This is a genomic window from Streptosporangium fragile, from assembly GCF_039534445.1.
Lineage (GTDB): Bacteria > Actinomycetota > Actinomycetes > Streptosporangiales > Streptosporangiaceae > Streptosporangium > Streptosporangium fragile.
This window is the reverse complement of the sequence record NZ_BAAAVI010000034.1, coordinates 1-57,671: the sequence shown is the minus strand read 5'-3', so window position 1 is coordinate 57,671 and position 57,671 is coordinate 1. Positions and strand designations below refer to the sequence as shown.

The window sequence follows — 57,671 nt, the reverse complement described above, 5'->3', positions numbered from 1 at the left end:
CTGGCATGGTTACGGGCCAACGCGCCGGTCTACTGGCACAAGGGTGACGAGGAACGGGGATGGCCCGGTTTCTGGGCGGTCACCAAGCACGCCGACGTGGTGCACATCTCGCGCCGCTCGGACCTGTTCTCCTCCAGCAGGAAGCTCGCCCTGTTCAACGAGATGCCCGAGGACCAGCGCGCGCTCCAGCGGATGATGATGCTCAACCAGGACCCGCCGGAGCACACCCGGCGGCGTTCCCTGGTCAACCGGGGCTTCACGCCGCGCATGATCGGCGCCTTGGAGCAGCACATCCGCGACATCTGTCACCAGCTGGTGGACGAGGCCAAGGGACGCGAGTCGGTCGACTTCGTCAGGGACTTCGCGGCGCCGCTGCCGCTGTACGTGATCTGCGAGCTGCTCGGCGCCCCCGTCGAGGACCGCGACAAGCTCTTCAACTGGTCGAACCAGATGATCGGGGCCGAGGACCCGGATTACGCCGCCGACCCGACCGAGGGGCAGAACGCGGCCATGGAGGTCTACGCCTACGCCAACATGCTGGCCGCCGAGCGCCGCCGGCAGCCCCGTGAGGACATCGCCACCAAGTTGATCCTGCCCGACAGCGCGGGCGAGACCCTCACCGAGGAGGAGTTCGACCTGTTCGTGCTCCTGCTGGTGGTGGCGGGCAACGAGACCACCCGCAACGCCGCCTCCGGCGGCATGCTCGCGTTCTTCGAGAACCCCGGGCAGTGGCGGCGCCTGGTCGCCGACCGCTCCCTCGCCCCCACCGCGGCCGACGAGATCGTCCGCTGGGTCTCCCCGGTCAACCTCTTCCGCCGCACGGCCACCACCGACACGACCATCCGGGGGCAGGAGGTCAAGGAGGACGACAAGATCGTGGTCTTCTACAGCTCCGCCAACCGGGACGAGGACGTGTTCGCCGACCCGTACACCTTCGACATCGGCCGCGACCCCAACCCGCAGATCGGCTTCGGCGGCGGCGGGGCCCACTTCTGTCTCGGCAACCACCTGGCCAAGCTCGAACTGCGGGTGCTCTTCGAGGTCCTGGCCGAGCGGCTGCCGAACCTGGCCCAGGCCGGCCCCGCCCGTCGGCTCCGCTCCAACTTCATCAACGGCATCAAGGAACTGCCGGTCACCATCTCCTGATTAAACAGGTTGTTTAAATCTGGTTGTTGACAACGGGTCGATTGCCAGATCATCATGGCCGCATGTCCGCGAACCATGATCGATCACTCGACCCGTTCTCGCCCCCCGACCCGCGCCGGGCGCGCGCGCATCGCGAGTACGCCGCCCTTTCGCGCATCACCGAACGCCATGCGTCCAGCGACGCCCAGCGCCTGCGCCAGGTCCATCCCACGGCCCTCGGAGCACACGAGGCCGTCAGGCTGGTGTCGTTCCTCCTGAGCGGCGCCGCACACCGCGAGGACGGCGAGCCCGAGGTGGACCACGCCGACATCACCGCCGCCCTGACCCTCCTGCCCCGCGCCCGCGCGGAGATGGACGAGCTGGAGGCCGCGCTCCTCCTCATGGCCCGGGGCCGCGACCTCACCTGGCAGGAGATCGCGTTCGGCCTCGGCCTGGGCACCCCCCAAGCCGCCAAACAGCGCTACGAACGGCTGGCCGGCCGCACGGCCGCCGATCCCGGGCAGGACGACACCCGGCAGCGAACCCCGTAGGGGGACCGGCACGCCTCCGGCCGGCCGCTCCCCGGCGGGGACCACCTGCCGGCCGGGGTCGCGGCGCGGCACCGCGCGGCACGGCACCGGATCCGCGCCGAAGAGCAGGAACATGCCGGCTCCTAGAAAGCTGCAAGTGCCGCTTAAGCACGACGAGCCATGTTCACATCATGAACATCGCAAGGATCTCCGTCGTGCTGCTCGCGGTGAGCGCCCTCGCGGGATGCACCCCCTCCGGCACGACACAGTCCGCAGAGGCCAGGACAGAAGCGACAGGGACCGCGGCAGAACCGTCGAAGGCCGCGGTGACCCCGAGCCCGGCGAAGTCCTCGCAGGCCTCGGTCTTCGGGCCCCCGTTTCCCAAGAAGATCGAGATCCTGGACCTCGTCAGCTCCGGCACTCCCGAGTACACGATCCCGAACGGCCCGCACCACACATTCCTCGGAGAGCAGTCGGGGGCGAGCTACCGGAACCAGAAGGCCCTGCACACCCTCAACGCCCTGGGAGGGCAGGCCCGGGTGAGCGACGCCAAGGCCGCCGTGACCTGGCTGACCAAGCAGCCCGGCAGCGAGGACTGGAAATGGACCGACATCGACCCCGGCCCGCTGGGAGGCGCGGCCGCCTGCATAACCAGGGACGGCGGAACCTGGTGCTACTGGGCCGACGCCGACACGGTCGGCCTTCTGACCAGTGCAAGCATCTCCACCGAGGGAATGAAGGAGAGCTTCGTCACGATCAGGAACGCCCTGGAGAAGAAGCAATAGAGCCGGGGCGGGGGTCGAGGAAGGCGACAGGATCCTGGTCTTTCACAGCTCCGCCAAGCGGTCGTTCAGGAGCCGGGCGTCGGAAGCGGCGGGGCCAGGCTCCACACTCGCACCCTCCCCTCGTGGAAGCCGGCGGAGAGAAGGACCGGCCGCCCCGCCGACTGTGTCACCAGCATCGACGTGATCCCACCGTGGTCGTCGGGGGGAACGGCGAACACTTTGCCGACCTGCTCACGGGTGGCCAGATCCCACACCCGTATCCCGTCGTAACCACCGGAGAGCACGACCCGCCGCCCCGCCGGCTCCGTCACCACAACCGATGTGACTCCACCGGTGTGGCCGGTGAACGGCCTGCCGACCTGCTTGTGAGTGGCCAGATCCCACACCCGCACCGTGTCGTCGTCGCCACCGGAGACACCTGCGACGACGACCTGCCGTCCCTCGAGCTCCGTCACCGCCAACGCCCACAGCGTGAACCCCCCGGAGGGGACGGCGAACACCTCGCCGACCTGCTCACGGGTGGCCAGATCCCACACCCGTATCCCGTCGTAACCACCGGAGACCACGACCCGCCGCCCCGCCAGCTCCGTCACCAGAGCCTCCCCTAGTCCTGCGGTGTGGCCGGTGAACGGCCTGCCGACCTGCTCACGGGTGGCCAGATCCCACACCCGCACCGTGTTGTCGCCACCGGCGGAGACCACCACCGGCCGCCCGTCCAGCTCCGTCACCACGACCGACGTGATCCCCCCTTTGGGAGGGACACTGCTGTGGTGGCGGGTGAACGGCCTGCCGACCTCCTCACGGGTGGCCAGATCCCACACCCGCACCGCGCTGTCGCCACCGCCGGAGACCACGACCCGCCGCCCGTCCAGCTCCGTCACCGCGATATGGGCACCGCTGTCGTGGGCGGTGAACGGCCTGCCGACCTGCTTGCGGGTCGCCAGATCCCACACCCGCACCGCGCGCTCGCCATTGGAGATGACGACCTGCCGCCCTTCCGACTCCGTCACCGCTCCCAGCCTCAAGTACGCGTCGCTCTGAGAAGTGAACGGCCTGCCGACCGGTCTGCCGAAGGGAACGGGGCTCGGGGTCGGGTCGGGCGACGGAACGGAGGGTCGGGAGAGGCCCGTAGGCGACGGCGACGTGGAGACCCCGGAAGGGCCCGAAGACGACGGAACGGAAGATCCGGGAAGGGGCGTGGACGACGGGGCGGAGGTTCCGGGGATCTCCGGCTGCCACAGCCGGAAGACCGCGGCGGCCAGGATGAGCGCGGTGACGACCGCCCCGGCGACTACGGGGCGGAGCCGGGCGGGACTACGCAGGGCAGGACCACGCGGAGCGGGACTGTCCGGGGGGTGGGATACCGGAGGCGCGGCGGGAGGACCCGGCCGATGGTCGACGGTGGCGGTTTCCTCGCGGGTGAGGGTGGCGAGCAGGCCGGTGACGGTGGGCCGGGCGCCGGGGTCCTTGGCCAGGCACGCGGCCAGCAGCGGGCGCAGGTCTTCGGGTACTCCGGCGAGGTCTGGCTCGTGGTTGACGACGGCGTTCATCACCGCCGCCGCGACGGCGCCGTGGAATGCCCGATGCCCGGTGGCGGCGAACACCATGGTGGCGGCCCAGCTGAACACATCCGACGCCGCGCCGGCCTGGTGCCCGTCGAGCTGTTCGGGCGACAGGTAGGCGGGGGTGCCCACCAGTCCCGATCGCGTGGTGGTGCCGTCCAGCACGCGGGCGATGCCGAAGTCGATGACCACGGGCCCCTCCGGCCCCATGATCACGTTGTCGGGTTTGAAGTCGCGGTGGACGATACCGGCCCGGTGGATCGCGGACAGGGCCGTCAGGGTGGCGACCGCGAGCCGGTCCAGGCCGCTGCCGGTCCGCGGCCCGTCGCCGGTGACCAGCTCCTTCAGGGAGGGCCCCGGGATGTACTCGCTGACCAGGTAGGGGCGGTCGCCGACGATCCCCATGTCCAGGACCTGGGCGGTGCAGAAGGCCGCGACCCGGCGGGTGATCTCCGCCTCGCGCCTGAACCGCTCGCGCACCTCGGGGTCGGCCGCCATCCGGACGTGGAGCACCTTGACCGCGACCCGGCGGCCCGAGGGGTCGCGGCCGAGGTAGACCACGCCCTGACCGCCGTCGCCCAGCACCCCGACCAGCCGATAACCGCCGATCCGCTCGGGATCGCCGACGGCCAGCGGACCGGGACCGGACACCGCCCACCTCATCTCCACGACCCCGTCGGCGGACGGCCGGGGCCGCCCTTGATCCAAGAAATGACGATAGGCGTCCTTCCGCCGCGGCAGAAGTCCCGCGGCCCGGCCGGTGCGGGACCGGCTTGCGGGGGTCACCCGGCACCGACGCCTACCCGGGTACGGCGGGTCTCGGCGTTGTGCGCGCTTCGGATCGTGCCGGTGCCGCCGGTTCACCGGTTCCGGACGCAAGGACGAGACGCAGAGAACGACAAGTCACGCGCAAGTGCGATGGACGATGTTCGTGTCATGAAGAACATCGCAAGGATCTCCATCGCGGTGATCGTGGCGGGTGCTCTCACGGGCTGCGCGACCTCCGGCACGGCGACCCCCCGGAAGAGCGCCGCGAAAAGCGCCGCGAAAGCCGACCCCGCGGAAGACCTCGCCGACCCCGCGGAAAGCGCCGCCGACCCGGCAGGAAGCACCGCCGACCCCGCGGGGAGCACGACGACCCCGGAACCGACGCGGTCTCCGCGGGCCTCGGTGTTCGCGCCGCCGTTTCCCAAGAGCATCGGGGTCCTGAACTTCGACTACACGAAACCCCCCGAGAAACAGTTCGTGCTTCCGAGCGGCCCGCACCACACGTTCCTCGGCGAGCAGGTCACGGTGGCCTATCGCAACGACGAGGCCCTGCTCGCCGTCACCGCCATCGGGGGGCAGGCCCGGGTGAGCGACGCCGAAGCCGCCGTGGACTGGCTGACCGAGAACGGCAGGACCGACGGCAGGGACAGGGAGTGGACCGAGATCGACCCCGGCCCCCTCGGAGGCGCCGCCGCCTGCGTGACCACGGACGGCGCTACCTGGTGCTACTGGGCCGACGCCGACACGGTCGCCCAGCTCGTCACTCCGAGCCTCAACACCGAGGGAGTGCGGAAGAACTTCGTCACGATCAGGAACGCCCTGGAGAAGGAGAAGTAGCGACGCGGGTGCCCGCCGCGCTCAGAGCATCTCCTCGACCAGGTCGGCCGCCCGAGCGGTGCCGCCCTCGGCGCGGACCTCGTCCCGGATCTTCGCCAGCCTCGCCGCGACCTCGGGGTCGGAGGTGAGGTCGAGCAGGGCCGCGCGCAGCGCCTCCGGGGTGGCCGCCTCGGTGTCGACCCGGCGGCCGACGCCGAGTTCCACGATCCGGTCGGCGTTGCCGAACTGGTCGACGGCCTGCGGGACGGCGATCATCGGGACGCCGCAGTACAGGCCCTCCTGGGTGCCGCCCATGCCCGCGTGGGTGACGAAGGCGTCGGCCTGCTCCAGGATCGACAGCTGGGAGACCCAGCGGTGCACCTCCACGTTGTCCGGGATCTCGCCGAGCGCGGCGAGGTCGACGTACTTGCCGATCTGGAGCACGACGTGCCAGCCGGGCAGGTCGCCGAAGGCGGCCAGGCAGGAGCGGTAGAAATCGGGCAGGTTGGTGAAGGCCGAGCCCAGGGAGACCAGCAGCACCTTCCCGCCGCCCTCGGGGCGCGTCCAGGGCTCCTGGTGGGGGCGGGTCGCCAGGCAGGGTCCGGTGAAGGTGATACGCGCGGGGTCGACCCGGTCGGCGTTGGGCTGCATGAGGCGCGGGATGAGCGCCAGCGCCCGGGGCGGGCGGCCGGCGAAGGCATGGGAGTCGGTGCCGGTGATGCCGTTGTCCACCAGCCATTGGTCGAACCGCCGGTAGTGCTCGGCCCCGCCCGGCGCCTTCTTCAGCTCCTCGATCACGGGCGCCATGTTCTCCTCGTAGCCCTCCCAGGCCACGTAGGTCGGTGAGAGCTGCATCGCGGGGATGCCCCAGTTCTCCGCGAGCACCCGGGCGGTGTAGCCGCCGATGTCGTAGAGGAACAGGTCGGGGCGGTCGTCCTCGTAGGCCGCGCGGAGCTGCGGCAGCATCGAGATCGCGTCGTCGAGGAAGACGTCCAGCTGGGCGATCGTGTCCTCCGGCCAGGTCGCGGAGTCGCCCATGGGCAGCGTCGAGGCGTACGGCACGAGCTCGGCCCCCGCGCCGGTGACCACCCCGGCGAAGGACGGGTCGTTGGCGTAGGTCACCCGGTGCCCCCGGGCCACCAGCTCCCTGATCACCTCGATGCTCGGGTTCACGTGACCCGGGGCAGGGATGCTGACCATGGCGATATGAGCGCGGCGGGTCATGTGGTTCCTCCGGTACATCCGTTTTTGACGAGACGTCTCGTCTCGTTGTGTGTTCAGCATGCCCGCAGCCGCAGCTCCACGTCAAGACGAGACGTTCCGACTCGCCTGCTGACCGGAACCCGGTAGACGCCCGGCCGACCGCCGGAATCCCCGGCCGGGGTTCCGGGCACCGGGACGAGAATCGGACCGAGCCTTCAACGAGCCTTGGCCGACCCCGCCACCCGCGACGGGAATGGGATCTTCGACAGAGGTTCGTGGGGCATGAGGGGATACGTCCACGTGGCAGAGCAGCACACCGGGCCGGCGGGAACCGGGTGGGCGAGGGCCGGATGGGCGGAGTCGGCCGTCGCGGTCGTAGGGGCCGCCGGGGCCGTCGCCGTCCTGCTCTCCTCCGGGACGGCGGAGAACCCCGCGCCCGTCACACCGCCCACGGCAGTCCCCACCCCCTCCGCGGCCGCCCCGCCGCGGCGGATCGCCCCCGTCCCGGTGTCGGCGGAGCGGATGGCGAAGCTGCCGGTCGCCACGACGTACGCGACGCTGCCCCGGGCCCCGCGTGACCCCGGCCCGTTCCGCTCCATGAGCGGGCTCGCCGTTCACCCCACGGCCGACCGGGTGATCTACACCCGTCCGGGCGGTCCGCCGCTGGCGGTGCTCCCGCCCGCCCAGTTGGCGGGGCCGACCTGGGTTCCGGTGGTCGAGCGGCTGCCGGGGTGGGTCCGGGTCCTGCTGCCGAACCGGCCGAACCGGTCCACGGGCTGGATCCACACCGGGGGCGGAGGGCTGCGCAACGCCCGGCTCACCCGCCGGGTGGAGATCGGGCTGGCCGCGCGCAGGCTCACGGTGTTCGACGGCCACCGCAGGCTGGGCTCCTGGCGGGTGGCCGTGGGCGCACCGGGAACGCCCACACCGCCGGGGCGGACGTTCCTGCTCGCCTCCGTCTCTCCGGCGCGCCCGACCTACACCCCGCTGTTCCTCGCCCTCGGCGCGCACTCGGGCACCCTGAAGACCTTCGCGGGCGGCCCCGCGACGGTCGCCCTCCACGGCTGGCCCGACGAGTCCGCGTTCGGCCGTGCGGTCAGCTACGGATGCGTGCGGGTCCCCGCGGCCGCGTTGCGGCTGCTCTCCCGCCTCCCCCCGGGCAGCCCCGTGATGATCACCAGGTAGCCGCGGGCCCGCAGGACGACGGCCCGGCGGCGGAAGTCTCCGGGCGACCGCTCAGGGCCAGGAGGAGTCCTGATCCGGGTCTCCACCGTCGGACAGCAGCTTGATGTCCGCCTCGACCATCATCGCGACCAGCTCCTCGAAGGAGACCGAGGGCTCCCAGCCGAGCTGGGTGCGGGCCTTCTTCGGGTCGGCGCAGAGCAGGTCCACCTCGGCGGGACGGTGCAGGGTCTGGTCGGTGACCACGTACCGTTCCCAGTCGAGACCCGCGGCGGCGAAGGCGGTCTCGACGAGGTCGCGGACGGTGTGCGTGCGGCCGGTGCCGATCACGTAGTCCTCCGGCGTCTCCGCCTGGAGCATCATGTGCATCGCGCGGACGTAGTCGCCGGCGTACCCCCAGTCGCGGCGGGCCTCCATGTTGCCCAGGCGCAGCTCGGCGGCGAGGCCGAGCTTGATCCTGGCCACGCCTAGGGACACCTTCCGGGTGACGAACTCGGCACCGCGGCGCGGGGACTCGTGGTTGAACAGGATTCCCGACACCGCGTACATGCCGTACGACTCGCGGTAGTTCTGGGTCAGGAAGTGACCGTACGCCTTGGCGACGCCGTACGGAGAGCGGGGGTGGAAGGGGGTGATCTCGGTCTGCGGCGTCTCGCGGACCTGGCCGAACATCTCCGAGGAGGATGCCTGGTAGAAGCGGATCTGGCCGGACTTGTCGGCGGTACGGGAGGAGGAGATGCCGGAGTAGACCCGGATGGCCTCCAGCATGCGCAGCACGCCCATGCCGGTCACCTCGGCGGTGAGCTCGGCCTGCTCCCACGACATCGGGACGAAGGAGATGGCACCCAGGTTGTAGACCTCGTCGGGCTGGACCTTCTCTACGGCGGAGATCAGCGAGCCCTGATCCAGGAGATCCCCGCGGACGAGCCTGACGTCCTGCAGGAGCTTCCGGAGGCGCGAGACGCGGGGGTTGGCCTGCCCCCGGGCCAGGCCGGCGACCTCGTATCCCTGGTTCAGCAGGCACTCGGCCAGGTAGGAACCGTCCTGCCCGGTGATACCAGTGATCAGTGCGCGCCTGGCCAACGCGTCCTCCTCGCTCACGGGGCGGGACCTTCGCCCGGTCTTTGCCGTTTGATTGGCGAATGTACCCCTACACCCCCGGATGGGCACCATGCCGATCAAGGCGTGCATAGAACGCGTTTCACCGAATCATGCTCGGTAAGAGTAACTTCCCAGTTCGCGCCGCGTGAAGCGTGCCCAAGGGAACAATTCCACATCAGGTACAACAGAGCTACCGAATGGTAGTGTCCGAGGACTAAGGTCATCTTTCGCGGTACCTGTCCCCTTTCGGACAGGGTCAGAAAGGGGTTGCCGTGCCGGGTGCTGACTCACTGCGGGTGGCGCTGCTGTCGTACCGGAGCAAGCCGACCTGCGGTGGACAGGGCGTCTACCTGCGTCATCTCAGCCGCGAACTGGTCGCCCTCGGGCACCGGGTGGAGGTCTTCTCCGGCCAGCCCTACCCGGAACTGGACGAGGGCGTCATCCTCACCAAGGTCCCCAGCCTGGACCTGTACCGGGACGAGGACCCCTTCCGCACCCCCAAGCTGCACGAGTACCGCGACTGGATCGACTGGCTCGAAGTGTCCACCATGTGGACCGCCGGCTTCCCCGAGCCGCTGACCTTCACCCTGCGGGCCTACCGGGAGCTGAAGAAGCGCGTCGGCGACTTCGACGTGGTGCACGACAACCAGACGCTCGGCTACGGCCTGCTGGGCATCCAGAAGCTGTTCCCGGTGGTCGGCTCCATCCATCACCCGATCAGCGTCGACCGGCGCATCGAGCTGGAGGCGGCGCCGCTGCGCAAGAAACTCTCGATGCGGCGCTGGTACGGCTTCGTGCGCATGCAGGCCAAGGTCGCGCCACGGCTCAACCCGATCCTGACCGTCAGCGAGTCGTCCCTGGCCGACATCCACCGCGACTTCAACGTGCCCCAGACGAACATGCGGCTCATCCCGTTGGGCGTGGACACCCGTTACTTCCACCCGCGCCCGGAGCTGCCCAAGCGGCCCGGCTCGATCGTCGCGGTGGCCAGCGCCGACTCCCCGATGAAGGGCGTGGCGACACTGCTGCGGGCGGTGGCGAAGCTCGCCACCGAGCGCGACGTCAACCTCACCGTGGTCAGCAAACCCACCCCGGGCGGCCCGACCGAGAAACTGGTCACCGAGCTGGCGCTCCAGGACCGGGTCACGTTCGTCCACGGCATCTCCGACACCGAGCTGGGCGAACTGATCGCCACCGCGGAGATCTCGGTCGTGCCCTCCCTGTACGAGGGCTTCTCGCTGCCGGCCGTCGAGCACATGGCCTGCGGCACCCCGCTGGTCGCCAGCCGGACCGGGGCCCTGCCCGAGGTCGTGGGCGACGCGGCCATCCAGGTGACCCCGGGCGACCCCGAGGAGCTGGCCGCCGTGCTGCGCCGCCTGCACGACTCCCCGGAGGAGCGGGCGGCGGTGGGCCGCAAGGGCTACGACCGGGTCATGGAGCGCTTCACCTGGAACGCCGTCGCCAAACAGACCGTGGAGGCCTACCGCGAGGCCATCCAGGCCCGGCGCGCGAGGTAGCGGCCCACGGTGGCCCGGCGTCGCGGAGACACGGACCCGGTGATCCGACGACCCGCCCGGCCCCCGGCCCCACCTGACTCCTGATGGCCCCTGACGATCTCTGACGGCCGTCTCAAGAGACCCATCTCACGACCCCCAACAGGAAAACCCCCAAGAGGAGCGGCGAGTGCTGACAGTCGACTTCGACCGGTTGCCCGTGGGGCCCGGAACCCGAGTCCTGGATCTGGGCTGCGGCGGTGGACGGCACGCGTTCGAGGTGCTGCGGCGCGGCGCCGACGTGGTGGCCTTCGACATGGATGCCAAGGAGCTGGAGGGCGTGGCGAGCATGTTCGCCGCGATGGACAAGGCCGGCGAGGTCCCCGCGAACGCGACGGCGGAGACCGTGACGGGCGACGCGCTGGACATGCCGTTCGAGGACGCGAGCTTCGACCGGGTGATCGCCGCCGAGGTGCTGGAGCACATCCCCGACGACATGGCCGCCATGCGGGAGATCTTCCGGGTGCTCAAGCCCGGCGGTCGGGCGGCCGTCACGGTGCCGAGCTTCCTGCCCGAGCGCATCTGCTGGGCTCTGGACGAGGCGTACCACACGGCCCCCGGCGGGCACGTCCGCATCTACACGCTCGCCGAACTCAGCGCCAAGCTGAAGGCGACCGGCTTCGCCATCGGCCCGCACCACCACGCCCACGGCCTGCACGCGCCGTACTGGTGGATCAAGTGCGCGGTCGGGGTCGGCAACGACGACCACCCGCTGGCCAAGGCCTACCACGAGCTCCTGGTCTGGGACATCATGAAGCGGCCCGCCGTCACCAGGGTCGCCGAAGCCGTGCTGAACCCGCTCATCGGCAAGAGCGTGGTGCTCTACGTCCGGAAGCCCGGATGAGCGACCTGATCGACCCGATGAACTGGGAACAGGTCGTCCGGACCGCCCGCAGCATCGCGGCGGTCCAGGAGCCGGACGGGGGCGTCCCGTGGCCCGAGGGGCACGTGGACGCCTGGAACCACGTCGAGTGCCTGATGGCGATGCGGGTGGCGGGGCTCACCGGCCCCGTCCGCCGGGGGTACGACTGGCTGGTCCGCACCCAGCGGCCCGACGGCTCCTGGCCGATGAAACTGGTCGGCGGCCAGGCCGTCGAGCACGGCGGCGAATCCAACCACGCCGCCTACGTCGCGGTCGGCGTCTGGCACGAACTGCTGGTCACCGGCGATGAGGACTTCGCCCGCCGGATGTGGCCGGTCGTGCGGTCGGCGCTGGATTTCGTGGTCGAGCTGCAGACCACCCGGGGCGAGATCGTCTGGGAGCGCGCGGCCGACGGCAGGCCGGCCGAGTACGCGCTGCTGACCGGCTGCGCCTCCATCCACCAGGGCCTGCGCAGCGGTGTGCTGCTCGGCGAGCACCTGGGCGACCCGCAACCCGACTGGGAACTGGCCGCCGACCAGCTCGGGCACGTGCTGGTCGCGCACCCCGAGGCGTTCGCCGACAAGAGCCGCTTCTCGATGGACTGGTACTACCCGATCCTCGGCGGCGCGGTGCGCGGCCCCGCCGCCCTGGCACGCCTGGCCGAGGAGTGGGACACGTTCGTGGAGCCGGGCCTCGGCATCCGCTGCGTCTCCGACCAGCCCTGGGTGACCGGCGCCGAGACCTGCGAGCTGGTGCTCACACTGGACGCCGTGGGTGATCGTGAGCGGGCGCTGAAGCTGTTCGCGGACATGCAGCACCTGCGGCACGAGGACGGCTCCTACTGGACCGGCTGGCAGTTCGCGAACCGGAAGTGGTTCCCGCACGAGCGTTCGGCCTACACCGCGGCCGCGGTCGTGCTCGCCGCCGACGCGCTGACCGGCCGCACCCCCGGCGCGGGTATCTTCCGGGACGCGGGCCGGTACGTGACCGATCGCCCCACCGCCGCCTGCGGATGCAGCCACGCCGGTTCCCGGAACTGACATCCCGGCCGCGGCCGGGATGTCTTCGCCCGCGGCCGGGAGGCTAGCGCTTTCTTTGCCAGGCACCGGAAACACGGTGCTTGAAGGGCAGAATGCGGCTCACTACGTTCGGGGCCTGTGAGCGATGCGGAGGGCACCCGGACGATTGCCCAGAGCGACGGCACCGAGACGGGCCTCGCGGAGACCGGCGCCGAGGGCGCCCCGCAGGATCCCCCTGAGCCGGTCCGCCCGGCCCCCGACCTTCCGGCGACGTCCGAGGAGTCGCAACCCGGCGGCCGGACGGAGGCCGCGGAACCGGAACCGGAACCGGAGGCGCTGGAACCGGAGGCGCTGGTGCCGTCCAGGCCGCAGAGGGTGGTCGGGCTGCTGTGGCAGGACCTCGACCGGGCCGGGTTCGGGCCTCGGCGGTTCGGGCTGGGGCCGGCGCGCGAGCGGCTGGAGGCCGCGAGACGGTCGTTCCTGGCCGGGTTCAACGCGGTGATCGCCGGGGAGGCCGGGCGGATCGACGACCTCCGCGAGGAGTCGCGCGGGTTCGCGTACGAGGGTGCGGGCGCGGCGTGCGCGACCCTCGACGTGCTCACACTCACCGGTGGGCGCCGGCTCCGGGAACTGCTCAGCGGGCAGGGCATGCGCTACCCGCACCTCATCCACATGGGCACCGGCTCGGCGTACGCCCGCATGCGCATGCGGCCGATGTGGGGCGTCCGCGCGGTCCACCCGCTGCTGCGCTGGCTGGCCTTCGACGGGTTCGGCTTCCACCAGGGCTTCTTCGCGGCCGACCGCACGGTGGGGCGCCAGCGCACCGCGAGCCTCATGGACCGGACCCAACGGGCGATCTTCGACCAGGGCCTGGGCCGGCTGCTCTGGTTCCACGAGTGCGCCGGGGTGGACGACGTCATCCTGCGCGTCGCCGAGTTCCCGCCGGGACGTCGCGCGGACCTGTGGAGCGGGGTGGGCCTGGCCGCCGCGTACACCGGGGGCGCGACCGTCGCGGACCTGGAGCGGCTGGCCGCCACCGCGGCCGAGGACGGCTTCCGCGCGCACCTCGCCCAGGGCTGCGCCCTCGCCTGCGCCTCCCGGCTGATCTCCGGGGTCGTCCCCGAGCACACCGTGTCCGCCGCACCCGCGCTGTGCGGGGCGGAGGTGGACGAGGCCGGGGGCTGGACCGACGCCGCGCTCGTCGCGCTGGGTCACAACGCCCACAGCGGCGACCACTACCAGGCCTGGCGGGCCGGCATCCGGAAGGCCTGGGCACGGCGCAACCGTGATTCTTGACCACGGCCCCGGGGGAGCGGTGACAGGGACGTCAGGGGTTCGCAGGTGCGCGGCCGGTGCTCTCGCGACGGCGCTCGCCGTCACGGGGTGGGTGCTGACCGACGCGCCGGACATCCCGCCGGCGGAGGCGTCGGCAGAGTTCTCCTTCCACGCCGAACCGCTCGGCCCGCCCGGCAGGCCCGGTGACCGCACCCTGCGGCGGGTCGCGCCGGGTTACGAGCGCGTGCGGGCCTGGGTGTCGGCGACGGGTGCCGCGGTCGCCCTGTTCGACGTGGACAACGCGGTCGTCTCCGACGACGTGTGCCTGGTGGACCCGCGCCACGACACGGTCACCGTCAGGCCCGCGCCCGGGACGTCCGGCCGCTACCGGCCGTTCACGCTGGTCCCCCCGGACCGCCGGCCGTACGAGGCGCCGACCGGTTGCCTGCCCGCCGACCTCGACCAGGACGGCTGGCAGGACCTGGTCGTCTACTACTGGGGCCGCTCCCCCTCGCTGTTCCTGCGCGTGCCCGGAGCGCCCCCGTCCGGGGCGGCCTTCCGCCACCGCGGGCTGACCGCCGAGCCGGAGATCTGGAACACCAGCGCCGCCACGGTCGGCGACTTCGACGGCGACGGCCGCCTGGACCTGGTCTTCGGCAACTACTTCCCGGACGGCGCCAGGGTGCTGGACGGCACCGGCGACCACGGCGACATCGTGACGCCCGACTCGCTGTCCGCCGCCGGCAACGGCGGCACCGACCGGCTCTACCGCGCGACCGGGCCGGCGGCGTTCGCCGAGGTGAAGGGGGTGTTCGACGACGTCGGCGGGGGCAGGGGCTGGACGCTCGCACTCGGCGCGCAGGACCTGGACCGCGACGGGCGGCCCGAGCTGTACGTGGCCAACGACTTCGGCCCGGACCGGCTGCTGGTCAACGAGTCGGCGCCCGGCCGCGTCCGGTTCACCGAGGCCCGGGGTGTCCGGCACCCGGCCACCCCCCGGTCCCGGATCATCGGCCGGGACTCGGCCAAGGGCGCGGGTGTCGGCTTCACCGACCTCGACGCCGACGGCGGGCCGGACATCCTGGTGAGCAACGCCGCCGAAGACCGGGTGCTGCCCGGAGGCACCTTCGCCTTCCTCTCCCGGCCGGGCGGGCTCCACGAGGGCCACGCGCCCTACGACGACCGCGCCGGGGCGCTGGGGCTCCGTCGCGCCGGCTGGGCCTGGGACGTCAAGGCCGCGGACTTCGACAACGACGGCGACGACGAGGTCCTGCACGCGGCCGGGTTCGTCAGGGGCGAGGTCGACCGGTGGGCGCAGTTCCAGGAGGCGATGGCCGCCAACGACCTGGCCGCGTCCCACCCTTCGCTGTGGCCGGGCATCGGGGCCGGGGACGACCTGTCGGGCCGTACCCCGAACACCTTCTTCACCCGCGGCCCGGACGGCCGCTACACGGACGTGGCCCGGCGGGCGGGGGTCGCGGGCGGCGCGGTCAGCCGGGCGCTGGCCGTCGGCGACGTGGACGACGACGGGCGGCTGGACTTCGCGGTCGCCAACCAGTGGGCCGCGTCGGCGCTCTACCGCAACCACGGTCCCACCGCGTCGTTCGTGGGCCTGCGCCTGCGCCTGCCCGCCGGCCACTGCCCTGCCACCGGAGACCCCGCCGCCGGAGGTTCCAGCCCGGACGCCCCCGCCACCGGAGGCCCCGCCCCGGGTGCCCCCGCCGCGGACGGTTCCGTTCCCGGTGGTCCCGCCGCCGGACCGCGGTCGCGGGCGACACGGCCGGCCATCGGGGCCGTGGCCACGGTGCGCCTGCCTGACGGGAGCACCCGCAGCAGGCAGCTCTACCCGGCGGGCGGGCACAACGGGGTGTCCGCTCCCGAGTTGCTGTTCGGGTTGGGCGACGAGATGCCGGACGCGCCGCTCCCGGTCGAGATCTCCTGGCGGGACGCCTGCGGCGGCGCCCGTTCCGCCTCGGTGTCCCTGGAACCCGGCTGGCACCGCATCCTGCTGGCCGACGGCCGAGCATCGGAGGTCCGGCACCCGTGAACGCCCCCCGGAGACCCACCCGACGCACGATCCCGAACCCCGCCCCACGGCGCACCCGGGGGCCGCGGGAACGGCGGAGTGCGGCGCTGCGCCGGGCGGCGGGCTCTCTCACGCTCCTCACCCTGCTCGGGCACACCCTGCTCGGCTTCGAGCAGGCCTGTCTCGCGCCGGTCGTCGGCGCGCTCACCGGCGTGGCAGCCGAGTTCGGGCTGGAGACCGTGGACGCGTGGGCCCGGCGGCGCCCGGCCCGCTACCTCGGGACGCGCGACGAGGCGGTCGACTTCTTCCTGCCGTCCTATACATGCGGCCTGCTCTGCGCGATGCTGCTGCACGGCGACTCGGGCCTGGCCCCGGTCGCGCTGGCCGTCCTGATCGGGGTCGGCGGCACGTACGCCCTGCGGGTGCGGGTGCCGGGGGCCGCCGCGGGCCCCGGCGGGGACGTGCCCGGGACGCCCTTCATGAACCCGTCGAACACCGGTGTCACCGCCGTGCTGCTGCTGTTCCCCTGGGTCGGCGCCGCGCCGCAGCACCAGTTCACCGCCGGGGTGTCCGGGCCGCTTGACGCGATCGTGCCGCTGGTCGTGCTCGCCGCGGGCCTGGCGTCGACCGCCGGGCCGGCGGGGAGGCTGCCGCTGGTCCTGGGCTGGACTGCCGGGTTCGCCCTGCAGGCGCTCGCCCGAGGCGGCCTGGGCGACGTCTCGGTGGCCGCCGCGCTGCTCCCGATGACCGGGACGGCCTTCGCCGTCCACACCGCCTACATGCTCGCCGACCCGGCCACCGCGCCGCGCAGGCCCCGCGACCAGGTGGCGTTCGGCCTGGCCACGGCGGCGCTCTACGGCCTGCTGGTCCAGTTCCACGTCGTCTCCGGGCTGTTCCTCTCCCTCGCGCTCGCCTGCGCGGGCCGGGGCCTGGTGCTCGCCTGCGCGGCCCGAGGTCCGGCGTCGGCCGTGCCGGTCCGCCTCGGGCCGCCCGGGGGCGCCGCCGACGCGCCCCCGTACGGGCGTCAGCCGATGCCGGGGGCGATCCGCTCCAGCACCCGGAGCGATCCCTCGCGCCGGACCTCCTCGAACGCGCCGGAGGCGAGCGCCCGCAGGTAGACCCGGTAGGGCGCCTGCCCGCCGTCGGCCGGGTCCGGGTAGATGTCGTGGAAGACCAGCGCGCCGCCCCGCATGACGTGCGGGGCCCAGCCCTCGTAGTCCTCGGTCACCGGCTCCTCGGAGTGGCCGCCGTCGACGAAGAGCATCGCCAGCGGGGTGTTCCACAGCCTGGCGACGGTCGCCGACCTGCCGACGATCGCGATGACCTCGTCCTCCAGCCCGGCCGCCGCGATGGTGGCGCGGAAGGTGGGCAGCGAGTCCATCTTGCCGAAGCGGTGGTCCACCAGCGTGGGGTCGTGGTGGGCCCACCCGGGCTGGATCTCCTCCGAGCCCCGGTGGTGGTCCACGGTGAAGACGACGGACCCGGCCTGCCGGGCACCCGCGCCGAGGTAGACGGCCGACTTGCCGCAGTAGCTGCCGATCTCGCAGATCGGGCCGCGCCCGCCGTACGCGGCGGCGGTCTCGAACAGCGCGAGGCCCTCCGCGTGCGGCATGAAACCCTTGGCGCGCTGGGCCGCGTGCAACAGGTCCGCGGGCATGGTGGCGTTGCTCATCGCAGCAGACTACCCAGACCGAATAACGTTCCGTACGGCTCTTGCCCCACCTTATGGAACGTGTTCTACTTTGCACCGTGAACCAGCGCGCCCGCATCGTGATGTCCGACGACGAGGTGACGGCGTTCGTCGGCCAGTCGCGGAAGCTCCAGCTCGGCACCATCAACCCCGATGGGACACCGCACATGGTGACCATGTTCTACGGGCTGACCGAGGGCAGGATTTCGTTCTGGACCTACGGCAAGGCCCAGAAGACCCGCAACATCGAGCGCGACGCCCGGGTGAGCTGCCTGATCGAGGCCGGAGAGGACTACTCCGAACTGCGCGGTGTACTGATCTACGGGGTGGCCCGGCGGATCGACGACACCGAGGGCATCCTCGATGTCGGCATGAACGTGGCCCGACGGATGGCCGGGATGCCCGAGGCGGAGGAGCAGCTGGCGGAGTACGTGGCCTACACCGGCCGCAAGCGGGTCGCCTTCGTGGTAGAGCCCAGTCGAGTGATCTCCTGGGATCACCGTAAGCTCTCCATCCCCACTTAGGAGGCCCACATGAAAGTCAAAGTCGACTACCTGGTGTGCGAGGCCAACGCGATCTGCACGGGACTCGCCCCGGAAGTCTTCGAGCTCGACGACGACGACCAGCTGCACCTGCTGCTGCCTGAGCCGCCGCCGGAGATGATGGACCGCGTCCGGCACGCCGTGCGGTCCTGTCCCAAAGCCGCCCTCTCCCTTGAGGAGAACTAGGAGGACCCCCCAATGCGTGGTGCGCTTCTGCATGCCGTCGGCGACGACAAGCTCGACATCCGCGACGACTTCACCCTCGCCCCGATGGGCCCGACCGACGTCCGCGTCAAGGTCAGGGCCACCGGTGTCTGTCACTCGGACCTGTCGGTGATCAGCGGCGTGCTGCCCATGCCGCTGCCGGTCATCCCGGGCCACGAGGGCTCGGGCGAGGTCGTCGAGGTCGGCGACCACGTGACCACGGTGCAGCCCGGCGACCATGTCATCATCAACTGGACGCCGGCCTGCGGCTCCTGCCCCAACTGCCTGGTGCAGCAGCCGTACCTGTGCATGACCTACGTGATGGACAGCTTCGTCAACGCCCGCTTCCGCTACGGCGGCGACACCCCGGCGTTCGGCATGGCCGGGTGCGGCACCTGGTCGGAGGAGATCGTGGTGCCCTGGCAGGGCGCGATCAAGATCGACCCCGAGGTGCCCTTCGAGGCGGCGGCGCTGATCGGCTGCGGGGTCACCACCGGCGTGGGCGCGGCACTCAACACCGCCCGCGTCAGGCCCGGCTCCACCGTGGCGGTGGTCGGCGCCGGCGGCATCGGCCTGTCCATCATCCAGGGCGCCCGCATCTCCGGGGCCACCACGATCCTGGCGATCGACCCCCTGGAGTCCAAGCACGCCCTGGCGAAGAAGGTCGGCGCCACCCACGCCGTCACGCCCGACCAGCTGCCGGACGCGATCGGCACGCTCACCGGCGGCCTCGGGTTCGACTACGGATTCGAGGCGGTCGGCAAGTCCGCGGCGATCATGACAGCCTGGCAGGCGACCCGGCGCGGCGGTGACGTGATCGTGGTGGGCGCGGGCGCGATGGACGACACCGTCCCGCTGAGCGCCTTCAGCCTGATGTTCGAGGGCAAGAACCTCCTGAGCTCGCTGTACGGCGGCTCGGACGTCCGGCGCGACTTCCCCTTCTTCGCCGGCCTCTACAAGGCGGGCAAGCTGGACCTGGAGAGCATGATCAGCGCGCGCATCAAGCTGGCCGACCTGAACGACGCCGTGGCGGCCCTGCGCGGCGGCGAGGTGCTGCGCCAGGTCGTCGTCCTCGACTGATCCCGCGCCGCCCGCCGCGGATCCGCGTCTCGGCCGGTCTCACGGCTCGGCCGAGCCCGCGGCCTGCCGGGCCTCCGCGCTCTCCCCGCGGCCCGTCCGCCGGTACGGCCGGCGCGGCGGGCCGCGTTCCGCGCGGCGGACCGGACCCCGGCGGAGCGAACCCCTCGGTACAGCGAACCCCTCGGCGGAACGGGTCCGCTCCGTGAAGCGGGGCCCACTCCATGGAGCGAGCCCCTCGGCGGAGCCGGGTCCTACTCGGTGGAGAAGGCGGCGTCGAAGGGCGCCGACGGCGGGGTGATCGCGTTGAGCCGGCGGATGACCGCCAGCGCGTCCGGCGCCCCGTCCAGGCGGTCCATGCCCGCGTCCTCCCACTCGATCGAGATCGGCCCGTCGTAGCCGATCGCGTTCAGCGCCCGGAAGCAGTCCTCCCACGGCACGTCCCCGCGGCCGGTGGACACGAAGTCCCAGCCGCGGCGCAGGTCGGCCCAGGGCAGGTGCGACGACAGGCGGCCGCGCCGGCCGTCGCCGGTGCGCACCTTGGCGTCCTTGCAGTCGACGTGGTAGATCCGGTCGGCGAAGTCCAGGATGAAGTTCACCGGGTCGATCTCCTGCCACACCATGTGGGAGGGGTCCCAGTTCAGCCCGAACGCCGGCCGGTGCCCGATCGCCTCCAGGGTGCGCACCGTGGTGTGGTAGTCGTAGGCGATCTCGCTGGGGTGCACCTCGTGCGCGAAGCGCACCCCGACCTCGTCGAAGACGTCCAGGATCGGGTTCCACCGGTCGGCGAAGTCGGCGTACCCGGCGTCGATCATCGAGGCGGGCACCGGCGGGAACATCGCCACGGTGTGCCAGATGGACGAGCCGGTGAACCCGACCACCGTGTTCACGCCGAGCTTGGCCGCGGCCCGCGCGGTGTCCTTCATCTCCTCGGCCGCGCGCCGGCGCACCCCCTCGGGCTCGCCGTCGCCCCAGATCCGCGCGGGCAGGATGCCCCTGTGCCGCTCGTCGATGGGGTTGTCGCAGACGGCCTGGCCCAGCAGGTGGTTGGAGATCGTCCACACCTTCAGGTTGTGCTTGGCCAGCACCTGGAGCTTGCGCTCGACGTAGGAGTCGTCGGCCAGCGCCTTGTCCACCTCGAAGTGGTCGCCCCAGCAGGCGATCTCCAGGCCGTCGTACCCCCACTGCGAGGCCAGCCGGCACACCTCCTCGAACGGCAGATCGGCCCACTGGCCGGTGAACAGCGTGATCGGTCTGCTCATACGTCCTCCACGGGTGTCAGCCGGCTGCCCTGAGCCGCGCTCGCCTCGACCGCGCCCAGCACCCGCTGCACCCGCAGGCCGTCGTCGAAGGACGGCTCGGGGGCGGTGCCGGCGGCGATCGCCTCCAGGAAGTCCTTCACCTCGTGGGTGAAGGTGTGCTCGTACCCCAGGCCGTGACCGGGCGGCCACCACGCGCCGGCGTAGGGGTGGTCGGCCTCGGTGACCAGGACCCGCCGGAAGCCCGCCTCGGCGTCGTCGAGGGTGTGGTCGTGGAACCACAGCTCGTTCATCGCCTCGAAGTCGAAGGCCAGGCTGCCCAGCGAGCCGTTGATCTCCAGGCGCAGCGCGTTCTTGCGCCCGGTGGCGAACCGGGTGGCCTCGAAGGAGGCCAGGGCGCCGCCCGACATCCGCCCGATGAACAGCGCGGCGTCGTCCACGGTGACCGTGCCGGTCCCGGTGCCGCCGCCGGCCGAGAGCCCGGACGAGCTGCCGGCCAGCGGGCGCTCCTTGACGAACGTCTCGGTCAGCCCAGACACCTCGGTGATGCGCTCGCCGGTGACGAACTGGGCGGTGTCGATGATGTGCGCGCCGATGTCGCCCAGCGCCCCCGACCCGGCCTTGTCCTTCTGCAGCCGCCACACCAGCGGGAACTCCGGATCGACGATCCAGTCCTGCAGGTACTGGGCCCGCACGTGCCGGATCCGGCCGATCCTGCCCTCGGCGATCCACCGGCGGGCCAGCGCGATCGCGGGCACCCGGCGGTAGTTGAACGCCACCATCGCGTACACCCCGCGCTCGGCTGCGGCGCGGGCGGCGGCGGCCATGGCCTCGGCCTCGGCGACGGTGTTGGCCAGCGGCTTCTCGCAGATGACGTGCTTACCCGCCTCCAGCGCCGCGATGGCGATCTCGGCGTGGCTGTCACCCGGCGTGCAGATGTCGACGACGTCGACGTCCTCGCGGTGGACGAGCTTGCGCCAGTCGGTCTCCACCGCGGCCCAGCCCAGCCGGTCCGCGGCCTCGGCGGTCGCCGTGGCGGAACGCCCGCACAGCGCGTTCATCGACGGCCGGACGGGCAGGTCGAAGAAGGCCGAGACGCTGCGCCAGGCCTGCGAGTGCACCCGGCCCATGAACGCGTACCCGACCATGCCGATCCCCAGCGTCGGCCTGTCTGCTGCGCCCATCAGGACTCGAATCCGAGAGGCAGGTACTTGTCCACGTTCTCCTTGGTGATCGTCTCCGACGCCAACGTGATGGACTGCGGCACCTGCTGCTCCACCAGGTCGCTCATTCCCTTGCCCTGCGCGATCAGGCGGGCCAGCTTGATCGCCGAGGAGGCCATCGTCGGGCTGTAGGTGACGGTGGCCTTCAGCACCCCGCTGTCGGCCTGGATCTCGCGCATCGCGTTGGCCGACCCGGCGCCGCCGACCATGAAGAACTCGCTGCGCCCGGCCTCCTTGATCGCGGCCAGCACACCGATGCCCTGGTCGTCGTCGTGGTTCCAGATCGCGTCGATCTTCTTGTGCGCCTGCAGCAGGTTGGCCGCCACCTTGGTGCCCGACTCCACGGTGAACTGCGCGTCCTGCTTGGCCGTCACCTTGAACCCGTAGGTCTTCAGCGCGTCCTCGAAGCCCTTGCTGCGGTCCTGGGTCAGCGGCAGCGTGGCGATGCCCTGGATCTCCAGGATCACCGGGTCGGCGACGCCCTTGTCCTTGAGCGTCTTGCCGACGTAGTGCCCGGCCGCGACCCCCATGCCGTAGTTGTCGCCGCCGATCCAGGTCCGGTACGACAGCTTGTCGGGGAAGACCCGGTCCAGGTTGATCACCGGGATGCCCGCGTCCGAGGCCTGCCGCGCGATCTGGTTGAGCTGCTGGCCGTCGTTGGGCAGGATCACCAGCGCGGCCACCTTGGCCGCGATCAGCGACTCCACCGCGGAGATCTGCGCGTTGATGTCGTTGGTCGGCTCGACCGGCTTGAACTCCACATCCGAGTACTGCTTGGCGGTGGCTTCGGCGTTCTTGGCGATGGCGGCGATCCAGCCGTGGTCGGCCGCCGGGGCCGAGAAGCCGATGACGACCTTCTCGCCGGGGGCGTCGTTGCCGCCGGTGGCAGCGGGCGCCGGCGCCGCGGCGGCCGTGCTCGGCGCCGCCGCGGGCTCGTTGCTCGTGCACGCGCTCACCAGGGCACCGGCCCCGATGACGGCTCCGCCGAGCAGGAATCCGCGGCGGGCGACGTTCTCTGTCATGACCTTGCTCCTTTGTGGGGGGTGCGGATGGCACGCGCCCCGCGGACCCCTGACCGGTCCGCGGGACGCGGGTCTAGGTTCGTGATTCGAGGCTGCGCCGCTGGAGCAGCACGGCCACCACGATGATCAGGCCCTTGGCGATCAGCTGGTCGCTGGTGTTGAGCCCGTTGAGGATGAACAGGTTGGTGATCACCGTGAAGATCAGCAGGCCGAGGATCGACCCGATGATCGTGCCGCGGCCGCCGGTCAGCAGCGTGCCACCGATGATCACCGCGGCGATCGCGTCCAGCTCGTACAGGTCGCCGTGGGTGGACGAGCCCGTCGTGGTCCGCGCCATGATCAGCACCGCCGCGATGCCGCAGCACAGCCCGGACAGCGCGTACAGCAGCATGGTGTGCCGGCGCACGTCGATGCCGGCCAGCCGGGCCGCCTCGGGGTTGCCGCCGACGGCGTAGGTGCGCCGGCCGAACGTGGTGCGGTTCAGCAGCACCCAGCCCAGCACCACCACCACCGCGAAGATGTAGACCAGCACCGGGATGCCCAGCACCCGGGTGGTCGACAGCTCCACGATCGTCTGGTTGCCCTGCTGCACCAACTGGGTCTTGCGGTCCGACATCCGCTGGGCCAGGCCCCGGGCGGCCACCAGCATGGCCAGCGTCGCGATGAACGGCACCAGCCGCCCGTAGGCGATCAGCAGCCCGTTGACCAGCCCGGCGCCGGTGCCCACCAGCACCGCGCACAGGATCATCACGAACGGGCCGTAGGACTGGGTGGCCAGCGTGGTCGCCCAGACCGAGGCCAGCGCCATCACCGCGCCGACCGACAGGTCGATCCCGCCACCGATGATCACGAAGGTCATGCCGACGGTGATCACCCCGATGGTCGCGGCCAGCGACAGGATGCTCACCATGTTGGAGGTCGTGGCGAAGGTCTCGGGCACCGTCACCAGGCCCACCACCGCCAACAGCACCAGAGCGATCACCAACCCGAGGTGACGGGCCTCCCCCAGGCGGGTGAGCCCCAGCCGGGAGAGCGAGCCGCCCTCGGCGGCGGGTGCGGGAGCGGGCACCTTGATCTGGGCGCGCTCGTCGGCGGGCGGCCTCACCGGGACCTCACCGGGATACCCCGGTCCCGCGACCCGAGGGGAATGGCGTTCATCACAGCGCACTGCCTTCCATGATCATGTCGAGCACTCGATGTTCGTCCAGCTCACCGGCGCCGGCCTCGTGGATGATGTGGCCCTCGCGGATGACCAGGACGCGGTCGGCCAGGCCGAGCACCTCCGGTACCTCGCTGGAGACCAGCAGCACCCCGATCCCCTCGTCGGCCAGCTTCCGCACCACCGCGTACAGCTCCGCCCGGGCGCCGACGTCCACCCCGCGGGTGGGCTCGTCCAGCAGCAGCAGCTTGCGGCCGTTGATCAGCCAGCGCGCCAGCACCGCCTTCTGCTGGTTGCCACCCGAGAGCGTCCTGACCGGCCGCTCCGGGTCCGGGGGGCGGATGTCCAGGGCCGCCACCATGCCGCGGGCGTCCTCGGCCTCGCGGCGCCGGTCCATCCAGCCCAGCCGCGAGTAGCGGCCCAGGCTGGCAAGCGTGATGTTGCGCGCCACGCTCTCGCCCAGCAGCAGCGCCTGCGCCTTGCGCTCCTCGGGGGCCAGGCCCATGCCCAGCCGGACCGCGCCCGTGGTGCCGCCGCGGCGGACGGGTCTGCCCTCCAGGATCACCCGCCCGGAGAACCGGCGCGCCCCGTAGATCGCCTCGATGATCTCCGAGCGGCCCGAGCCGACCAGCCCGGCCAGCCCGACGATCTCCCCCGCCCGCACCGAGAACGACACGTCGGTGAAGACACCCGGAACGGTGAGCCCCTCGACCCGGAGCACCTCGGCCCCCGTGGCGGGTTCCGCGCGGCGCGGCGGGAAGACGTACTCGACGTTGCGGCCGGTCATCAACGCCACGACCTGCGAGGTCGGCGTCTCCTTGGCCGGCAGCCCGACCGCGACCGTGCGGCCGTCCTTGAGCACCGTCACCCGGTCCCCGATCTCGCGGATCTCCTCCAGCCGGTGCGAGATGTAGATCACCGCAACGCCCTGCGCGGTCAGCTCCCGGATGATGCGGAAGAGGTTGGCGACCTCGTCGTGGGCCAGCGCCGCGGACGGCTCGTCCATCACGATCAGCCGGGTGTCGTGCGACAGCGCCCGCGCCATGCTCACCACCTGCTTGGCCGCCGGGGAGAGCCGGCCCACCTCGGTGGTGGGGCGGATCTCGCCGTGCCCGAGCCGGGCCAGCAGCTCGCGGGTGGCCCGGTTGGCCTCGCCCTGGCTGACGAACCCCAGCCGGGCCGGCTCGTGGCCGAGGAAGACGTTCTCGGCCACGCTGAGCCCGTCGACCAGGTCCAGCTCCTGGTACATCGTGGAGATGCCCAGCCGGATCGCGGCCGTCGGGCTGGACAGGCGCACCTCCTGGCCGCCGAAGGCGATGGTGCCCTCGTCGGGCTGGTGCGCCCCGGCGAGGACCTTGATGAGCGTGGACTTGCCCGCGCCGTTCTGGCCGAGCAGGCAGTGCACCTCCCCCGGCAGTACCTCCAGGTCGACGCCGTCCAGGGCGCGCACGCCGGGGAACTGCTTGACGATGCCCCGCATGAGCAGCATGGGGGCGGTTTCGGACGCGGCTTCGGGCATGGGGCCTCGCTCGGTGGTCATGGGGCCGAGAAAACGTGGTCGCTGCCGAGCCGGGCCGCGCCGATCACGCCGGCGTCGGGTCCGAGCTCGGAGAGCACGATGGGCAGGTTGCCGGTCGCCAGCGGGAGCGACCTGCGGTAGACGACACTCCTGATCTCGGCCAGCAGCATGTGGCCGAGCTGGGCCACGCCACCCGCGATGATCACGAGGCCCGGGTTGAAGAAGCTGACGAGCCCGGCCAGCACCGTGCCGACCCGGCGCCCGCCGTCGCGGATCAGCCGCGCCGCCTCGGCGTCGCCCATCTCGGCCGCCGTGGCGACGTCCTCGCCGGTGAGCGTGCCGGTCTGCCGGAGCCGTTCGCCCAGGTACGGCGAGCGCCCGGCGATGGCCGTGGCCTCCCGGGCGAGGGCGGCCCCGCCGAAGTACGCCTCCAGGCAGCCGACGTTGCCACAGGCGCAGACGGGGCCGTCATCGTCGACGCGGATGTGGCCGATGTCGCCGGCGCTGCCGGAGACGCCCCGGTAGATCTTGCCGTTCACCACGATGCCGCAGCCGATCCCGGTGCCGATCTTGACGAACAGGAAGTCGTCGACCTGCTTGGCCAGTCCCGAATGCAGCTCGCCCAGGGTCATGATGTTGACGTCGTTGTCGACCACGGCGGGACAGCCGAGCTCCTGGCCGACCGTCTCCCGGACGGGGTAGCGGTCCCAGCCGGGCATGATCGGCGGCGCCACCGGCACCCCCTCGCGAAAGCTGACCGGCCCGGGGACGCCGATTCCGACGCCCTGCAGCTGGGTGAACAGTCCCTGGTCGCGGAGCTTGGCGATCATCTCCATGGCCTTGTCGAGCACGGCCACCGGCCCGTCGCGCACGTCGCACGGCTCGCTCACGTGGCCGAGGATCTCCAGTTCGCCGTCGGTGACGGCCACGTCGAGCGAGGTGGCGCCGATGTCGATGCCGGCGAAGCGGAGGCCGGAGGCCAGGCGGACCATGCCGGACCTGCGCCCGCCACGCGAGGCCGCCAGCCCCGCCTGCTCTGCCAGGCGCAGCTCGATCAGCCGGTCCAGTTCCAGGTTGAGCTTCGACCGGGACAGGCGGATCACGTCGCCGAGCTCGGCACGTGATCTCGCTCTTTCACGCAGCAGCCGGAGCAGCGCAGCCTGGTGGGCATTCTCCGGCCGGACGATGGTCCGCTTCACAACGCCTCCGCGTTCGGAGTGGGATGTGCAGAAGCTAACCCCGTTCCGTCCGGTTTGTGAAGAGGTTTTTCCTATACGTTCGCTAACTTTCGCTGGATTGAGCAAAAGTCGGACAGCAAGAAGCCCCTGCCGGAGTCCCGGCAGGGGCTTGGTCGACGCGCACGAGAGCCGGTCACCGGCGCCCGGGAGAGCCGGGTGACCGGGTCCCCGGGAGCCGGACCGCCGGCGCCCATCGGGGCCGGATCACCGCGACCCACGGGAGGCGAGCCACCGGCTCCGGCGAGCACCGGACCGCCGGCGTTCACCGGAGCCGGATCAGAGCATCGCCTTCATCGAGGCGGAGGCCTGCTGACCGAGGGTGGTCGGGGTCAGATACGGCTGCTCGGCCATGATGGCCTCCCAGTTGTCGCGGATGTCCTCCACCGTGTGGTCGTCCTTCTTCCAGCCGGGCCCTTCCGCCACGAACACCCGGGCGACCCGGCCGCCGCCGACGCTGAAGACCTCGCCGCTGGTCTCGCACGCCTCGTGCGCCAGGAACGTCACCAGCGCGCTGACCCGCTCCGCGGTGAACTTCGCCTCGAACTCGGCGGGCAGCAGCGACTCGGTCATGCGCGTCCAGGCGACCGGCGCGATCGCGTTGGCCCTGATGCCGGCCCTGGCGCCCTCGATGCCGAGCGTCTTGGTCAGGCCGACCAGGCCCATCTTGGCGGTGGAGTAGTTGGCCTGGCCGAAGTTGCCGAACAGGCCGGCGGGCGAGGAGGTGTTGACGATCCGGCCGTAGCCCTGCTCCTTGAGGTAGGGGAAGGCCTCGCGGCTGACGAGGAACGAGCCCCGGACGTGGACGGCGAGGACCTGGTCGAACTCCTCGACGGTCATCTTGCCGAAGGACTTGTCGCGCAGGATGCCGGCGTTGTTGACGACGACGTCCACCCGCCCGAAGGTGTCGACCGCGGCCCGCACGATGGCCTTGGCACCCTCGGGGGTCGCGACGTTGTCGGTGCTGGCGACCGCCTCGCCGCCGTTCTTCCTGATGAGCTCGGCCACCTCGGCGGCCGGCCCGGCGGAGGCCCCGGTGCCGTCCAGTGCCCCACCGAGATCGTTGACGACCACCTTGGCGCCCCGCTCGGCCAGCGCCAGCGCGTGCGAGCGGCCGAGACCGTGCCCGGCGCCGGTGACGATGGCGACCCTGCCGTCGAATCGCAGCTCTGACATCCGCAACCCTCCCACGAGAACATAATTCTAGTTCTCCGAACAATAGCCCGCCCGGTCCCGGAGATGCCATCGGGAGGCCCCGCACGATGCCGAGGGGGTAACCGGAGCAATATCAGCTCGTTGCGGATAGTGAGCACGCGTATTAATTTCTGCTAAAGTTTCTTGCTCACACCGGGCGAGGGTCAACGACGACACCCCTCAATATCCCTTATACGGCCCCGCCCGAAAACCTGGGCTGGAGGCCCCATGCCTTTGTCGCCGCCCCTGCGCGTGGTCCAGTGGGCCACAGGCGCCGTCGGCAGATACTCCCTGCGCAGTCTCATCACCCGACCCGAATTCGACCTCGTCGGAGTCCTCGTCTACGACCCCGACAAAGTCGGGCAGGACGCCGGAACGCTCGTCGGCCTTCCCGAAGCCGGCGTCACCTGCACCGACGACGTCGACGAGATCCTGGCCATGGACGCCGACTGCGTCCTGCACATGCCGCTGCCCGCGTCCTACTTCGGCGGGAACCACCCGAGCGACGTGGAGACCATCTGCGCGCTGCTCGCCGCGGGCAAGAACGTCATCACCACCACGGGGTTCGTGTATCCCAAGTGCTACGGCCCGGCCGTGGTCGAACGTCTGGAGGCCGCCTGCCGGGCCGGGGGCTCGTCCCTGCACGGCACCGGCATCAACCCCGGCTTCATGAGCGACACGCTGCCGCTCGCCCTGACGGGCCTGTCCAGCCGGGTCGACCACATCTTCGTCCGGGAGTCCTCCGACTTCCGCGGGCACCCGTCCCGGCAGATCGTCGTCGACCTGTTCGGCTTCACGCTCTCCCCCAAGGACTACGTCACCGCGGTCCGCCCCTTCCGCGCCTACCAGCGCGCCCTCTTCGCCGAGAGCGTGCAGTTCGTGGCGGAGAACCTGGGGGTGACCCTGGACGAGGTCGACGAGAAGGACGAGTTCGAGCTCGCCGTGGAGGAGTTCGAGATCTCCGCCGGGCCGGTCAGGGCGGGCACGGTGTGCGCGTCCCGCTGGATGTTCAGCGGCCTGGTCCGCGGCCGGCCGTTCATGACCGTGGAGTGCGTCTACAAGGCCGACGCGACGAGGGTGAGCCGCTGGGCCGACCCCGGCTTCAGCATCCACATCGAGGGCGTGCCCCAGTTCATGGTCAGCGTCGGCGAGATCACCCACGGCCTCGCCGGGGCCGCCGCCCACGCCGTCAACTCCGTGGCCGCCCTCTGCGCCGCCCCGCCGGGCATCCGCACCGCCCTCGACCTCCCCCTGGCCACCGGCCGCGGCACCGTCCGCCTCGCCTGAGGATCCCCCGCCACCCCCTCCGGGGGCATCCTCCGGGCGAACGCCCGATCCCCTCGCGGCATAACACAAAAGCCCCATCATGGGCGTTTTACGGCTTATTTTCCGCCATTTATTGAAATATCAGGAATTTGGAACCCCAGGCGGAGCGCGGGCGTTTTCCCATCGCACCAGTGCGCCGATCATCCATGGGGAGCCTTGTCGTCCACATCACGCTCACTCGTCCTGCTTCTGGCTACGGTGTTGACCGCCGGGTCCTGCACCCCGGCCGCCCGGGACATCGCCTCTTCGCCGACGACCCCGCCCGTAATTACTGACGTACCAGAAGCAATCCAAGAAGCGTCCGAAACTCCGGAAAAGGTCTACATGCAGATCTGCGTCCGGCGGAAACCGCTCGTTCGCGTCGAGGATCAGCGGTGCGACGACCTGGAGCGCGGCCACGCGTGGTACTACATCCCCCGGGTGAAGCACGCCCCCGCGACCGGAAAGCGGGCCCGCGGCGGCTCGTTCGACATGCCCGGGGGCCGGCGCGTCCGAGTACGACCGGGAGGCGGCCGGGGAACCGGGACCGGCGTCACCGTCCCGGACAGCGGGGACCGCTTCGAGGTCTGCGTACGGCGGAGTGACCGCGTCCGCGTCCCGGACGGCAGATGCGAAGCGCACAGGCGAGGTTTCCGCTGGTACTACATCCGGCTGAGCCGGAAGGCCCCCGCGGTGGGGCGGACAGCGGAGAGAGGCTCGTTCTTCGCGCCCGGGCAGCCGACGTACCGCGCCCTCGGGAAGGGAGGAACCGGCGAGACCGCGACGGTCGAGTACGCCGAAGAACAGGCCGCGATGGAAGAGGAAGAGTACGAGGAGTCCACGGACGACCACTCCACGATGAGCGACCCCGGCCCCACCGGCCCGTCCGACGCCGGCGGCGGGTCGGGATGCGGCTCCAACTGTTCGTCGTCCAGACGGGGGAAGTCCGGGCGGCGCTGATCCGGAGGCCGGGGGACGCTCCGGGCGGAGCGTCCCCCGGATGGTCAGGCGTGCGGGGTGAAACGCCCGAAGCGGCCCTGGTGGTACAGGAGCGGGCGACCGCCCGGGGCGAGGTTGGTCTCGGTGACGAGACCGACGACCAGGATGTGGTCGCCGATGTCGACGGTGGAGTGGGGGGCGCAGACCAGGTGGGCGGAGACACCGCCCAGCAGCGGGACGCCCAGCGGGCCGGAGCTCCAGGACGTGGGGGCGGCGAAGCGGTCGATGCCCTTCATGGCGAAGCGCGAGGCCACGTCGGCCTGGTCGCTGGCCAGGACGTTGACCGCGAAGTGACCGGCCTGGCGGAGCCAGGGCCACGTGGTCGACGACTGGTCCACGTAGAAGGAGACCAACGGCGGGGTGAGGCTGACCGAGGAGAACGAGGTGGCCGTCAGGCCGACCGGGACGCCCTCGACCTGCGCGGTGATGACGACGACCCCAGCCGCGTGCACGGCCAGCGCCTTGCGGAAGCTCTCGGCGTCGACCGCCCGGCCGGGCAGGGTCTCGGTCATGGCTCCTCGCTCGGGGACTCGCAGAATACGACCAAGTTGCTGCGCTTGGTCACTTTTCCTCCTCAGCGGCATAAACAGCGCTTGTAGTGCGCAACCGATTCACGACATCATCTCTTCCCGATCTCACGCCAGGGCACCTTCCCCTGGCGCCGCGGTTACCTGCGGGCCGACCCGGTCGGCCCAGGGGCCGAGGACGGCGTCGAGGTCTGCGATCTGGGACTCCAGCAGCGCGAGACCCGGTGTGGGGACGGTCGCGCCCAGTTCGACGAGGAGTGGCCGGAAGTGGACCTCCACCGCCAGGGAGTGCTTGGCGTCACCCAGCACCAGCAGCGGGAGCGCGACGGCCGAGGCGAGCGCGCCACCCGGCAGCCGGTCGAGGAACGCCTTGAGCAGGCCGGTGTAGGTGCCCTTGTAGGTCGGGCTCGCCACCACCAGCACGCTCGCCCCGGCGACGAGTTCCAGCGCCGCCTTCACCTCGGCGGGCGTCTCCGGGGCGAACAGCAGCGGGGCCAGGGCGGACAGGTCGACCACCTCCGGGGGCCGCTCGTCCCCGATCCTCCGCGCGACGGCCTCCGCCGCCCGCACGGCCGCCGTGTGGGTCCGCGATCCGGGACGTGGGTTTCCGACCACGGTCACGATGCTCATGAGATCACTGCCGCCTTCTGCTCGCACTGCTCGGGATGCTCGAATTGATCAGGTCGCTCGGACCGCCCGGACCGCTCCGGCCGCTCGGGACGGGGAGCCGGACGGGGCGGCCCGGAACGCGGGACGACGTGTGCCGTCGCCGTCCGGGCCGGGACGGATCCGGGGGCCGCAGCCCCGGACCCCGGGAAACCGGTCGCGCCGGTGGAGGCGTCAGCCAACGGAGACCGCCTCCTCCCCGGCCGCCGCGGCCTCCCCGCGCAGGAGCGCCCACACCTCACGGCGGTACGCGCCGAAGCGGGGGTCGGCCCGCCGACCGGCCTCGCGGGAGCCGAGTTCCACCTCGACGACCCGCTCGACCCGCCCCGGGCGGGGCGTCATGACCGCCACCCGCTGACCGAGACAGACGGCCTCCTCGATGTCGTGGGTGGCGAAGACGACCGTCATGCCGGTCCGCCGCCAGATCCGCAGCAGGTCCTCCTGGAGCGGTTCGCGGGTCCGCGCGTCCAGAGTGGCGAACGGGTCGTCCAGCAGCAGCACGTCCGGATCGGACGCCAGGTTCCTGGCGATGGCCACGCGACGGCGCATGCCGGCGGAGAGCTCGTGCGGGTGCCGATCCTCGACCCCGGTCAACCCCGCCAGGTCCAGGCAGGCCCTGGCCCGCTCGGCGCGCTCCCGCTTCGGCACGGCCGCCGCCCTGAGCGCGAACTCGACGTTGGAGCGGACCGTGCGCCAGGGGAACAGCGCGTACTGCTGCAGGACGACTCCCCGCTCCAGGCCGGGGCCGTCGAGGGGCTCGCCGTCGAGCAGGACGCGGCCGGCGGTCGGTGCGGTGAGCCCGGCGAGCAGGTCGAGGAGCGTGGATGTGCCGCAGCCGCTCGGCCCGACGACGGTGAGGAACTCGCCGGCGCGGACGTCCAGGGTGACGCCGTCGAGCGCGGTGAACGGCCGGCCGGTGCGGGGCAGGCGGAACTCCTTGCCGATCCCCTGGATCCGGAGCTTCGGCTGCCCCCCGGAGGTCGTGGTGCCGGCCTCCCCGCGCCTCCGCCCGCCGGGCGCGGCGGACGTGGCGACGGACTGCGGGGAGGAGAGGACGTTTCTGATACTGATCACGAGATGTGTCCTGGTCGGTGGAAGGGAGGACGGTACGCCGGTTCGTGATCACGGACACTGGGCACTGAACACGCGACAGAGGTCGACATGCGCACGACTGATCAGAAAAAGGCCCATACCAGGAAAGCTACGCACCGCTTCGCGCTAAGTCAATATTTCCTACTGGTTTTACATGAATCTCGGTGGAGCGCGCGGGGCGGTCACGGAACCTCCTCGCCGGGAAGGCCCCACTCCGCCGCCCCGGCTCACCGGCACCACCATGCGCCCGCCCCCCTTCGCCGCCCACGGTCATCCCCGTATAGAAGAATGTTCTACACGCGATCCCGTACCGTCGGAAGCATGAAGCTGGAAAAGGAGACCTCCGAGACCGGCCGCTTCGTCAGGCAGCCGAACCGGTTCACGACGCGGATCGAGGCGGGAGGCGCACACCCGCCGGAGCCCGGCCGCTACCGGATATACGCCTCCTACGCCTGCCCCTGGGCGCACCGCTCGCTCATCGTGCGCGAACTGCTGGGCCTGCAGGACGTGATCGGGGTGACGATCGTCGACCCGATCAGGGACGAGCGCGGCTGGCGGATCCCCGGCGGCGACCCGGTCACCGGGGTGGAGTTCCTCTCCGAGCTCTATCTGGCGACCGACCCCGACTACCAGGGCCGCTACACCGTGCCCTGCGTATGGGACATCACCGCCAAGCGCCTGGTCACCAACGACTACCCGCAGATCACCCTCACCCTGGAGACCGCGTTCGCGCCGTGGCACGCCGAGCACGCGCCCGACCTCTACCCCGAGGCGCTGCGCGCGGAGATCGACGCGCTGAACGAGGTGATCTTCGACGGCCTCAACAACGGCGTCTACCAGGCCGGGTTCGCCCGGTCGCAGGCGGCGTACGACGAGGCGGTCACCAAGGTGTTCGCGACGCTCGACATGCTGGAGGAGCGGCTGTCCCACCGGCGCCGCCTGCACGGCGACGAGCTCACCGAGAGCGACGTGCGGCTCTACCCGACGCTCGCCAGGTTCGACGCGGTCTACCACTCGCACTTCAAGTGCTCGGTCCGGCGACTGATCGACTATCCGGCCCTGTGGGCCTACGCCCGCGACCTCCACGCCATCCCGGCCTTCCGCGACACGACCGACTTCGACCAGATCAAGCGGCACTACTTCATGACGCAGACGAACATCAACCCCAGCGGGATCGTGCCGCGAGGGCCGGAGATCGACTGGGCTCCGGCCTGACGGCGACTGAAAGTTTCATCGGGCAAAACGGTCATCCTCCCGGTCAGCGCGCGGGCTCGCCGGGGGATCGATTGACGGCGGGCGAAACGCGCTGGAAACATCGGCGCATCCCCGGTGTGGGAGCGCTCCCATAAAGGTGGCGCGTCCCCCCGGGGACGGATCCCCCCCGTCCGAAGGACTCCCGTGATCAGACCACCTGCATGGCTCGCCCTCACCACGGCCGCCGCCCTGGTGACCCTGACCCCGTCCCCCGCCGCCGCCCTGGTGACGCCGGCCCCGTCCTCCCCGGCCGCCGGGACGGCACCGGACCCGTCCGCCGCGACCGCCTCGGCGACGCCCGTCCCGTCCTCCTCGGCCGCCCCCGCCGACGACGAGGGGCCCGAACAGATCGTCAACGGCACCTTCGACACCGGCACCGCTCCCTGGTGGAGCACCGGCAACACCACGCCGGAGGTCGAGGACGGGCGGCTGTGCGCCGACGTCCCCGGCGGCACCGTCAACCCGTGGGACGTCATCATCGGCCAGAACGACATCCCCCTGGTCAAGGACGAGACGTACGCCTTCTCCTTCTTCGGCGCCGCCGCACCCGGCCGCGTCGCCAAGGCCCTCGTCCAGCTCCCCGTCGATCCGTACACCCAGTACCTGTCGGCCAACCCCGAGCTGAGCGTGTCCGGCAACGACTACACCTACACCTTCACCTCACCCGTGGACCTGCCGGGCGCGCAGGTGGCGTTCCAACTCGGGGGCAGCGCCACCCCCTGGAGGTTCTGCGTGGACAACGTCTCCCTCAAGGGCGGCGCCGAGCCGGACGTCTACAAGCCCGACACCGGGCCCCGGGTCCGGGTGAACATGGTCGGCTACCTGCCGTCCGGGCCGAAGAGGGCCACCCTGGTCACCGAGAAGACGGAACCGGTGGGCTGGAAGCTCAGGCGCGGCGGCGAGCTCGTCGCCGAGGGCGACACCGTGCCGCGCGGGGTCGACGGCAGTTCCGGCCAGAACGTGCACACCGTCGACTTCGGCTCGGTCACCGCCCCGGGCACCGGCTACACGCTGGAGGCCGACGGCGAGACCAGCCGCCCGTTCGACATCGGCGCCGACGTCTACGGCGACCTCAGGGCCGACGCGCTGAAGTTCTACTACACCCAGCGCAGCGGGATCGAGATCCTCGACAGCCTCCGCCCCGGCTACGGCCGGCCCGCCGGCCACGTCGGCGTCGCCCCCAACCAGGGCGACGTCGAGGTGCCCTGCCGGCCCGGCGTGTGCGACTACACGCTGAACGTCGCGGGCGGCTGGTACGACGCGGGCGACCACGGCAAGTACGTTGTCAACGGCGGCATCTCCGTCCACCAGCTGATGGCCGCCTACGAGCGCGCCAAGGCCGACGGGATCCACGAGGACGGCGACCTCGACATCCCGGAGAGCGGCAACGGGGTGCCCGACATCCTCGACGAGGCCCGGTGGGAGCAGGAGTTCCTGCTCAGCATGCAGGTCCCGGACGGGAAGCCGCACCGGGGCATGGCCCACCACAAGATCCACGACGCCGCGTGGACCGGCCTGCCCCTCCTGCCCCACCTCGACCCGCAGCGGCGCGAGCTGCACCCGGTCTCCACCGCCGCCACGCTCAACCTGGCCGCCACCGCCGCCCAGGCCGCCCGGCTCTTCGCCCCGTACGACGCCGCGTTCGCCGCGCGCAACCTCACCGCGGCCAGGAAGGCGTGGGCCGCGGCCAAGGCCGATCCGGCACGGTACGCCGACCCGGCCGACGGGGTGGGCGGCGGAGCCTACAGCGACGGCGACGTGACCGACGAGTTCTACTGGGCCGCGGCCGAGCTCTACATCACCACCGGCGAGAAGGAGTTCCGGGACTTCGTGCTCGCCTCCCCGCACCACACGGCCGACGTCTGGCGCGAGCGCGGCTTCGACTGGGGCAACACCGCCCCCCTCGGCCGCCTGCAGCTGGCGGCCGTGCCCAACGCGCTCCCCGACCGGGCACGGGTGCGGGAGTCGGTGCTGGAGGGCGCCGACAAGTATCTCGCGGTGCAGAAGGCCCACCCGTACGGGCTGCCGTACAACCCGCCGGACTTCGACTGGGGCTCCAACAACCTGGTGCTCAACAACATGGTCGTGATGGCCGTCGCGCACGACATCAGCGGCGAGGCGAAGTACCGCGACGGGGTGCTGGAGGGGCTCGACTACATCTTCGGCCGCAACGCCCTCAACCAGTCGTACGTGACCGGCTACGGCGAGGTCGCCTCGAAGAACCAGCACAGTCGCTGGTACGCCCGCCAGCTCGACCCGTCCCTGCCCAACCCGCCGCGCGGCACCCTGGCCGGCGGCCCGAACTCCAGCATCCAGGACCCGGTGGCCCAGGCCAAGCTCCGCGGCTGCAAGCCCCAGTTCTGCTACATCGACGACATCGAGTCCTGGGCCACCAACGAGCTGACCATCAACTGGAACTCCCCGCTCGCCTGGATCGCCTCCTACCTGGCGACCCCCGCCGCCCCGGGGTCCTGCAAAGTCGCCTACACCGTCCACGGCCAGTGGCCCGACGGGTTCAACGCCCAGGTCACCATCACCAACACCGGCACCACGGCCATCGAGGGCTGGACCCTGAGGTGGTCCTTCCTCGGCGGCCAGACCGTCCGCAGGCACTGGAGCACCCACCTCTCCCAGGACGGCGCGACGGTGACCGCGAAGAACCTCTCCTGGAACAAGACCCTCAAGCCCGGCGGATCCGTCACGTTCGGCTTCCTCGGCGCCGACGCCCCGGGCCCCGACCCCCGCCCGGAGCGCTTCCTCCTCAACGGAACCCTCTGCCGATAACCCAGGACGGGCGGCCGCCCTCCCCGCGGCCGCCCCTCGGTCCCTCCCCATCCCGCGCTTCGCGCCTTCAGGTGAGGGGCTGCACCATCTGGGGGGGCGACCCCCAGACCCCCGAACGCGAGGGGTTCCCCCTCGCTCTCCCCGCTGCGCCTATCCTTGGCCACCCACACATCCGGTCCCGGGAAGGGGTCGCATACGAAACAGGCGCCTCAGCGCCGGACGGAACCGGGACAGTCCGAACGAGGGAGATCAGGCCAGGCCGTTGCGGCGGGCCAGGGCGTGGAGTTCCGCCGGAACGGGACCCGCCCCGTAACGCATCCCCGAGATCAGGGCCGACACCGAGGGACGGCGGATCTCCTGGGGTGCGGCCCGCTCGGCGGCGAGCAGGGCGGTGACGGCGCGGTCGCGGCGGCCGAACTGCTCCCAGGCGCGGGCGGTGTCGACGCACCAGCGGGCGTGGCGTTCGGGAGTGGGCAGCAGGTGAGGGTCGACCTTACGGGCATGGTCAAGGGCGACTCCCGGCTCGCCGAGGGTCGTGTGGATGCCGATGCGATACACCGCGACGTTCGAGGGCGTCGGAAGCCTTCCCTTCGGCGTGCTCTCCGAGAGACGGCCCGCCGCCCGCTCCGCTTCCCCGATCAGGTCAAGCGACTGAGCCCGCTGACCGTTCTGCGCGCAGGAGTAGGCGGCGGTGCACAGCAACGCGGCGTAGACCTGAAGCACCTGCGGCTGGGGCGTGCCACCCTCCACACCCAGTCCGAGCGCCGTACGGGTGAGCGCGGCGACCGCCCCTTCGTGTCTGCCCTGGCGTCGCATGGCGATCGCCACCGCCCGGGAGGCCCCGGCGATCGCGAGCGGGTCTCCGGAGAGGTTCGCCGTGGCGAGGGCACGGTCGGCGGCGACCCAGGCCATCCCGTCCTGGTTGAGCTTGACGGCGAGTTCGCTGGCCAGCATGTAGGCGTCCGCGAGCTGGGCGTTCGCCTGGTCACGCTCCCGGCCGCTCCGCTGGGCGGCGGTGACCCGCGCGGCCGCGGTGATCCCGGGCAGCATGGCGGACAGGCCGTCGTAGCGGCAGGCGTCAAAAGCGATGCGGGCGGTCCCCAGTGCCGCGCGCAACTCCGCCACGGACACCGGCACCCCGCCGGTGCCGGAAGTGAGGAGCGACTCGATGCGGCGTGCCATCGTCGCGGCGTCGGCGGCTTCCTGGGTGCCCGCGAGGAGGGCCGCTCCGGTCAGACCGGTGAGCCCGGCGAGAAACCGGCGTCGTTCCACGGCGTCATCCTCCCCTGCCAGGTGAGACTCAACACTAACGGGCGGGATCGTGAAGAGGGGGCGGACGCTCCGCTCCTTCGGGATGTCCTCATCGGCGGGGAGAGGTGAAAGACCCAGCCATGAAGCGGGAATGCCGAGCACCCTCGCGAGGATGCGCAGCGTGGTGACGTCGTCCAAGGACTGACGCCCGGTCTCCAGCCTGGAGATGGTCGCGGCCGAGTATCCCGCGCGAACCCCGAGTTCTTGCTGTGTCAGCCCCTGAGCGCGGCGAACAAGCCGCACTATCCTCCCGTAGTCATGCGCGACGATCGCATCACGCAGTTGCGACCGGGTCGCGTCGGACCTTCGCGTCTCCACCATGGTCCACCCTGCTCCAGAGATGGGAACCCAGCGTAATCGCGCGGCGACGATCGGCTCCATGAGATTGCGGTGACACGCATGTTCCACGGCTGGATTTGCGTGATCCGTAAAGGATCTTTCGCGGGATGCAGGTCTCCTGCCCTTCCGCCCTCACAGAGGGTCTCATGAGGGGAAACACCTCGTCCCTTCAAACGGAGCACTCATGAACGAAGACGCTCATCGAGCGGCCGTATCCGCTGCTTCGCTCTCTCCATCCGACAGCCCGCGCCCAGAACTGATCCACGCGATGGTCGCGCTCCGGCCAGGCGGCCTGACATGGCGGCGCACTTTCCTCGGTCGCCCCGATCAGGTATCGGAGGCCCGCCGGTTCGTCCGTTTCCTCCTTCAGGATTCCTCCTGTGGGGAAGACGCCGAACTGGTCGTCTCAGAACTCGCGAGCAACGCCCTCCGGCACACCAGCAGCGGGCAAGCTCACGGTTCCTTCATCGTCGAGGTCATCCGTAAGACGGCGAGCATCCGGATCAGTGTCTACGACTGCGGTTGGGGTCGTACTCCTGGATTCCGGCGGCAGCAGTGGCCCTCCGCCGACCAGGAGAGCGGCCGGGGGCTCATGACCGTGGCGGCGCTGGCTTCCAGGGTCGGCTGCCGGGGCACCCAGTCCGTCGGCCACGCGGTGTGGGCGGAGTTCACCCTCTTGCCCTCGTGATCGGTCGCGGACTCTCTTCCATGGCATGCCGTCACTCGGCGGATCGTTCATCCATCGAGTAGGTCTTCCAGATCCGCCTGCCCATACTCGATGAGATCCGTAGCGGTGACCGCCGCCTCCTGAGCTCGTTCAAGGAGATGGCGGTCTCGCAGCGTGTCGATGATCTGGACAAGTCGCCGGCGCCCCGCCGCGTTCTTCCGCATCTCCTGGAGCAGGACCGGAACCACGGCCGACGAGATCGAGAAAGTCCGCGCCACCTCTTCGTCAGTCATGGCCGACGAAGTTCGCTCTGCCATTTGCTCCGCTCCTCCCAGACGACGCCCGGACCATGACCGAAGAGTGCGACCAGTCAGACTAAGCCGTCACAATGAGCCAAGGTGCGGAATCCAGTCAGGTCGTACGGCCTTCACCGGCGGGTCCCCCGAATGAGCGTCCGTCCAGGTGAACGTCCGCGAGCGGCCTACACTGGGGGCCGTGATCGACGACATCTGGGTGGATCCCGCCGTCAGTGCCCTCCGGCCCGACTTCGCCGTGCTGGCGATGACGGTGCGCGGGCTGCGCAACGGGCCGACCGACGACAGGTCGCGGGCCTGGCTGGCCGAGGCGGCGGAGAAGGCCGTGGCGGTCGACGACCCGAAGGTCGAGGCGTGGCGGGAGGCATACCGGGCGTTCGGCGCGAAACCGCAGCGCACTCGGCCGTCGGTGGACGCCCTCGTCAGGAGGATGCCGCTGCCCGAGATCAACCTGGTGGTCGACGCCTACAACGCGATCAGCGTCCGGCACGGGCTGCCGATCGGCGGGGAGGACCTGGCGCGCTACCGGGGGACGGCCCGGCTGGTCCGCGCGGGCGGGGACGAGCCGTTCGAGATCGTCGAGAGGGGCGAGCCGGCGATCGACCATCCGGAGATCGGCGAGGTCGTCTGGCGCGACGACCAGGGCGTCACCTGCCGGCGGTGGAACTGGCGCCAGTGCGTGCGCACCCGGATCACCGAGGAGACCACCGACGCGCTGTTCCTGCTGGAGCGCCTCGACCCGATGTCCCCGGAGGAGTTGCGCGCGGCCGGGGACGAATTGGCGGCGCTGCTCGAAGATGTCACCCCGGGGATACGTGTGGAATCCCGGCTGGTCGGCCCGGTCTGACCTGACCTGCCGGACAGGGCTGACCAGGTACGGAGTGCCTGACCTGCTCCCTGGGCGTGACCGTTTTAAACTGTCCTGAGAGGATCGACGAGGGAAGCTGCGGCCAGAGGGGCGCAGGTCCGGGCCGAGGCGAGTAGCCTTGGACAGGTTCTTTTTCATCAACGCCGATCTGCGGAAGAGGGCGATTTCCGCCGTGTCGTCTGAGTCGTCGCGGACAAATCCGCTGGCAGCCTTTGGTCAGAACGAATGGCTGGTCGACGAGCTGTACCAGAAGTATCTCCAGGATCCCGAGTCCGTTGACCGCGCCTGGTGGAACTTCTTCGCTGACTACAGCCCTGATGCAGGGTCCGGCAAAGCCGCGACCCAGGGAGCGGCGACCGCCGCGTCCACTCCTCCGACAACCGCATCGGCCCCGGCTCCGACCGAGCAGACCCCGACCCCGGCCGCGCCCGCAGCGGCGGCCAAGGCTCCGGCGGCCAAGGCCGCCCCGACCGACAGACCCAAGCAGGAGACGCAGGTGCCCACCGCTACCGGTGCCGAGGAAGTCCGACTCCGTGGCGTGGCCGCCAGGACCGTCACCAACATGGAGGCCAGTCTCGCCGTACCGACGGCCACGAGCGTCCGTGCGGTCCCCGCGAAGCTGCTGATCGACAACCGCATCGTGATCAACAACCACCTGTCGCGCGGTCGTGGCGGCAAGGTGTCGTTCACGCACCTCATCGGCTACGCGGTGGTCAAGGCCCTCAAGGTCCTGCCCGAGATGAACTACTCGTACGCCGAGGTCGACGGCAAGCCGGCGCTGATCAAGCCCGAGCACGTCAACCTGGGTCTGGCCATCGACGTCGCCAAGAGCGACGGAACCCGCCAGCTCCTGGTTCCGTCGATCAAGGCGACCGAGGCGATGGACTTCCGCCAGTTCTGGGTCGCCTACGAAGACGTCGTGCGCAAGGCCAGGGCCGGCAAGCTCGGTGTCGAAGACTTCTCCGGCACCACGATCTCGCTCACCAACCCGGGCACCATCGGCACCGTGCACTCGGTGCCGCGCCTGATGCCGGGCCAGGGCACGATCATCGGCGTCGGCGCGATGGAGTACCCCGCGGAGTACCAGGGGGCCTCCCCCGAGACGCTCTCGCGCCTGGCGGTGAGCAAGGTCATGACGCTCACCAGCACCTACGACCACCGGATCATCCAGGGCGCCCAGTCGGGCGACTTCCTGCGCCAGGTCCACCGGCTCCTCCTGGGCGAGGACGGCTTCTACGACGAGGTCTTCGAGTCCCTCCGGATCCCGTACGAGCCGGTCCGCTGGGTCCAGGACATCTCGACCACGCACGACGACGACGTGGCCAAGTCGGCCCGGGTCCTCGAGCTGATCCACGCCTTCCGGGTCCGGGGCCACCTGATGGCCGACACCGACCCGCTGGAGTACAAGCAGCGCAAGCACCCCGACCTCGACATCAAGTCGCACGGCCTGACCCTGTGGGACCTGGAGCGGGAGTTCGCCACCGGCGGCTTCGGCGGCCGGCCCCTGATGAAGCTGCGCGACATCCTCGGCGTGCTGCGTGACTCCTACTGCCGCACCATCGGCGTGGAGTACATGCACATCCAGAACCCCGAGGAGCGGGCCTGGATCCAGGCCCGTGTCGAGCAGCCGCACGCCAAGCCCGCCCGTGAGGAGCAGCTGCGCGTCCTGGAGCGGCTGAACACCGCCGAGGCGTTCGAGACGTTCCTGCAGACCAAGTTCGTCGGCCAGAAGCGCTTCTCCCTGGAAGGCGGCGAGTCGCTGATCCCGCTGCTCGACTCGGTGCTCTCCGCCGCGGCGCAGGAGCAGCTCGACGAAGCCGTGATCGGCATGGCCCATCGCGGCCGCCTCAACGTGCTGGCCAACATCATCGGCAAGTCGTACGGGCAGATCTTCGGCGAGTTCGAGGGCAACATCGACCCGCGCAGCGCCCACGGCTCCGGTGACGTGAAGTACCACCTGGGCGCCACTGGCGACTTCGTCTCGCCCGACGGCTCCAAGCTCAAGGCCTCGGTCGTGGCCAACCCCTCCCACCTGGAGACGGTCGACCCGGTCCTGGAGGGCGTGGTCCGCGCCAAGCAGGACCTCCTGGAGCGCGGCGAGGAGGGCTTCAGCGTCCTGCCGGTGCTCGTCCACGGCGACGCGGCCTTCGCCGGCCAGGGCGTGGTGGCCGAGACGCTCAACCTGTCGCAGCTGCGCGGCTACCGCACCGGCGGCACCGTGCACATCGTGGTCAACAACCAGGTCGGCTTCACCACCAGCCCGGCCAGCTCGCGCTCCAGCGTCTACGCCACCGACGTGGCCCGCATGATCCAGGCTCCGATCTTCCACGTGAACGGCGACGACCCCGAGGCCGTGGTCCGGGTCGGCCGCCTGGCCTTCGAGTACCGCCAGGCGTTCCGCAAGGACGTCGTGATCGACCTGATCTGCTACCGGCGCCGCGGCCACAACGAGTCCGACAACCCGGGCTTCACCCAGCCGCTGATGTACGACCTGATCGACGCCAAGCGCTCCACCCGCAAGCTCTACACCGAGGCGCTGATCGGCCGGGGCGACATCACGGTGGAGGAGGCCGAGAGCGCGCTCCGCGACTACCAGGCCAAGCTGGAGAACGCCTTCGCCGAGACCCGCGCGGCGGTCAAGGAGCACACCGGCGAGTTCTCCCGCCCGATCGACATGGAGACCATCCCCTGGTCGCACGAGGACGTCACGACGGCCATCTCCGAGGAGACCGTCAAGCGGATCGTCGACACCCAGCTCAACCTGCCCGAGGGCTTCACCGTCCACCCGCGTCTGCTGCCGGTGCTGCAGCGTCGCGGGCAGATGGTCACCGACGACCGCATCGACTGGGGCATGGGCGAGACCCTCGCCTTCGGCTCACTGCTGATCGACGGCCACCCGGTCCGCCTCGTCGGGCAGGACTCCCGGCGCGGCACGTTCACCCAGCGCCACGCCGTGCTGGTCGACCGGGTCACCGGCGAGGAGCACACCCCGCTCAAGGCGTTCAACCAGGGCACCACGAAGTTCTACGTCTACGACTCCCTGCTGAGCGAGTACGCCGCGCTCGGCTTCGAGTACGGCTACAGCGTCGAGCGTCCCGAGGCCCTGGTCTGCTGGGAGGCGCAGTTCGGCGACTTCGTCGACGGCGCCCAGACCGTGATCGACGAGTACATCGCCTCGGGCGAGCAGAAGTGGGGTCAGCGCTCCGGCGTCACCCTGCTGCTGCCGCACGGTTACGAGGGTCAGGGCCCCGACCACTCCTCGGCCCGCATCGAGCGCTTCCTGCAGCTGTGCGCCCAGGACAACATGACCGTGGCCCAGCCCACCCTGCCGGCCAACTACTTCCACCTGCTGCGCTGGCAGACGCTGTCGAACCGGCACCGCCCGCTGGTGGTGTTCACGCCCAAGTCGCTGCTGCGGCACAAGGCGGCGGTCTCGGCGGTCGGCGACTTCACCTCGGGGTCGTTCCAGCCGGTGCTGGGTGACACGACGGTCGACCCGAGCGGCGTCCGCAAGGTCGTGCTGGTCTCCGGCAAGCTCTACTACGACCTGGCCGCGACCCGCGAGAAGCTGGGCCGCACCGACACGGCGATCGTCCGCCTGGAGCGGCTCTACCCGTTCCCGGGCAACCCGCTCGCGGCCGAGCTGGGGCGCTACGGGAACGTGGAGCTGATCTGGGCCCAGGACGAGCCGCTCAACATGGGCCCGTGGCCTTTCCTGGCGCTCAAGATGGCGGAGAACCCGGACGTCTTCGGCGGTCGCCCGATCCGGCGGGTCTCCCGCAAGGCCAACTCGTCGCCGGCGACCGGCTCGCACGCCACGCACGAGGTCGAGCTGCAGCAGATCCTGAACGAGGTCTTCGGCTAGCGGACCCGCCCCGGCCGGGGCCGAGATCGCCCAGGTCACCGGCCGGACCCGACGCACCACCCCGGAAGTCCCCCGCAGGAACCGCTGCGGGGGACTTCCCCGTTAGAGCAGGATCACAACGAGGAGAACGATGTACTTCACCGATCGGGGCATCGAGGAGCTCGTCGAGCGCCGCGGCGAGGAGGAGGTCAGCATCACCTGGCTCGCCGAACGGCTGCGCGAGTTCGTCGATCTGAACCCCGAGTTCGAGACCCCGGTGGAGCGCCTGTCCACCTGGCTGGCCCGTCTCGACGACGAGGACGAGTAGACGCGACACCCGGCATAAACGAGATATATCTTGACCCTTCGCATGACGCGACATATCGTGTCTTGCAGAAGGAGGTCGTCACCATGCGGCAATGGACCATCGACAAACCGGAGCAGCTCACCCTCGACTCCGTGAGCAGGCTCGACGTCCGGATCGTGGCGGGCAGGCTGGCGGTGCTGGCCAGCGACGGCCCCGCCACCCTTGAGGTGACCGACGTCGGCGACCCGCCGCTGATCGTCACCCATGACGACGAGGGCGTCCTCACCGTCACCTACAAGGACCTCACCTGGGAGGGGCTGCTGGGCTGGCTGCGTCCCGGGCGCCGGGAGGCGACGCTGGCGCTGACCGTACCGAAAGACTGCCCGGTCACCGTGGGGGTGGTCTCCGCCTCGGCGGTCGTCGCCGGGTTCGAGGGCCGCACCTCGGTGCGGAGCGTCTCCGGCGACATCGTGCTCGACGGGGTGAGCGGCGAGATCCACGCCGACACCGTCTCCGGCGACGTCGAGAGCCGGGGGCTGGTCGGCGACCTGTCGTTCAAGAGCGTCTCCGGCGAGTTGACCGTGGCCCAGGGCACGCCCCGCCGGCTGAACGTCACCACCGTCTCCGGCCGGATCACCGCCGACCTGGAGCTCCCGCCGACCGGACACGTGACGCTGAACAGCGTCTCCGGCGACATCATGCTCCGGCTCCCGCACACGGTCGAGACCGACGTCACGATCCGCTCCACCTCGGGGAGGCTCGACACGGCCTTCACCGAACTCGCCCACTCCACCCTGGTCGGCGCGAAGACGCTGACCGGCCGCCTCGGCGGCGGTATGGCGTCGCTGACCGCGAACACCGTCTCCGCCGACGTCACGCTGCTGAAGGGAGCCCAGGCATGAGCCCGGTCTTCGGTCATGGACGGCTCCGGCTGTACCTCCTCAAGCTGCTGGAGGAGAGCCCGCGCCACGGGTACGAGGTGATCAGGCTGCTGCAGGACCGGTTCCTCGGCGTCTACTCGCCCTCGCCCGGCACGATCTACCCGCGCCTGGCCCGCCTGGAGGAGGAGGGCCTGGTCACCCACGAGGTCGTGGACGGCAAGAAGGTCTTCACCATCAGCGAGCGGGGCCGCGCCGAACTCAACGAGCGGCTCGACGAGCTCGCCGACCTGGAGCAGGAGATCGCCGACTCCGTCCGCGACATCGCCCGCGAGGTCAAGGAGGACGTGCGCGACACTGTCAGGTCACTGCGCGAGGAGCTCACCCAGATGGCGCGCGACGTGCGCCAGGGGAGCAGGCAGGACGAGCAGTCGGCCAAGCGCGCGCAGCAGGAGGCCAAGCGGGCGCAACGCGAGGCCTGGCGCGAGCAGAAGGCCGAGTGGCAGCGCCAGAAGCGCGAGTGGCAGCGCCAGACCACCGCGTGGAAGGAAGAGTGGAAGCGCGCCCGGGCCGAGGGGTTCACCGGCGAGGGCTCACCCGCCGGCGACGCGAGGCTCGGGCAGATGCTCGCCGAGTTCGTCGAGGAGGTCCGCGCGGACACCGTGAACAGGCAGGTCACCGAGGAGACCCTGGCCACCGCGCAGGACGCCCTCTACGACGCCGCCCGCCGCATCCGCGACGCGCTCCGGTGATCCTGCTGTACGGTCCGCGCCCGCCCCTCCTGCTGTCGGGCACGCCCCGCACGCCCGGGACACCGGGAGCGCCGGCGCCAGGAGCCGGGCACCTCGAGAACGCCGGGAGCTCCGGCGTCAGGCGACCCGCATCGCGCGGGTGAGGCGCTCCCGGGCCCGTGCGGCCTGCCGGGCGTGATAGGCGATCGGCATGTATCTGGCCCGCTCGGGCAGGTGCGGCACCGTCGCCGCGACCGCCCGGCCGAGCCGCCGCAACCGCGCCTCGTCCCGGGCGGTCCACGACAGGCCCAGTTTCCGCCGGACGCCGTCCGGCAGCGTGCCGACCGTCACGAAGTAGTTGACCCTGCCCGAGGTCAGCCCGAGCGGACGCCAGAGCGCCCGCAGCGGCACGGGCAGCGTCGGCGGCGGTCCCACGGCGAGCATGGTCTCCAGCACATCGTGCGCGGTCGGGTGGTCCTCCAGGGTGTTCTCCACCATGTCGTCGAAGTAGCGCCAGTAGTCCTCGACCGTGGGCGGGAACATCCGCTCGGGAACCCGGAGGATCCGGCCGAGGCGAATGACCTCCTCGTAGAAACTCCGTTCCTGGTCCCGGGTGAGCGGCTCACCGAAGTATCTCGACATGGTGACGGACCGCTCGAAGGCGGTCAGGTGGACCCAGGCGTACGGCTCGGCGCTCAGCGCGTGGTACTTCCTGCCCTGGGGGTCGACACCCTGGATGTCCTTGTGCAGATCACGCAGGCGCCTGCCCTCCTCGATCGCCTGCCGGCCCCCGTACACCCAGGTCTGCAGCGAGGTGAGAGAGCGGGTCAGGCGCCCCCACGGGTCGGTCCGGTAGATCGAGTGCTCGCCGACCGCGGCGCCGACGGCCGGATGCATGACCTGCATGATGAGGGCGCCGCCGAGAAGGAACATCAGCCGGTAGTCGCCCATGCCTTCCCAGAGCAGGTCGCCGGGGCCGAACGGCTCGGGGTCGCGGTCCCCGGCCGGGCCGGGGCGCGTGTCGGAGTCGCGCCGCCCGCCGGGGTCGCGGTGCCCTTCCCGGCCGCCGGGCACGTCGAAGCCGTCGTGCGTGCCGGGGTCGCGGTGCGCGGTTGAGTCGGTCATTCCGGGCCTCCCGGGTGATTCATCGCTCACTTGTGTCTATCACCCGGAAGGCCGCAAAGTAACCTCTTACTTACACACGTGATGTGAAACACACTCGGGCTGCGGTCAGCCCGGCAGGGTGAAGACGACCTTTCCGAAGAGGTCGCCCCCGTGCATGGCCGCGAACCCCTCCGGGGCCTCGATCAGCGGAAGCGTCCGGTCGATCAGCGGGCGGACCCCCGTCTGCTCGAGGAACCGGGCGAGCCTGCCGAGCTGGTCGCGGGTGCCCATGGTCGAGCCGATCACCGAGAGCTGCAGGAAGAAGACACGGTTCAGGTCGGCCGGGGGGACGGCCCCGCTGGTCGCGCCGGAGATCACGATCTTCCCGCCCGGACGCAGGGACTTCAGCGAGTGGTCCCAGGTCGCCTGGCCGACGGTCTCCATCACCGCGTCCACCCGTTCGGGCAGCCGGGCACCGGTCTCGAAGACCTGGTCGGCCCCCAACTCCAGGGCGCGCGCCCGCTTCTCCTCCGACCGGCTGGTCGCCCAGATCCGGTAACCGGCCGCCCTGCCCAGCGTGATCAGCGCGGTGGCCACGCCACCGCCGGCGCCCTGGACCAGCACGGTCGAGCCGGGCTCCAGCCCGGCCTTGTCGAAGAGCATGCGGAAGGCGGTCAGCCAGGCGGTCGGCAGGCAGGCCGCCTCCTCGAAGCTGAGCGCGGCGGGCTTGGGCACGAGGTTGCGCCGGGGCACGGCCACCCGCTCGGCGAAAGTGCCGTCGTACTTCTCCGACAGCAGGGACCGCTTCGGGTCGAGGGTCTCGTCGGGACCGCTGCCGATCACCGAGTGCACGATGACCTCGTTACCGTCCTCGTCGAGCCCGGCCGCGTCGGTGCCGAGCACCACCGGCAGCTGCTCCTGGCGGATGCCCACGCCCTTGAGCGTGAACAGGTCGTGGTGGTTGAGCGAGACCGCCCGCACCGTGACGGTGGTCCAGCCGTCGGGAACCTCGGGTTCCGGGCGCTCGCCGAGCGTGAGTCCGGTGAGCGGGTTGTCGGGATCGATCCGCGTGGCGGTTACGGCAAACATGGCCGCACCCTACGCCCCCGCTTCCCGCCCCGGCCCTCCGGCTCGGGCCGACCGCCTACGGCAGGCGCCTGACGCCCACACCGGCGATCACCCGCTCGACCTTGTCCTGCTCCCCCGAGGCCGCCACGTACACGCCGTCCCGGCACGCCTCACCGGAGAAACGGCGCCGCTCCCGGATGACGGGCAGCTCGATCGCGGTCACGTCGCAGCCCGGCACCGGCGCCAGCACCAGCAGCGTCTCCCTGGCTCCGCCGAACCAGAGCTGCGGCCCCACCGGCTCGCCGCCGCGGAACTCCCCGGCGCGGGCCAGACGCAACGGTGGCCTGGCGGTGAGCACGAGGTATCCGGACCGGGTCACCCTGCCGCGCAGGTTGCGGGCCCAGAGCATCCGCTGCTCGAAGGCCATGCCGGTCTTCAGGTCGCGCAGTGCCACGTACCAGGGGTCGAAGGCGAACAGCAGCACCTCCCCCTCGGCGGGGCTCATGGGGTGCCAGAGCGTGACCCGCTCGGTCATTTTCCGGATCATCGGCCTGCCCTGGGCCACCCCGGCCGGCCCGCCCGACGGCACGGTCAGCTGCCGGTGCGGACCGGGGTGGCCGTCGAGCCACCCGCCCAGCGCGGGGCGTACGCCGAGCCGGGCCAGGCCCAGGTCGGCCGGGTAGTCGATCCGGGCGCGCGAGCCGTCGGGGAAGACCACGTCCAGGATCTCCCTGCCGCCGTCGCGGCGCGGCTCGGGATACAGGACGTTGGGGGTCTCCTGGACGTCGGCCCGTGACGGGGCCGGCACGGGCACGGGGAGCCGGGGAACCGCGCCGGGCTCCCGGCTCGCCAGCAGGACGACCACCGGCACCGCCAGTATCGCGGCCAGCACCGCGATGCCGGCCCAGCGCCGGGGGCCCCGCGGGGGCCCTTCCTCGATGATGTCGTACCGGCCAGCGACCATGTTCCACGCCGCCTCGCGCGAGAAATACGGTTCTCAGGTCAATCTTCGGTTTCCGGCGGTCTCGGGGCCCGTGTCAGTCGCATCACGAATCGGAGTCGATGTCCGGCCGCGGTGTTCACCACGTGGCGACGTTCACCGGACCGTCGGGGACCAGGCGGACCTCGGTGCCGACGAGTTCACGCGACTCGGCCTCGGCGATCAGGTCGGGGTGGCGGACGTGGGCGTGGGCCCGGCCACCGCCCGGCAGGTCGGCGATCAGGACGCCGCGTTCGGCGGCGCCGTCCCGGCCGTGCGCGACGGTGTATCCGGCGACGGTCGCGGGGCCCTCGTAGGTCTCCGCGATCGGCACCGGCTCGGCGGTGTGGACCGGGACGGCGTCACCGAGCGCACCCCCCGGCTCGGTCGACCAGACCGCGTAGGTGTGCTTGGTCAGGTGCATGCCGACCCCGGTGACCAGCCCGTGGCCGCGCTGCTCGCGCAGGCGGGCGGCCATCGCCGCGGTGGAGTGCAGGACGTAGTCGCTGGCCGGGCCGCCCGCGTAGGGGAGCCCGCCGGTGACCGTCAGCCCGCGCGGGTCGAGCGGGTCGAGGCCGGTGGCCGCGCAGGCGGCGCGGAGCGCGATCGCGAAGCAACTGTAGACGTCCAGCGCGCCCAGGTCGTCGAGGCCGACCCCGGCCCGCGCGAAGGCGTGCCGGGCCGCGGCCGCCATGGCGGGCGAGGCTCCCGCCTCCGGGCGGGCGGCCACCTCCCAGGTGTCCTCGGCGTAGGCCCATCCCCGCAGGTAGACGCGGTGCTCCCGGGGGATGCCGAGCCGGTCGGCGAACCCGTCGGCGACGAGGATCGCGGCGGCGGCCTGGTCCACCTCCATGACCGCGACGGTCCGCTTGGTGTAGGGCCAGCCCACGAACCGGTTCTCCGCCGACGGGGTGACGAGTTCCTGCGGCGTGTGGGCCCGCCGATGCCAGGCGTGCGGGTTGGCCGCGGCGACGAGGGTCATCGGGGCCATCATCCGGCCCCTCCCCTCCCGTTCCTCGTCCGGGGACTCGTGGGCCGCCGCCCGCCGGGCGGTCTCCATGATCGCGTAGGTGTGGGCGGGCAGGAACAGCTCGTGGGCCAGTTCGGCCGGGTGCGGGGGCCGTTCCCAGCCGTAGGGCGGCTTGGGGTCGGCCGGATGACTCCATTTCACCCGTTCCCCGGCTTTGCGCAGGGCCCTGCGCGTGGCCAGCGCCTCCGCCCCCACGACCAGGGCGGCGTCCATCTCGCCGGCGGCGATCCTGGCGGCCGCCTCGCCGAGAAGGAGCTGGGGGGCCGTACCGCTCACCCGGGAGTAGGCCCGGTGCCGCGGCACGGCGCCGAGCCTCTCGGCGAGCCTGGCCACCGGGTCGTCGTACTGCCAGGACTCGGTGTAGACGATCTGGATCGAGTCCAGGGCCGCCGGCAGGCCGGGCGCCCCGGCGTCGGCCGCGGCCTCGCGGGCGACGAGCTCCCACAGGTCCAGCGGCTCCGGTCCCGGCTGGGTGCGGACGGTGTGCTGGGCGACACCGACGAGGCACGGGGTGCGAGGATCTCCACTCATGCGGACATCCAACCAGAACATCATTCGGTTTAATAGCCCGGAGTTTCCGGAGTTATTCGAGAAACCGTTCCGCATTGCCGTGACCACTGATACCCGAGAGAGCCGAGGGATCACCCCGGAGCTGCGATGAGCTGCGGAAATGCCTTTTCGTTAAACCATAACGAATTGCTATTCCAATAGCGATTCGGCATCACACGGAACCGTCCCAGACTTTTTGTCGTCAATTCCTCGCCGGGCGCCTGATCCATTCTGTAACGTTCCGATCGTTTTCCCGGCGCGGAGAAGTCCCGATCTCCGCGCTGAGAACGAAAGGAGCTCCATGAATTCCCGAGCACGGCGCCTCGCGATCCCCCTCACCGGCGTTCTCATGATCGCTGGAGCGATGGGCGCCACCACCACCCAGGCAGGAGCCGTCACGGCCCCCAAGGACGTGATCAGCTCCCAGGCCTCGGAGACGGCCACGGAGGCCACCTCCTTCTGGTCCCCGGAGCGCATGCGCAAGGCCACCGACGCGACCGGCGACCTCGACCTGAGCGTCAAGGGCGGCAAGCCGTCCGGCGCCGCGGGCCCCGACGGCCCCGGCGGGTCGGTCCCGCCGATCGGCGAGGAGGGCACCAAGCCCGCCAAGAGCAAGCACGTCAACCTGCCCAACACCGTCGGCCGCGTCTTCTTCACCCTGCCCGGGGCGAACCCGGCGGACCCGAAGAGCTGGAAGTACTGCTCCGGCAGCTCCGTCCAGGGCAAGTACCGCAACGTGGTCGCCACCTCCGCGCACTGCGTCTACGACGTGAAGACCAACCAGTTCTACGACAACTGGATCTTCATTCCGTCCTACTGGGACGGCGACCAGGCGTGGGACGGCAAGAACCCCTACGGCATCTACGCGGCCAAGTGGTTCAACGCGCACGACGACTTCGTCGTGAAGGAGGACTACGACTACGACTACGCCTTCGTCAACGTCCACTCCGGGTTCAAGGTGAACTGGGTGAAGGACAAGGACGGCAAGTGGCAGCCGGTCATCAAGAACGTCGGCCGGCTCGGCGACAACGTCGGTGGCCAGGGCTTCGCCTGGAACCAGCCGCTGAAGAAGAAGGTCTTCTCCTTCGGCTACCCGGCCGGGCTGCACCCCGACGGCGACAAGCCCTACACCGGGCGCACGATGAAGTGGTGCTACGGCACGACCACCGCCATGCCGGCCGCGCCGAAGTACAACGTCCAGGAGCACGTCGGCTTCAAGTGCGCCCTCACCGCGGGCGCGAGCGGTGGCCCCTGGCTCTACAAGTACAAGAACTCCAGCCGGACCGGCTACCTGATCGGCGTCAACAGCATCACCTGGGACACCGACAAGAACGACCGGTACGACCGGATCTCCTCGCCGTACTTCAACACCGACACCTACAAGGTGTACAAGACGGCGGCCAACCGCTGGACGAAGTAAGTGACGTGACCGGCTGACCGCGGGCCATTCGGTCAGCCGGGACGGCGAGGGGCCCGGTCCTCACGGACCGGGCCCCTCCACGCGGATCCCTTTAGGGGATCGAGGGGTGCTGCGGGCTCCAGCCGTTCCAGAGGCCGAAGACCGGACCGGTCGCGACGCGCAGTTCGCAGGGGTTGCCGAAGGTCCGCTCGAAGCGGACGAACCGGCGGTTCCAGATACCGGTCGCGGTCACGGTGACCGGCTCGTACTGCAGCGTGCAGGCCATCCCCTGCAGCGGCTTCAGCCCCGCCGGGTCGCCTCCCGCCCCCTCCAACGCCTCGCACGCCTTGGCCAGGCTGGAAGTGGTGTCGTTCGGCGAATCACACGCCAGCAGGGCGAAACGGCTCGCGGGCAGTGCCCGCTCCCCCCGCGCGATGCTCAGGACCAGCGTCTTCGTCCCGCGCGATGCCTTGCCCGGGGTCTGCTGGAACGGTCCGAGAAGCTCGATGGATCCTCCCGGGCGGGGCACGACCGGCTCCGTGGGCGGCGGGCCGGACTCGCGGGACGGCGGCGGTGTGGCCGCGGCGGCCGTACCGGAGAGCACGAAGAGCCCGGCGGCAGCCAGGCAGAGAAGACGTCGCATGAGATCCCCCGATGACGTGTGACGCCGGATGTCCGCTCAGCCTCCCGCGAGCGTCCCGCTCAGGCAACGATCCACTCCGGCGTTTTCGCAGCTCATAGGCATAGCGGGGCCGACTCACAGCGACACGGCACAGAAAGGTAGATCAGACGCGACCGGAAGAGATCCGGTTCCACCAGTTGGGTAACAAAATCATAACGGTACCGCCATGTGTCCGATTTATGGCCCTTTAACCAGTCTTTGCTGAGTACGGTCACCTCTTGTCTCTTTACGCATGCGTGGATCGCGTCCCCAGTGATCCATGACAAAGAAGGAGCTACATTGAACTCCCGAGTCAAGCGCCTGATCCTCCCCCTCGGCGGTGCCCTCGCGGTCACCGGCATGATCGGCGCTTCCCTTCCCGGTACCGCCCAGGCCGTCAGCGCCGCCGACCCCGACGTCAAGTCGACGACGCTGACCTCGTCCGGCAACGCGAAGGCCATCGCGGGCTACTGGACCGCCTCGAAGCTGAAGTCCGCGAAGACCTACCTCAGCGACTCCACCGTCTCCGCCAAGCTGAGCAAGACCGGCGCCGCCCGCGCCGCCGCGGACGGCAAGCCCGGCGTCGTCGCCCCCACCGGCGAGGAGGGCAAGAGCGCCGGCCGTTCGAGGAACGTGAACCTGCCGATCACCGTCGGCAAGGTCTTCTTCGTGGACAACAAGGGCCAGGAGCGCTGGTGCTCCGGCAGCTCGGTCCAGTCGAAGTTCCGCAACCTGGTCGCGACCGCCGGGCACTGCGTCTACGACACCGACACGAACAAGCCGTTCAGCAACTTCGTGTTCATCCCGGGCTACTACCAGGGCAAGGCCCCCTGGGGCATCTACGTCGGCGCCAAGGTCAACACCCACGACGACTTCACGGTCTACGAGGACTACGACTACGACTACGCCTTCGTCAACGTCTACAACGGCATCAAGCAGACCGGTGTCAAGGAGGTGACGGCACCTCAGTACGCCGCCACCAAGGGCTTCAAGTACACCGAGGACAAGGAGATCTCCAAGGCCGAGTACGAGGCGGGGATCGAGAAGTACGGTGAGGCCGGTCCGTACTGGAAGAAACTGGCCGACCCCAAGGTCGAGACCGTCGGCAAGCCCGCGGACGCCCAGAAGTACCTTGAGGAGTACGTCAAGGACGGCCGGAACGGCGTCAAGCTGACCGCTGTCGAGGTCGTCGAGAGCGCCTACAAGGCCGCCCCCACCGGCCTGGACAACCACGCCAAGTTCGAGCGCTTCAGCGACGACAAGGGCAAGGTGGCCATCAGCCAGGAGCAGTACCGCGAGCTGGTCAAGGAGAAGGCCGAGGGCAGGTTCCTCGGCAAGCTCGAAGCCACCAAGGACGTCAACGGCAACGAGATCGCCTGGTACAAGACCCAGTACTTCGTCAAGAAGTGGGTCAAGACCAGCGTGAAGGAGCTCTACTTCTACACGCGGTTCTTCGTGATCGTCATGTCCGACGCCGGGCGCCTCGGCGACAACGTCGGCGGCCAGGGCTTCAGCTGGAACCAGAAGCTGGGCAAGAAGGTCTTCACCTTCGGCTACCCGACCTCCGCCCACCTGGACGGGAACAAGCCATACTCGGGGCACACCCAGAAGTGGTGTTACGGCACGACCGGCGCCGCCCCCGTCGTCCCGGCCTACAAGGCCGAGGAGCACCAGGCGATCAAGTGCGCCTTCACGCCGGGCGCCAGCGGCGGCCCCTTCCTGCTGCAGTACAAGAACAGCAAGCGGACCGGCTACCTCAACGGCGTCGTCAGCCTGACGGTCGACAGCGACAAGAACGGCCGCTACGACCGCGTCACCACCCCGTACTTCAACGGTGAGACGTACGCCATCTACAAGCACGCCGCCAACCTGTGGACCGGGCAGCTCCCGCGCTAGTCCTCAGGCGTCACGCGCCGGGAAGGGCCCGGACCGCACCCGGGCCCTTCCCCGGCTTGACGGGGTGCTTATACACCCTCCGGCACACTGGCCAGGCAACGGTGTAAGAGCGGATCGGTCCACTGAGCTGCCGAAAACCGAGTTGATCTGGAAAAATCACCCCTTACGTCCCCCATCTGCCCTCTGACCCGGAAGGAATCCCCCATGTTTCCCCGCGTACGGCGGCTCTCGGCCACGCTCGGCGCGCTGCTCGCCGCCTGTGTGACCGCGATGTCGACGTTCGCCGGGAGCGCCGCGGCCATTTCCCTGGACGGGGTGCCCAACGGCATCACCTCGATCACGCTGACCAAGAGCAACGCCGACATGAAGCGGATCGCGGAGTACTGGAGCCCGGCCCGGCTCAAGCAGGCCGTGAACAACGTCCCGGCGACGCCCGAGCTGAAGGGAAGCACCTCCTCGGCGTCCCCGACCCCGACCAGTGCCACCGGAAGCGCGACCGCCGCCGCGGCGTCCGCCGGGGGCGCCGAGACGAGCACCGCCGCCAGTGCCACCACGACGGCGTCCTCGGGGAGCACCGAGACGGGCACCAAGACGGACACCGCCACCGGCGCGAAGAACGGCACCGGCACCTCCACGTCCTCCCCGCAGGTCGTCGCGCCCAGCCTGCCGAAGAAGCGGGCCGCGGCCTCCGGCGCCTCCCCGATCACCGTCGGCAAGGTGTTCTTCCGGTTCGACAACAAGGACTACTGGTGCTCCGCCTCCTCGGTGGCGTCCGCCAACCACAACCTGGTCGCCACGGCCGCGCACTGCGCCTACGACGCCAAGCAGGGCAAGGCGGCCGAGTACTGGATCTTCATCCCCGGCTACGACCAGGGCGAGACCCCGTACGGCATCTACGTCGGCCACTCGCTCAACCTGCACGAGGACTTCGTCGGGAAGGGCGACTACGACTACGACTACGCTTTCGTCACGGTGCACGACGGATTCCGGTGGAAGGCCGGCAAGACGGCCGGTACCTACGAGATGGAGAACGTCGGCAGCCTGGAGGACAACGTCGGCGGCCAGGGTCTGACGACCAGGCGCGGCACCGGCCTGTTCACCCTCGCCTTCGGCTACCCCGCCGCCCCGCACCCCGACGGCAGCAGGCCCTACGACGGCCAGCAGCTCAAGTCGTGCCGGGGGCTCACCATCAAGGTGAAGGCCCCCGCCCGGCTGGTCGAGTACGGCACCGCGCTGAACTGCACGTTCACCAGTGGGGCGAGCGGCGGCCCCTGGCTGATCGGCTACGACACCAAACGCGCCGTCGGCTACCTCAACGGCGTCAACAGCTTCGGCTGGGACACCGACACCGACCGCAAATACGACAGAATCTCCTCGCCGTACTTCATCGCGTCGACCTACGCCGTCTACCGCTGGGCCGCCGGACAGCAGGCACCCTGAGGCTAAGAGCACCTTAAAAGAACCTTAAGGGAGTCTTAGAGAGTTATTTGCCTCTGGGCTCCGTGCATAGGTTCGTACCTTGTCGTCCCGCAGTCCCCGGTCCCCCGAGGGACGTTGCAGCGCAAGGAGCCTGTCTTTTGAAGTACCCCCTTCTTCCCCTCGGTGGCGCCGCACTCGCCACCGGCCTGCTGGCCACCTGCCTGGCCGGCACCGCCCAGGCCGCGCCCGACTGGGCGACCGACCCGATGGCCACGAACAACGCCTCGGCCGTGTCGGTCGTCGACTTCTGGGCCGCCTCCAACTTCGCCGCCCTCAAGAAGGCGACGGTCTACAACCCCGACCCCGGCGGCCCCAGGATGAAGGTCGGCGGAGGCCATTCCCCCGACGGCAGCCCCGGCAGCGTCGGGCCGACCGGCTCGGGCAAGGCCCCGGCGGGCCGCGTCAAGAACGTCAACCTGCCCAAGACCATCGGCAAGGTGTTCTTCGTCGTCAACGGCGAGTACCGCTGGTGTTCGGCCACCGCGGTCCAGAGCAAGTACCGCAACCTGGTCGCCACGGCCGGGCACTGCGTCTACGACCCGGCCAGCAACAGCGACACCCTGGACAAGTGGGTCTTCGTGCCCGGTTACTACCAGGGCAAGGCCCCGTGGGGCATCTACGTCGGCAAGTCGGCGTGGACGCACTACGACTTCGCCAACTACGAGGACTACGACAAGGACTACGCCTTCGTCACCGTCTACAACGGCGTCGCCTTCGACGGCGTCAAGCAGGTCACCAAGGCCGAGTACGGGCGCTTCACCGGGCCCAAGTGGTCCCGCGGCTCGCACTACTACATCGTCCTGTCCAAGGACGTCGGCCGTCTGGGCGACAACGTCGGCGGCCAGGGCTTCACCTGGAACCAGCCGACGGGCAAGCCCGTCTACGTCTTCGGCTACCCCGCCGCCCCGCACCCGGACGGCGACCGCCCCTACAGCGGTGTGACGCCGAAGTACCTGTACGGCAAGCCGTCCGGCAAGGAGTACGTCTCCTCCGCCGAGAAGGTCGAGGAGCACGTCGGCCTCAAGGGCGCCTTCACCCCGGGCGCCGACGGCGGCCCGTGGCTGACCCAGTACAGCAGCGGCCGGCGCCTGGGTTACGTCAACGGCGTCACCAGCCTGTTCGGCGACCAGGACCAGAACGGCCGCTACGACCTGATCACCTCGCCGTATTTCGACGGCGAGACCGCCGACATCTACCGCAAGGCGGCCAACGTGTGGTCCGGCAGGATCGTCGGCCCGCGCGGCGAGCTGTACAGGTAGCCCACACGACCCCGAGAGAGGGGTCTTCCCACCCCTTCCTCACCCGCGGGACCCGGCAGGCGCCGGGTCCCGCACCCGTTTCCGGGGCCGGGAAGCCCGGCCCCGTCGGGGATCCGGGCCCTTCCCGCCCCGAATCGGGGGCGTTAGACGTGTCCGCCGCCGGATCGGTGCCATCGAATCGATGTGATCTGCGTCACATAGGGATCGCCACGGATTGCATCCATGCAATCACGACACATCCGCCACACTCGCCACAAGATTTGATCTATCTGCGGAAACGCGGCTCATAACCGTCAGATCTCACATCGGTTTCAAACCCGCTCTTATGTAACGAAAGCATCACGGAGCCGCGGGCGGGTTTATTTCCGATCAGAGCGGCTTCCGGTGTTCAAGATCGGCGCTGTATGTTTCTGGCTATCCCTTTACTGAC

49 protein-coding genes and 1 pseudogene (1 of these 50 running past the window's edge) are annotated in these 57,671 nt (G+C 70.6%); 28 read left to right on the top strand and 22 right to left on the bottom strand.

Annotation, left to right across the window (positions count from 1 at the left end):
• The 3 genes from ABD841_RS22635 to ABD841_RS22625 all read left to right on the top strand — a co-directional run.
• Positions 1 to 1,146 carry the 3' portion of a cytochrome P450 gene (locus ABD841_RS22635; RefSeq protein WP_344975185.1) on the top strand. The gene continues 60 nt to the left of window position 1, outside the view, so 1,146 of the gene's 1,206 nt are visible here — the last part of the coding sequence; its start codon lies beyond the left edge, outside the window; its stop codon occupies positions 1,144 to 1,146.
• Positions 1,147 to 1,208: 62 nt separating this feature from the next.
• Complete coding sequence (locus tag ABD841_RS22630) at positions 1,209 to 1,676, top strand: DNA-binding protein (RefSeq protein WP_344975180.1); 468 nt, start codon at positions 1,209 to 1,211, stop codon at positions 1,674 to 1,676.
• Between the two features lie 170 nt (positions 1,677 to 1,846).
• Positions 1,847 to 2,440 (top strand): hypothetical protein, encoded by a 594-nt coding sequence (locus ABD841_RS22625; RefSeq protein WP_344975175.1) that lies wholly within the window; start codon positions 1,847 to 1,849, stop codon positions 2,438 to 2,440.
• Between the two features lie 65 nt (positions 2,441 to 2,505).
• On the opposite strand, the gene ABD841_RS22620 is transcribed toward ABD841_RS22625, so the two are convergent.
• Positions 2,506 to 4,710, bottom strand: coding sequence for a protein kinase domain-containing protein (locus tag ABD841_RS22620; RefSeq protein ID WP_344975172.1), 2,205 nt, complete (start codon positions 4,708 to 4,710; stop codon positions 2,506 to 2,508).
• A gap of 228 nt (positions 4,711 to 4,938) precedes the next feature.
• Between ABD841_RS22620 and ABD841_RS22615 the strand changes: the two genes are divergently transcribed.
• Entirely contained in the window at positions 4,939 to 5,607 is a 669-nt protein-coding gene (locus tag ABD841_RS22615) for a hypothetical protein (protein ID WP_344975169.1), read from the top strand.
• 21 nt (positions 5,608 to 5,628) lie between these two features.
• On the opposite strand, the gene ABD841_RS22610 is transcribed toward ABD841_RS22615, so the two are convergent.
• Positions 5,629 to 6,870 (bottom strand): macrolide family glycosyltransferase, encoded by a 1,242-nt coding sequence (locus tag ABD841_RS22610; RefSeq protein WP_425582025.1) that lies wholly within the window; start codon positions 6,868 to 6,870, stop codon positions 5,629 to 5,631.
• A 201-nt stretch (positions 6,871 to 7,071) separates the two neighbouring features.
• Here ABD841_RS22610 and ABD841_RS22605 point away from each other — a divergent pair, with 201 nt between their 5' ends.
• A complete protein-coding gene (locus tag ABD841_RS22605; protein WP_344975162.1) occupies positions 7,072 to 7,974 on the top strand; it encodes a L,D-transpeptidase in 903 nt (300 codons plus the stop codon).
• Between the two features lie 51 nt (positions 7,975 to 8,025).
• Here the strand turns inward: ABD841_RS22605 and ABD841_RS22600 are convergent, their stop codons facing one another.
• Positions 8,026 to 9,054: a GDP-mannose 4,6-dehydratase gene (locus ABD841_RS22600; RefSeq protein ID WP_344975272.1), complete on the bottom strand. Its 1,029-nt coding sequence runs from the start codon at positions 9,052 to 9,054 to the stop codon at positions 8,026 to 8,028.
• 290 nt (positions 9,055 to 9,344) lie between these two features.
• Here ABD841_RS22600 and ABD841_RS22595 point away from each other — a divergent pair, with 290 nt between their 5' ends.
• The 6 genes from ABD841_RS22595 to ABD841_RS22570 all read left to right on the top strand — a co-directional run bounded on the left by ABD841_RS22595 (position 9,345) and on the right by ABD841_RS22570 (position 16,925).
• Positions 9,345 to 10,589: a glycosyltransferase family 4 protein gene (locus tag ABD841_RS22595; RefSeq protein ID WP_344975159.1), complete on the top strand. Its 1,245-nt coding sequence runs from the start codon at positions 9,345 to 9,347 to the stop codon at positions 10,587 to 10,589.
• A gap of 166 nt (positions 10,590 to 10,755) precedes the next feature.
• Complete coding sequence (locus tag ABD841_RS22590; protein ID WP_344975155.1) at positions 10,756 to 11,469, top strand: class I SAM-dependent methyltransferase; 714 nt, start codon at positions 10,756 to 10,758, stop codon at positions 11,467 to 11,469.
• Positions 11,466 to 12,527 (top strand): prenyltransferase, encoded by a 1,062-nt coding sequence (locus ABD841_RS22585; RefSeq protein WP_344975152.1) that lies wholly within the window; start codon positions 11,466 to 11,468, stop codon positions 12,525 to 12,527. The genes ABD841_RS22590 and ABD841_RS22585 overlap by 4 nt, the downstream gene beginning before the upstream one ends.
• A gap of 117 nt (positions 12,528 to 12,644) precedes the next feature.
• Complete coding sequence (locus ABD841_RS22580; protein WP_344975149.1) at positions 12,645 to 13,802, top strand: DUF1702 family protein; 1,158 nt, start codon at positions 12,645 to 12,647, stop codon at positions 13,800 to 13,802.
• A gap of 19 nt (positions 13,803 to 13,821) precedes the next feature.
• Positions 13,822 to 15,828 carry a CRTAC1 family protein gene (locus ABD841_RS22575; RefSeq protein WP_344975146.1) on the top strand — a complete coding sequence of 669 codons (2,007 nt, stop codon included), beginning with the start codon at positions 13,822 to 13,824 and terminating at the stop codon, positions 15,826 to 15,828.
• Positions 15,825 to 16,925, top strand: a complete 1,101-nt coding sequence (locus tag ABD841_RS22570; protein WP_344975143.1) for an enediyne biosynthesis protein UnbU — start codon at positions 15,825 to 15,827, stop codon at positions 16,923 to 16,925. Before ABD841_RS22575 ends, ABD841_RS22570 begins: the two co-directional genes overlap by 4 nt.
• On the opposite strand, the gene ABD841_RS22565 is transcribed toward ABD841_RS22570, so the two are convergent.
• Entirely contained in the window at positions 16,832 to 17,479 is a 648-nt protein-coding gene (locus tag ABD841_RS22565) for a class I SAM-dependent methyltransferase (RefSeq protein ID WP_344975140.1), read from the bottom strand. The two genes, ABD841_RS22570 and ABD841_RS22565, sit on opposite strands and share 94 nt — an antisense overlap.
• Positions 17,480 to 17,556: 77 nt before the next feature.
• Here ABD841_RS22565 and ABD841_RS22560 point away from each other — a divergent pair, with 77 nt between their 5' ends.
• The 3 genes from ABD841_RS22560 to ABD841_RS22550 are packed head-to-tail and all read left to right on the top strand — an operon-like array spanning position 17,557 to position 19,323.
• The gene (locus ABD841_RS22560) at positions 17,557 to 18,021 is read left to right on the top strand and encodes a pyridoxamine 5'-phosphate oxidase family protein (RefSeq protein WP_344975137.1); all 465 of its coding nucleotides are present in this window, start codon (positions 17,557 to 17,559) and stop codon (positions 18,019 to 18,021) included.
• A gap of 9 nt (positions 18,022 to 18,030) precedes the next feature.
• Positions 18,031 to 18,225 carry a ferredoxin gene (locus tag ABD841_RS22555; RefSeq protein WP_344975134.1) on the top strand — a complete coding sequence of 65 codons (195 nt, stop codon included), beginning with the start codon at positions 18,031 to 18,033 and terminating at the stop codon, positions 18,223 to 18,225.
• A gap of 12 nt (positions 18,226 to 18,237) precedes the next feature.
• On the top strand, positions 18,238 to 19,323 hold the full coding sequence (locus ABD841_RS22550; RefSeq protein WP_344975132.1) for an alcohol dehydrogenase catalytic domain-containing protein: 1,086 nt from the start codon (positions 18,238 to 18,240) through the stop codon (positions 19,321 to 19,323).
• Positions 19,324 to 19,574: 251 nt separating this feature from the next.
• Here ABD841_RS22550 and ABD841_RS22545 read toward each other — a convergent pair whose 3' ends face one another.
• The 7 genes from ABD841_RS22545 to ABD841_RS22515 form a co-directional block, all read right to left on the bottom strand.
• Entirely contained in the window at positions 19,575 to 20,582 is a 1,008-nt protein-coding gene (locus tag ABD841_RS22545) for a sugar phosphate isomerase/epimerase family protein (protein WP_344975129.1), read from the bottom strand.
• On the bottom strand, positions 20,579 to 21,763 hold the full coding sequence (locus ABD841_RS22540) for a Gfo/Idh/MocA family protein (protein ID WP_344975126.1): 1,185 nt from the start codon (positions 21,761 to 21,763) through the stop codon (positions 20,579 to 20,581). Before ABD841_RS22540 ends, ABD841_RS22545 begins: the two co-directional genes overlap by 4 nt.
• On the bottom strand, positions 21,763 to 22,824 hold the full coding sequence (locus ABD841_RS22535) for an ABC transporter substrate-binding protein (protein ID WP_344975123.1): 1,062 nt from the start codon (positions 22,822 to 22,824) through the stop codon (positions 21,763 to 21,765). Before ABD841_RS22535 ends, ABD841_RS22540 begins: the two co-directional genes overlap by 1 nt.
• A gap of 73 nt (positions 22,825 to 22,897) precedes the next feature.
• Complete coding sequence (locus ABD841_RS22530) at positions 22,898 to 23,929, bottom strand: ABC transporter permease (protein WP_344975120.1); 1,032 nt, start codon at positions 23,927 to 23,929, stop codon at positions 22,898 to 22,900.
• A 52-nt stretch (positions 23,930 to 23,981) separates the two neighbouring features.
• Positions 23,982 to 25,523, bottom strand: coding sequence for a sugar ABC transporter ATP-binding protein (locus ABD841_RS22525; RefSeq protein WP_344975117.1), 1,542 nt, complete (start codon positions 25,521 to 25,523; stop codon positions 23,982 to 23,984).
• Complete coding sequence (locus ABD841_RS22520) at positions 25,520 to 26,701, bottom strand: ROK family protein (protein WP_344975115.1); 1,182 nt, start codon at positions 26,699 to 26,701, stop codon at positions 25,520 to 25,522. Before ABD841_RS22520 ends, ABD841_RS22525 begins: the two co-directional genes overlap by 4 nt.
• Before the next feature lie 315 nt (positions 26,702 to 27,016).
• Complete coding sequence (locus tag ABD841_RS22515) at positions 27,017 to 27,913, bottom strand: SDR family oxidoreductase (RefSeq protein ID WP_344975113.1); 897 nt, start codon at positions 27,911 to 27,913, stop codon at positions 27,017 to 27,019.
• 246 nt (positions 27,914 to 28,159) lie between these two features.
• Here ABD841_RS22515 and ABD841_RS22510 point away from each other — a divergent pair, with 246 nt between their 5' ends.
• Positions 28,160 to 29,218: an NAD(P)H-dependent amine dehydrogenase family protein gene (locus ABD841_RS22510; protein ID WP_344975110.1), complete on the top strand. Its 1,059-nt coding sequence runs from the start codon at positions 28,160 to 28,162 to the stop codon at positions 29,216 to 29,218.
• 363 nt (positions 29,219 to 29,581) lie between these two features.
• A complete protein-coding gene (locus ABD841_RS22505; protein WP_344975107.1) occupies positions 29,582 to 30,196 on the top strand; it encodes a hypothetical protein in 615 nt (204 codons plus the stop codon).
• A 44-nt stretch (positions 30,197 to 30,240) separates the two neighbouring features.
• Here the strand turns inward: ABD841_RS22505 and ABD841_RS22500 are convergent, their stop codons facing one another.
• The 3 genes from ABD841_RS22500 to ABD841_RS22490 all read right to left on the bottom strand — a co-directional run bounded on the left by ABD841_RS22500 (position 30,241) and on the right by ABD841_RS22490 (position 32,382).
• On the bottom strand, positions 30,241 to 30,747 hold the full coding sequence (locus ABD841_RS22500) for a flavin reductase family protein (RefSeq protein WP_344975103.1): 507 nt from the start codon (positions 30,745 to 30,747) through the stop codon (positions 30,241 to 30,243).
• 123 nt (positions 30,748 to 30,870) lie between these two features.
• A complete protein-coding gene (locus ABD841_RS22495) occupies positions 30,871 to 31,392 on the bottom strand; it encodes an NADPH-dependent FMN reductase (protein WP_344975100.1) in 522 nt (173 codons plus the stop codon).
• 210 nt (positions 31,393 to 31,602) lie between these two features.
• The gene (locus tag ABD841_RS22490) at positions 31,603 to 32,382 is read right to left on the bottom strand and encodes an ABC transporter ATP-binding protein (protein WP_425582027.1); all 780 of its coding nucleotides are present in this window, start codon (positions 32,380 to 32,382) and stop codon (positions 31,603 to 31,605) included.
• 459 nt (positions 32,383 to 32,841) lie between these two features.
• Here ABD841_RS22490 and ABD841_RS22485 point away from each other — a divergent pair, with 459 nt between their 5' ends.
• Positions 32,842 to 33,735 (top strand): glutathione S-transferase family protein, encoded by an 894-nt coding sequence (locus tag ABD841_RS22485; protein ID WP_344975093.1) that lies wholly within the window; start codon positions 32,842 to 32,844, stop codon positions 33,733 to 33,735.
• Between the two features lie 183 nt (positions 33,736 to 33,918).
• Positions 33,919 to 36,558, top strand: a complete 2,640-nt coding sequence (locus ABD841_RS22480; protein WP_344975090.1) for a glycoside hydrolase family 9 protein — start codon at positions 33,919 to 33,921, stop codon at positions 36,556 to 36,558.
• Between the two features lie 249 nt (positions 36,559 to 36,807).
• Here the strand turns inward: ABD841_RS22480 and ABD841_RS22475 are convergent, their stop codons facing one another.
• Positions 36,808 to 37,830, bottom strand: coding sequence for a hypothetical protein (locus ABD841_RS22475; RefSeq protein WP_344975087.1), 1,023 nt, complete (start codon positions 37,828 to 37,830; stop codon positions 36,808 to 36,810).
• Between the two features lie 126 nt (positions 37,831 to 37,956).
• Positions 37,957 to 38,190, bottom strand: a pseudogene (locus tag ABD841_RS40895) (helix-turn-helix domain-containing protein); the annotation flags it as partial.
• Between the two features lie 286 nt (positions 38,191 to 38,476).
• Here ABD841_RS40895 and ABD841_RS22470 point away from each other — a divergent pair.
• A complete protein-coding gene (locus tag ABD841_RS22470) occupies positions 38,477 to 38,896 on the top strand; it encodes an ATP-binding protein (RefSeq protein ID WP_344975084.1) in 420 nt (139 codons plus the stop codon).
• A 47-nt stretch (positions 38,897 to 38,943) separates the two neighbouring features.
• Here ABD841_RS22470 and ABD841_RS22465 read toward each other — a convergent pair whose 3' ends face one another.
• Complete coding sequence (locus ABD841_RS22465) at positions 38,944 to 39,192, bottom strand: hypothetical protein (RefSeq protein ID WP_344975080.1); 249 nt, start codon at positions 39,190 to 39,192, stop codon at positions 38,944 to 38,946.
• Positions 39,193 to 39,370: 178 nt separating this feature from the next.
• Here ABD841_RS22465 and ABD841_RS22460 point away from each other — a divergent pair, with 178 nt between their 5' ends.
• The 5 genes from ABD841_RS22460 (at position 39,371) to ABD841_RS22440 (ending at position 45,838) form a co-directional block, all read left to right on the top strand.
• Positions 39,371 to 40,036 (top strand): B3/B4 domain-containing protein, encoded by a 666-nt coding sequence (locus tag ABD841_RS22460; protein ID WP_344975076.1) that lies wholly within the window; start codon positions 39,371 to 39,373, stop codon positions 40,034 to 40,036.
• A 193-nt stretch (positions 40,037 to 40,229) separates the two neighbouring features.
• A complete protein-coding gene (locus ABD841_RS22455) occupies positions 40,230 to 43,922 on the top strand; it encodes a multifunctional oxoglutarate decarboxylase/oxoglutarate dehydrogenase thiamine pyrophosphate-binding subunit/dihydrolipoyllysine-residue succinyltransferase subunit (RefSeq protein ID WP_344975073.1) in 3,693 nt (1,230 codons plus the stop codon).
• Positions 43,923 to 44,052: 130 nt separating this feature from the next.
• Positions 44,053 to 44,229, top strand: coding sequence for a DUF6104 family protein (locus tag ABD841_RS22450; RefSeq protein ID WP_184545984.1), 177 nt, complete (start codon positions 44,053 to 44,055; stop codon positions 44,227 to 44,229).
• Positions 44,230 to 44,312: 83 nt separating this feature from the next.
• Entirely contained in the window at positions 44,313 to 45,110 is a 798-nt protein-coding gene (locus ABD841_RS22445) for a DUF4097 family beta strand repeat-containing protein (RefSeq protein ID WP_344975067.1), read from the top strand.
• The gene (locus ABD841_RS22440; RefSeq protein WP_344975064.1) at positions 45,107 to 45,838 is read left to right on the top strand and encodes a PadR family transcriptional regulator; all 732 of its coding nucleotides are present in this window, start codon (positions 45,107 to 45,109) and stop codon (positions 45,836 to 45,838) included. Before ABD841_RS22445 ends, ABD841_RS22440 begins: the two co-directional genes overlap by 4 nt.
• Before the next feature lie 117 nt (positions 45,839 to 45,955).
• Here the strand turns inward: ABD841_RS22440 and ABD841_RS22435 are convergent, their stop codons facing one another.
• From ABD841_RS22435 to ABD841_RS22420, 4 genes are all read right to left on the bottom strand, one after another.
• Positions 45,956 to 46,942 carry an oxygenase MpaB family protein gene (locus ABD841_RS22435; RefSeq protein WP_344975061.1) on the bottom strand — a complete coding sequence of 329 codons (987 nt, stop codon included), beginning with the start codon at positions 46,940 to 46,942 and terminating at the stop codon, positions 45,956 to 45,958.
• A gap of 105 nt (positions 46,943 to 47,047) precedes the next feature.
• Positions 47,048 to 48,010 (bottom strand): zinc-binding dehydrogenase, encoded by a 963-nt coding sequence (locus tag ABD841_RS22430; RefSeq protein WP_344975058.1) that lies wholly within the window; start codon positions 48,008 to 48,010, stop codon positions 47,048 to 47,050.
• Between the two features lie 55 nt (positions 48,011 to 48,065).
• Complete coding sequence (locus ABD841_RS22425; RefSeq protein ID WP_344975055.1) at positions 48,066 to 48,953, bottom strand: hypothetical protein; 888 nt, start codon at positions 48,951 to 48,953, stop codon at positions 48,066 to 48,068.
• Between the two features lie 115 nt (positions 48,954 to 49,068).
• Entirely contained in the window at positions 49,069 to 50,529 is a 1,461-nt protein-coding gene (locus tag ABD841_RS22420; RefSeq protein ID WP_344975051.1) for an acetyl-CoA synthetase, read from the bottom strand.
• A gap of 319 nt (positions 50,530 to 50,848) precedes the next feature.
• Between ABD841_RS22420 and ABD841_RS22415 the strand changes: the two genes are divergently transcribed.
• On the top strand, positions 50,849 to 51,967 hold the full coding sequence (locus ABD841_RS22415) for a trypsin-like serine peptidase (RefSeq protein WP_344975048.1): 1,119 nt from the start codon (positions 50,849 to 50,851) through the stop codon (positions 51,965 to 51,967).
• Between the two features lie 91 nt (positions 51,968 to 52,058).
• Here ABD841_RS22415 and ABD841_RS22410 read toward each other — a convergent pair whose 3' ends face one another.
• On the bottom strand, positions 52,059 to 52,589 hold the full coding sequence (locus tag ABD841_RS22410; protein ID WP_344975045.1) for an SSI family serine proteinase inhibitor: 531 nt from the start codon (positions 52,587 to 52,589) through the stop codon (positions 52,059 to 52,061).
• Between the two features lie 318 nt (positions 52,590 to 52,907).
• Here ABD841_RS22410 and ABD841_RS22405 point away from each other — a divergent pair, with 318 nt between their 5' ends.
• The 3 genes from ABD841_RS22405 to ABD841_RS22395 all read left to right on the top strand — a co-directional run bounded on the left by ABD841_RS22405 (position 52,908) and on the right by ABD841_RS22395 (position 57,241).
• Positions 52,908 to 54,503, top strand: a complete 1,596-nt coding sequence (locus ABD841_RS22405; RefSeq protein ID WP_344975042.1) for a trypsin-like serine peptidase — start codon at positions 52,908 to 52,910, stop codon at positions 54,501 to 54,503.
• A gap of 204 nt (positions 54,504 to 54,707) precedes the next feature.
• Positions 54,708 to 55,943: a trypsin-like serine peptidase gene (locus tag ABD841_RS22400; protein WP_344975039.1), complete on the top strand. Its 1,236-nt coding sequence runs from the start codon at positions 54,708 to 54,710 to the stop codon at positions 55,941 to 55,943.
• Between the two features lie 137 nt (positions 55,944 to 56,080).
• Complete coding sequence (locus tag ABD841_RS22395) at positions 56,081 to 57,241, top strand: trypsin-like serine peptidase (protein WP_344975037.1); 1,161 nt, start codon at positions 56,081 to 56,083, stop codon at positions 57,239 to 57,241.
• Positions 57,242 to 57,671 lie beyond the last annotated feature (430 nt).

Coding starts and splice junctions, on each gene's coding strand:
- ABD841_RS22630 (WP_344975180.1), top strand. CDS start 1,209: ATGTCCGCGAACCATGATCGATCACTCGACCCGTTCTCGCCCCCCGAC.
- ABD841_RS22625 (WP_344975175.1), top strand. CDS start 1,847: ATGAACATCGCAAGGATCTCCGTCGTGCTGCTCGCGGTGAGCGCCCTC.
- ABD841_RS22615 (WP_344975169.1), top strand. CDS start 4,939: ATGAAGAACATCGCAAGGATCTCCATCGCGGTGATCGTGGCGGGTGCT.
- ABD841_RS22610 (WP_425582025.1), bottom strand. CDS start 6,870: ATGCTGAACACACAACGAGACGAGACGTCTCGTCAAAAACGGATGTAC.
- ABD841_RS22605 (WP_344975162.1), top strand. CDS start 7,072: ATGAGGGGATACGTCCACGTGGCAGAGCAGCACACCGGGCCGGCGGGA.
- ABD841_RS22585 (WP_344975152.1), top strand. CDS start 11,466: ATGAGCGACCTGATCGACCCGATGAACTGGGAACAGGTCGTCCGGACC.
- ABD841_RS22565 (WP_344975140.1), bottom strand. CDS start 17,479: ATGAGCAACGCCACCATGCCCGCGGACCTGTTGCACGCGGCCCAGCGC.
- ABD841_RS22555 (WP_344975134.1), top strand. CDS start 18,031: ATGAAAGTCAAAGTCGACTACCTGGTGTGCGAGGCCAACGCGATCTGC.
- ABD841_RS22550 (WP_344975132.1), top strand. CDS start 18,238: ATGCGTGGTGCGCTTCTGCATGCCGTCGGCGACGACAAGCTCGACATC.
- ABD841_RS22545 (WP_344975129.1), bottom strand. CDS start 20,582: ATGAGCAGACCGATCACGCTGTTCACCGGCCAGTGGGCCGATCTGCCG.
- ABD841_RS22540 (WP_344975126.1), bottom strand. CDS start 21,763: ATGGGCGCAGCAGACAGGCCGACGCTGGGGATCGGCATGGTCGGGTAC.
- ABD841_RS22535 (WP_344975123.1), bottom strand. CDS start 22,824: ATGACAGAGAACGTCGCCCGCCGCGGATTCCTGCTCGGCGGAGCCGTC.
- ABD841_RS22525 (WP_344975117.1), bottom strand. CDS start 25,523: ATGACCACCGAGCGAGGCCCCATGCCCGAAGCCGCGTCCGAAACCGCC.
- ABD841_RS22515 (WP_344975113.1), bottom strand. CDS start 27,913: ATGTCAGAGCTGCGATTCGACGGCAGGGTCGCCATCGTCACCGGCGCC.
- ABD841_RS22510 (WP_344975110.1), top strand. CDS start 28,160: ATGCCTTTGTCGCCGCCCCTGCGCGTGGTCCAGTGGGCCACAGGCGCC.
- ABD841_RS22505 (WP_344975107.1), top strand. CDS start 29,582: ATGCAGATCTGCGTCCGGCGGAAACCGCTCGTTCGCGTCGAGGATCAG.
- ABD841_RS22500 (WP_344975103.1), bottom strand. CDS start 30,747: ATGACCGAGACCCTGCCCGGCCGGGCGGTCGACGCCGAGAGCTTCCGC.
- ABD841_RS22495 (WP_344975100.1), bottom strand. CDS start 31,392: ATGAGCATCGTGACCGTGGTCGGAAACCCACGTCCCGGATCGCGGACC.
- ABD841_RS22485 (WP_344975093.1), top strand. CDS start 32,842: ATGAAGCTGGAAAAGGAGACCTCCGAGACCGGCCGCTTCGTCAGGCAG.
- ABD841_RS22470 (WP_344975084.1), top strand. CDS start 38,477: ATGGTCGCGCTCCGGCCAGGCGGCCTGACATGGCGGCGCACTTTCCTC.
- ABD841_RS22465 (WP_344975080.1), bottom strand. CDS start 39,192: ATGGCAGAGCGAACTTCGTCGGCCATGACTGACGAAGAGGTGGCGCGG.
- ABD841_RS22450 (WP_184545984.1), top strand. CDS start 44,053: ATGTACTTCACCGATCGGGGCATCGAGGAGCTCGTCGAGCGCCGCGGC.
- ABD841_RS22445 (WP_344975067.1), top strand. CDS start 44,313: ATGCGGCAATGGACCATCGACAAACCGGAGCAGCTCACCCTCGACTCC.
- ABD841_RS22440 (WP_344975064.1), top strand. CDS start 45,107: ATGAGCCCGGTCTTCGGTCATGGACGGCTCCGGCTGTACCTCCTCAAG.
- ABD841_RS22435 (WP_344975061.1), bottom strand. CDS start 46,942: ATGACCGACTCAACCGCGCACCGCGACCCCGGCACGCACGACGGCTTC.
- ABD841_RS22430 (WP_344975058.1), bottom strand. CDS start 48,010: ATGTTTGCCGTAACCGCCACGCGGATCGATCCCGACAACCCGCTCACC.
- ABD841_RS22425 (WP_344975055.1), bottom strand. CDS start 48,953: ATGGTCGCTGGCCGGTACGACATCATCGAGGAAGGGCCCCCGCGGGGC.
- ABD841_RS22420 (WP_344975051.1), bottom strand. CDS start 50,529: ATGAGTGGAGATCCTCGCACCCCGTGCCTCGTCGGTGTCGCCCAGCAC.
- ABD841_RS22415 (WP_344975048.1), top strand. CDS start 50,849: ATGAATTCCCGAGCACGGCGCCTCGCGATCCCCCTCACCGGCGTTCTC.
- ABD841_RS22410 (WP_344975045.1), bottom strand. CDS start 52,589: ATGCGACGTCTTCTCTGCCTGGCTGCCGCCGGGCTCTTCGTGCTCTCC.
- ABD841_RS22400 (WP_344975039.1), top strand. CDS start 54,708: ATGTTTCCCCGCGTACGGCGGCTCTCGGCCACGCTCGGCGCGCTGCTC.